This is a genomic window from Aeromonas sp. TECH754, assembly GCF_056279295.1.
This window is the reverse complement of the sequence record NZ_JBWBRA010000001.1, coordinates 60,172-117,842: the sequence shown is the minus strand read 5'-3', so window position 1 is coordinate 117,842 and position 57,671 is coordinate 60,172. Positions and strand designations below refer to the sequence as shown.

The following is a 57,671-nucleotide window of genomic DNA, read 5'->3' as shown; positions in this document are numbered from 1 at the left end:
GTCGCAACGAGACCCGCAGGCAGGCTCCACTGGTAGGTCAGGGCATCACCGTTCGGATCGGACGCCGTGGCCTTGATGGTTACCTGCTTGCCCGACTCGACACTGGCGGTGGCCGGCACTGTCACTACGGGGGGCAGGTTTGGCTGCGGTGCCTTGTTGGTCACCACCACCTGATCCTTGGCCGAGAGGTTGTGGTCATCGGTGACGGTCAGCTCGAACACCAGGTTGATGTCGGTACTGACGGCATCGAGTACCACCCGAGCCTTGGCCTGAGTGGCATCGACCAGGCTGACCTGAGGACCCGAGACCTGCTTCCAGCTGTAGCTCAGCACGCCACTTTCCGGATCGTGGGAGGCGGCACCGTTGAGGACCACCTCGGCCGGGCCAGTGACATTCAGATCGCTGCCGGCATTGGCCACCGGCGGCTTGTTGGTTGGTGGCGTGGTGCCCTCCCCGTGGCCCAGACCCTCGTGCATGGCATTGAGGATGTCGCCGTTATCGGCATCGATCTCCCAGGAGAACAGGCCGCCGAGCTGGTTTGCCAGCACATACTGGCCCTTGGCCTTGACCGAACGATCGTTGTCATAAGTGATGAGATCACCGGTCGCGGCCTTGAACAGGTAGGGAGCCTCGGCCACCTCGTCATAGCCCTTGGCCCAGTCGCTGCCCATGCGGTTGTTGACGATGTCGCGGTAATCCACCACGCCATTTTCCCAGGTGCCCTTGATGGGGCCAGTAGCGGTACCGGTGAAGGGGTTGTTGCCCTGATAGTTGCTAACGCCGGTCCAGCCACGGCCATACATGGCCGTGCCAACCACCAGCTTGCCGGGTTCAACTCCCTGGGCCAGCATTGCCTTGACGGCCTTGTCGGTGGTGTAGCGGGTATTGGGATCCCAGCTCGCCTCGAACAGGTTGGTCTGATGCCCCAGTTCGGTGTTGGTCCAGGCGCCGTTGAAGTCGTAAGTCATGATGAAGATGTTGTCCATGTACTGCTGGGCAGCCTGGTAATCCACATCCTCGATCTTGTCATCACCCGCACCGATGGCGGAGGTCAGCTCATACTGGCGACCGGTCTCGGCCTCCAGCTCGTCGAGCATGGCACGCAGCTCTTTCATCAGCGTCACATAGGTGGCCCCATCGGAGGGATGGCCGAGGCCGGGGTTGGCACCCTGGCCTCCCGGGAACTCCCAGTCGATGTCCACGCCATCGAAGAATTTCCAGGTTTGCAGGAACTCCTTCACCGAGGCGACAAAGGTGTCACGTTTGCCCTTGTCTCCGAGGAAATAGAAGGGGTCGGAGAGCGTCCAACCGCCCACGGAGGGCAGGATCTTCAGATCCGGATTCGCCTGCTTGAGCGCCATAAGGTTGCCGAAGTTGCCCTTGTAGGGCTCATCCCAGGCGCTGAGGTTGCCCTGTGGCATCTGGATCGCCGCCCAGGGATCGTGGATGGAGACCTTGAAATCCTCCCGGCCGGCGCAGGAGCGCTGCAATGCCTCGAAGCTGCCCGCAATCTCCTTGAGGCTGTCGTTGATGCCATCCCCCCCACAGATGGGGGTAAAACCGTAGAGGATGTGGGTCAGGTTCTGGGCCGGGATCTTGTCCACGGTGAACTTGCGACCATAGACGCCCCACTCCACGTAGTAGGTGCCAACCACCTTGCCCGACTTGTTGATGTAGGGCTTGTTGTTCTCCTGCAACGGCGCCTTGAGCGGCTCCAGGTGGCTGCCGTCTGTGTCGGCCACCATGATCTCTTTTGCATCGGAGAGAGTACAACCATCGGCGTTGCACAGGGCCACCTGCATCTGGTAGCGACCCCCCTTGGTCACCTTGAAGGTCGCGGTACCTGCGGCAGAGGCGGGACCTGACCAGACCTCCTTGCCATCGAGCAGCACCTTGGCGGTCTGCCCGGCATCACCGGACCAGAGGTTCCAGCTCACGCTGACCGAGGCACCGTCTGCATGAACGGTCACCAGCTGGTTGTAGGCTGTGGCAGACTGATTGACTTCGACGATGGCGAACTTGGTGGGACCCGAAGCAATGACGGGTTTGCCGGGGGCAGCCGCAAAGGCGGAGGTAGTACAAAGCCCCCCGACCAACAGTGCCAACAGGGACAGTCTTGGACTTAACATTATTGAATTTCCTTATTTCGTTATTGGAATGAACAACGAAAAAGGCAACGCAACCCGACAGGTGACGCAGACAACATCGCAACCATGGCTTGGCCCATGGACGATACAACCCGTGGCGACCCCGCTATCTTAGGTACTGCTGACCCTTAGACCGGAGGCTTTGCGTCCCGGACTTTCATCCGGTTTGCCTTTTTCACAACTTGATTTGCGACAAAAATAATCGCCGGACGACTATAGAGGAGGAGTCGGAAGAGGCGCTACCTAGTAAAAATGACAGTGAATGGGACTCGCTTTTCCTGATTTTCAGCGAACATGCACATATGTTGTCGCCAATCTCAGGGGTGGGTCGACTTACTCCAGCTTCTGGACCCTGGCTGAAATCATCGGTCAAAGATTAATTCTGTGATGCATATCACTGTATTGGCAGCAACAAGCTGTTCATCAGCGCCCGCAGCTTGAGCGGCTTGACCGGCTTGCTGACGTAACCGAAGCCGTGCTCGCGGATCTGCGCCTGCAGATCGCTCTTGCGATCCGCACTGATGATGATGCCGCCGATGCCATTGCCGTGGGCCAGCCGGATCATGTGCAGCGCCTGCAGCCCGGTCTTGCCGTCGTCAAGGTGATAATCCGACAGTACCAGCCGGGGCTGGAAGCCGTCACCGATGAGCGCCTGCGCCTGCGCCAGGCTCTGGGCGCACTTCACCTCGCAGCCCCAGCGCCCCAACAGGGAGTGCATGGCGGTGAGAATGTCCTCCTCGTTGTCGATGCAGAGGATCCTGACCCCCTCCAGCTGGCTGTCCCGCACCATGGGGGCCGCCATCTGGCTCAGCATCACGGGCCGGGTTGCGAGGTTGAGGGTGATGGAAAACACCGAGCCCGCATCCGGCCAACTGCGCAGGGATAGCGGGTGACCCAGCACTTGGGAGATGCCGCGAGCGATGGCGAGCCCGAGCCCCAGCCCCTGCTCCCTGGCGGTGCGGGAGTGATCGAGGCGGGAGAACTCGTCGAAGATGGTCTCCTGCTTGTCGAGGGGGATGCCGGGGCCGTTGTCCCACACCTCAATGCGCACCTTGTCCCCCAGCCGGCGGCAACCGAGCAGCACCCGGCCCCCCGGGTTGTAGCGAAACGCATTGGTGAGGAAGTTCTGCAGCACCCGCCTAAGCAGGCGCACATCGCTGTAAACCGCGAGCCGGCTATCCACCACCGAAAACTGGATCTCCCCCGCCTGGGCCAGCACCCCGAACTCCGCCTTGAGGTTGCTCAGCACGTCCCGCAGGGCGAAATCGAGTTTCCTGGCCTTGAACTTGCCCGCCTCGAGCCGCGAGATGTCGAGCAAGTCGGTGATGAGATCCTCGGTCGCCCCCAGGGCGTCGTCGATGTGGCGGGCGATACGGATTTGCTCCGCCGCCTCTTCCCCGCTCTGGGGCAGCATCTCCAGCAGGGAGGAGGTGAACAGCTTGGCTGCATTCAAGGGCTGGGTCAGATCGTGACTCACCGCCGCCAGGAAACGGCTCTTGGAGTGATTGGCACGCTCCACCTGCTGGTTCACCAGCAACAGCTGGCGGTTGAGCTCGGACAGCTCGTGGGTGCGCTCGGCCACCCGCGCCTCCAGGTGTTCGTTGGCCTCCCGCAGCACCCGCTCCGCCGCCCTGAACGGGGTGATGTCGGTGAAGGTCATCACGAAGCCCCCCGCCGGCATGGGATTGCCCTGCATCTCGATCACCCGGCCATCCGGCCGCTCCCGCGCCGAGACGTGGGGGCTGCCGCGCTGCATGAAGGCGACCCGCCGGGCCACATGCGCCTCCAGCTCGCCCGGACCACACAGCCCCTGCTCGGCGTTGTAGCGGATGATCTCCTCGATGGAGCGCCCCACCTGGATGAGGCCGGGCGGATAGTGGAACAGTTCGATGTAGCGCCGGTTCCAGGCCACCAGCTTGAGCTCCCTGTCCACCACCGAGATCCCCTGCCCCATGTGTTCGATGGCTCCCTGCAGCAGCCCCCGGTTGAAGCGGAACACGTCCGAGGCCTCGTCCACTATGGTGGCGATCTCCTCGAGCTGCATGTTGCGTCCCTGCAGGGCAGAGGCCAGCACCAACCGGGCGGACGAGGCGCCGAACACCCCGGCCAGCAGCCGTTCGGTGTGGGCAATCAGCTCGGCCGATGCCTGCATCTGGGGCGCCAGGGTGCCACCGCGCTCACCGGCGAAACGGCCGAAGGCGCGCTTGACCCGGCTCGAGCCGACGAAGCGGGCCGCCAGCATCTCCAGCTCCTTGACCGAGACTCGCGCCTGATAGAGCGCCGCCAGATCCCGGCTCGGCTTGCCGACGAAGTTCGCCGCCTGCAACCGCTCGCTCACCGCCGCCTGCGACAAAAGCGAGCCAGCCACATAGCCCATCAGGTTCAGCAACAGGCTCAGGAAGATGCACCAGGCACCCAGGCTCAGATCGCGGAACGCGAGCCAGTCCGGCGGCGCCAGCAGCGCCTCCAGCGGTGAGCCGGCCAGCAGGCCGCTCTCCGCCAGCAGGGTGAGGAACCAGAGGCTGACCCCGAGCGCGAGGCCCAGATAAACCCCCTTACGGTTGCCGTGTCGCCAGTAGAGGCCGAGCAGCAACGCTGGGGCGAACTGGGCCACGGCCCCAAACGACAGGTAGCCGATGCGCGACAGGCTGGTGAGATCCCCGAGCCAGAGGTAGAGCGTCCAGGCCGCCAGCAGGATCAGCAGGATGGCGCCACGGCGCACCTGCAGCAGCAGCCGCATCAGCCGCTCGTCCCGCCCCTGTTGCCAGAAGCGGCGCAGCAATACCGGCAGCACCAGATCGTTGCTGACCATGATGGCCAGGGCGATGGTGCAGACGATCACCATGCCGGTGGCCGCCGAGGTGCCGCCGAGGAACGCCAGCATCGCCATGCCGTCGTAGCCGAGCGACATGGGCAGGCTGATCACATAGGTATCCGAGCCCATGCCGGCCCCGACCCACTGCTTCCCCGCCAGCGCCAGCGGCCAGATGAAGAGCCCCATCAGGAACAGATAGAGCGGGAACAACCAGCGTGCCCAGTGCAGATCCTGGCCCTGGTTGTTCTCCACCACAGTCACGTGAAACTGGCGCGGCAGGCAGATGACGGCACACATGGCGACTAGGGTATAGATGGCGAGCTCCAGCAGACTGCCCGGGCTGACCGCCACCACGGCATCGAAGAAGTCGCTGGCGACGAGAGAGCGGGCCTCGCTCGGCTTGGCGATGATGAGCCAGAGCGCGAAGCCCCCCACCGCCATGAAGGCGAGCAGCTTGACCACAGATTCGAAGGCGATGGCGACCACCATGCCACGATGATGCTCGGTGGCGTCCAGGTTACGGGTACCAAACAAGATGCTGAACAGCGCCAGCAGCAGGGCGACGCCGAGGGCCAGCCCGGCGCTGTTGCCCGCTGTCGTGCCTATGCTACCGATGGGTACCGAGTTGGCCATCAGCAGATCCAGCCCGGTCACGATCGCCTTGAGCTGCAACACCAGATAGGGAAGTATTCCCATGATGGCGATCAGGCTGATCACCATGGCGAGGCGCTGGGACTTGCCATAACGAGCGGCGATGAAGTCGGCGATGGAGGTGATGTGCTCGCGCTTGGCCACCAGAATGAGCCGGGCCAGCAGCCGCCAGCCGAACAGGAACACCAGCATGGGGCCGAGGTAAATGGGCACGGGTGACCAGGGGGATTCGCTGGCCTGACCGACGGTGCCGAAGAAGGTCCAGGAGGTGCAGTAGACCGCCAGCGACAGGCTGTAGAGCAGGGGTTGACCCTTGGGCCGACGGCGCTTGTTCTTGTCCGCCACGAAGGCGATGAGGAACAGCAAGCCCAGATAGGCGAGTGACAACCCGATCAGCAGCCATCCTTGGTGCATCTACATTCTTTCCTTGTCCAGATGTGTTGAGTGCCGCGCCAGTCTAGAGCCCCGGTGCGGCCATGTCACGGGGCTCGCTCAGGACTGGCTGCCTTCCGGCACCGGGCGCAGGCGCAGGAAGAAGACCGGTACCACCACCAGCACCATGATGAAGAAGATACCGCCGCCGAGGGGCTCGAACAGCGCGCCACAGATCGTCATCAATGCCGCCACCGTCATGCCGAGACCGAGGGCGGCATAGAGTGCCTGGGTGGGGATGAGCTGCTCGGGAGGCAACTGCCGGGTCATGAAGCGGATCGCCCCCAGATGGCTGACGCAGAAGGTGACCGCGTGCAGCAGCTGGCCAAGCACCAGCACCAGCAGCTCGCTGGAGGCGCCGAGCAGGCTCCAGCGCACCACGCAGCCGATGGCGCCGACCAGGAACAGGGTCTGGGCCCCGAAACGCTGGAGGAAGCGCTTGTCGGCGGCAAACATGCAGATCTCCGCCACCACCCCCAGCGCCCACAAGTAGCCGATGATGGTGCCGCTGTAGCCTTCAGCCTTCCAGTAGATGGCGCTGAAGCCGTAGTAGGCAGCATGACTGCCTTGCAACAGGGCGGTGATCAGCAGGAACCGCCGCACCGGGGCGGATTTAAGCGTCTCCTTCAGCGAGGCCTTGGCCCGCTCCCCCTGCAACTCCTGCGGCGCGGGTCGCAGCGGCAGGGCGCTCAGCATCAGCATCAGCAGCAGCCCGATGACCATGGTGTGCAGCACCCATTCGCTGCCGAAGTTGCCCACCAGGGCGCCAACCAGGGTGGAGGCGACGATAAAGGCGAAGGAGCCGCACAACCGCACCTTGCCGTAGTCGAGGTGGGCCTGCACCACCATGCGGGTGGCCAGCGCCTCCCCCATGGGCATCAGGGTCGGGTAGATGAAGTTCGCCACCAGGGTCAGTACCACCAGCCACCAGAGGCTGTGGCTGACATAGAAGCCGAGGAAGGCCAGCAGGCTCAGCCCGCAGAGCAGCCGGGTGACGGGCAGCAGCTGCCCCGCCCCCTTGAGCTGTCCCATCACCACCAGGTTGCCGGCGAAGCGGATCGCCATCCCAGCCCCGAGCAGCAGGCCTATCTGCTCGGCGCTCACGCCTATCCCCTCCAGCCAGAGCGACCAGAACGGCAGGTAGGCACCATAGACGAAGTAGAAGGCACCAAAGAACAGGGCTAACCAGGAGAAGGCGGGCATAGGGACTCGGCGACGGCGCAAGGGGGACAAATGATAACCGATTTTGACGCGCCGATCCCCTCGCGCGCGCGAGAATAAATGCCATACATATCAACAGCGTTAAACCTTTGCTCCGCCCCCCTGTCTGGGGGTACGCCTGCGCTGGCGGCAGTCATCCTTCCTTGCGTCCGGTACGGGTTTCTCTTTGGGGCAGTGCGAGCGCGACCAAACAAGAAAGGGGCCCAAGGGCCCCTTCATCATCACAGTCATGTCGAGCATCAGAACACGTACTTGACGCGGGCGCTCAGGTTGCGGCCCGGTTCGGTCTGGTTGCTGGTATCGGTGGTAGCACTCAGGCCGGTGATGCTTTCGTAGTTGACGTATTCCTTGTCAAACAGGTTGAAGACACCGACGTTGAGCTGCAGATCCTGCATCGGCTTGAACTGGGCGTAGATGTCCACCACACCCCAGCCGGCGCTCTTGATGTTGTCGTTGCCTCTGGAGTCCTTGCCCACCTTGTCCATGTCATCGGCGAAGCGCAGGGCGGTGTTGATGTTCCAGTTCGGCTGTTCCAGACGCACACCCAGGCTGCCGTTGAGCGGGCTCAGGCTGTTGATGTAGTTGCCATCGCCATCCTTGCCTTCGATGTAGGCCAGGTTACCCCAGATGTTGACCAGATCGTTCAACCAGTAATCGGCCTTGGCCTCGACGCCCTTGGTGGTCGCCTTGTCCAGGTTCTGGTACTGATAGATGGCGGTGCGACCTTCACTGCCCACCTGGGCCAGTTCGATGAAGTCGTCGAACTTGTTGTAGAAGGTGGCAATTTCGTAGCCAAAGCCGTTGCTGTTGCCACGGATACCCAGATCGATGCCGTCACTGCTCTCGGGTTTCAGGTTCGGGTTCGGCTCGATGCGATAGCCGTAAGCCTGATGATTCAGGGTCGAGAAGGCGTTGTCATACATGGGCGCCTTGTAACCGTGGCTGTATTGGGCGAACAGATTGGCCGCCTCGTGCGCCTTGAACACCAGACCCAGCTTGGGTGAGAACTCCCCTTCGGAGAACTTCTTGAGGTTCTCGCCGGTGTAGGCCGGATCTTCGTCCGGGGTCATCTTGTAGTATTCGTAACGGGCCCCCGGGGTCAGCACCCAGCGCTCGCCAAACTTGATCTCGTCGAAGGCCCAGAGTGCGGCACGCTCGCTGGTGGTGGACGGGAAGCTCAGCTCGTTGTAGCCAACGAAGTCACCGGGCTTGGTGGGTGCCTTGAAACGGGTCCGCTCGTTGTCGGTGTGCTCATACTCGACACCCCAGGCCAGACGCTGGCTGGCGAGGGCCTTGCTGAATTTTACCTGGGCCCCCAGGCTCTCCTGATCGAAGCCGTTGCTGTCCAGGGAGTTTTTGGTCACATAGGGGTTGCTCGGGCTGACCGGGTACTTGGAAGAGGCGTACTGATCCAGGGTCTGCTTGGTACGAGCGTAATAAATCTTGCTGTCGACGCGGTCGGCCCAGACGGTATTCAAGGCGAGGCCGTGATCCAGCATCAGGGAGAGGTTGTCGGTGTCTTTGTCGGTGATCGGTTGCTTGAAGACGGAACCAGCCTTGGTCAGGTCGACGGCGTCCGGATCCTGGCCCTCGGTGAAGTAGTCGACGGTCAATTTCAGGAACTGGTCGTCGCTGACATTCCATTGGCTCTTGAGCAGCACGGCCTGGCTGACGATATCGAACTCGTTCTTGTCACCGTCGTAGTTCTGGGTCACACCACCATCGCGCCAGGTGTAGCGCAGCAGACTCTCCACATCCCCGCTACGCAGGGCACCGGTGAAACCGGCCATGTTCTGGTGGCTGCTGGAGGCATAACCGGTGGTCGCGTCCAGATAGCTGTCACGGCCCTTGAGGAAATCGCTGGCATCCTTGGTAGTGATGGCGATGACGCCACCCAGGGCATCGGAGCCGTAAGCGGCAGACGCCGGCCCCTTGGCCACCTCAACCTGCTTGATCATGTCGGTATCGAAATAGGTCTGGCCGACCCCGCCGTTCTTGTAGGCGTCGTTCTGGCGCACCCCGTCCTGCACTATCTTGACCCGGTTCTCACCCATGCCACGAATGACGAAGGTCTGGGCATCGCCCGCCCCGCCCAGCACGGTGACACCCGGCTCGTAGCGGAACAGGTCGGCGACGTTGCTGACGACCTGCTCTTCAATTTGTTCGGAGGTGATAACGGAAATCGGGCCTGCGACATCTTCCAGTTTCTGCTCCATCCGGGAGCCGCTGACGACGATGACTTCATCGACTTTCTTGTCTGCTGCGAAGACAGGGGAAGCCAGGCCCGCCGCGACGGCGAGGGCAATCAGTGAAGGGGTGTTGTTGTGCGCCACTGCAAAATCCTTATTGAGAATTATTATCAAGCGGAAGGCATATTACCCAGCTCGCAACAAAGATCAATAATAAAGTGAATCATTCTCATTTTCTTTTGTCGTGATTCAGTTTTACACTAGCCCCTCTTTTTTCCTGCTCGCCATGCTGCCATGGTATGGCGCAACTCCGTTTCCATTCTCTGCCATTGCTAGTGAGATACCATGACTCGACGACTGCCCCTGCTCGCCCTGCCCCTGCTGTTGGCCGCCTGTGCCGCTCCACCGCAGAGCGAGGCGCCCCGGACGCTCTATCACTACCAGCTCAGCGAAGGTCAGGGCGATAAGCCGCTCACCCTGGCGCAGGCGCTGGACAAGGTGGTGGACGCCGACATCGTACTGGTCGGCGAGTTGCACACCCATCCGGCCGTGCACCTGCTGCAGGCTCGCCTGCTGGCGGGGCTGACCGAGCGTGCCCAGGCCGATAGCCGGGCCCAGGTGCTCTCCATGGAACAGTTCAGCCGCGTCGATCAGCCGACCCTGGACGCCTATCTCGCCGGCCGCATCGGCGAAGCGGCGCTCATTCGGGACGGCAACGCCTGGCCCAATTATCCGAGCGACTATCGCCCGCTGGTGGAGTTTGCCAAGGCGCAGCACCTGCCCGTCATCGCCGCCAACGCCCCCAAGCCGCTTGTGAGCTGTGTCGGCCAGGAGGGGCCGCAGTGGCTGGACAAGCTGCCGGCCAACCGCCGCAGCCAGCTCGCCCGGACGCTCACCCTGAGTGACGATGGCTACCGCCAGAAGTTCATGGCCTCCATGCATCACGGCGATGCCGACGGCAATGCCCGCCGCTTCGCCGCCCAGACCAGCTGGGATGACACCATGGCCGAGAGCATGGTCGACTACTTGAGCAAACACCCCGGCCAGCGCATCATGCACATCGCCGGCAACTTCCACGTGGAGGGAGGGCTTGGGATCGCGAGTCGCATCGCCAGCCGCAACCCGGCCCTCAAGGTGGCGCTGATCGTGCCCGATGTCCCATCAGAGAAGGCGTCGCAAATCACCCCGCAGGCGAATGACAAGACGCCAACCGATCGCGAGGCAGAGGTACGGGTCCGGATCGCGCCCTTGCCGGAGCGCTGGCTAAATGCCGATGAAATGAAGCAAGATATGGGCGCGCTGCATCAATCCCGCAGCCGTGACTGCAACCAGTGGTTGCAGCCCTGACAATCGCCTGAGGATCTCATATGGATGTGTTACTGGTCATCGACATGCAACAGGGGTTGTTCGAGTCACCCCGCCATCAGGATGCGCAGGTCATCGCCAATATCAATCGACTGGCAGAGAGCGTGCGCGCCAGCCAGGGGCGAGTCATCTATGTGCAGCACGACGAGCCGGGCTCGGAGCTGGAACCCCACAGCCCGGGCTGGCAACTGCATGCCGACCTGATGCCGGCGCCGGGGGAGAGCCGGGTGCGCAAGACCGCCTGTGACAGCTTCCTCGACACCGAGCTCGGTTTCCTGCTGGCGGAGCAGGCGGTGGACAGACTGCTGATCTGTGGCTGCGCCACCGATTTTTGCGTCGATACCACCCTGCGCAGTGCCGCCAGCAAAGGATTTGAGGTGACAGTGCTGACCGATGCCCATACCACGGCGGATCGCCCTCACCTCAATGCGGTGCAGATCATCGAGCATCATCACTGGATGTGGCAGCACCTCAGCCTGTCAAAAGGCAGAAGCGTGACCCTGCTCACCACCGATCAGCTGCTCGGCATCACGCAACCGGTACCGGCGTGCTAAGCTGCCCGCCCCCGTCGACCTGATCTGGAGTCTTTCGTGCGTCTATTGCCTGCCGTCATCTGCATGCTGTTGTTACCGCCGCTCACCGCCTGCTCCAATCTGGCGGGATCGGCACCGGATGGCCCGGCCCCCCTGTTTAGGACTCACATCAACGAAGAGGGGAGCAAGCGCTTCACCTTCGAGGCCGCCCCGCTCGAGGTGCTGCCTGGCCGGTTGCAGGACGTGAATGACAGCCGCAATAACAAGGATCTGCTGGAGCGCCGCGAGGCCCTGCAGGACGAACAACTGACCCAGGCACTCGCTACCCGCGACTATTGCCGCATGGGTTACATCGTCCTCAGCCAGACCTCCTGGAAGGTCCGGGGAGAATGCAACGAGACCGCCACCCAGGCCGATCGCAGCGCTTTCCCGAACCTGGCCTCCTGGCAAGACTGAACAGCCGCAAGAAAATCCCATAAAAAAACGGGCAGCTCAGGCTGCCCGTTTGCTATCTCATGCGTGCACCATCAGACCGGTGCGTCGATCTCGCTGGTCAGCTCGGCGCCGTTGTCGACGCGCTTGTGGCCTTCCACCAGATGAACGAAGTCCACCAGCTCATCACCGGAGACACGGAACGCCTGGCCGAAGCCCTTGACGAACAGGCCCTGCTCGGGCTTGAGGCGGAACAGCACGAAGTCCTTGAGGTTGGACAGCCCCTTGACGATATCGCCAAAGCGCCCTTCCAGGGCCCCGATGGCCTTGCCCCAGCGCTCGTCATCCCGAGCCACCACTTCGGCGACCGCATCGAAGGTCAGGCGCTTGCGGGCAAACAGCTCGCGGGCACCGGTTTCGTCTTCGATCAGCATCAGGGAGACCTTGGGCACCTGTTGCAGGTTGCGGGCATGGCGGGCTATCTCGGAGATCAGCACATAGTAGCCATCTTCCTGCAGCACGAAGGGGGCATAGCTGGCATTGGGATTGCCTTCGCTATCCACGGTCGCAAGCTGCAGGGTACGGCAACCGTCACGAAACTCACGGATCTCCGGTTGCAGACGGTTCTGCAGACGTTCCTGACGTTCACTCATGCTTTCACTTCCTCATTGTGCTGGTGGCGCAGGGCCATGAAGCGTTCCACCTGGTCCGGCAGCAGCTGACGCTGTTCGTCACGCCCCAGATAGACCTTGAAAATGCAGCGACCGCTGTGGCCAAAGAACTGGAAGGAGTGCCCCTCCTTGCCCATGAACAGCTTGCTGACCAGGGCGATGCCGACCACGTTGTCGAGTTTGAGGTGACCATGCATCTCGCCGTCACGGCCCATCAGGTTGTAGTAACCGCGTGCGGTCTTGCCCTTGGGGAAGGGAGCCTTCACCTCGAAGATGGAGCCATCGGATTCGACTATGGTGGTCACCGGGCCCCAGCTGGCCAGATCGGCCAGCAAGGCTTCCGCCTGCTCGCCCGGCACCAGGGTCACCAGCTCGGCGGGCAGGTGGCGTACCACCTCCCATTCGCTGACCGCCAGTTGGCTGGCGAGGCTGGAGGGATGGGCGCTGGGATCTTGTTCCAGCAGCTCATGAATGCGTTGTGCAATGCTCATCGGTTCTCCCTTGGGATAATCTGGCTATTGTGCTCTGTATCGCGGCGGATACTGTAATAAAGCGGCGGCCTTAACGCAATTGATAATCGCTTTCATTATCAGTGCATTTTTTTCACGAGCTTGATATTCTCGGCGGCAATCCCACTCTCATTCATCCTTCGGAGGTTCGCATGGGCCGTCGTTTTGCCCTCGTACTCAGCCTGCTCGGCTGCGTATCCCTTTCCCTCTCTGCCACGGCGCAAGAGCGCATCGTCAGCGTCGGCCCTGCCACCACAGAGCTGATCCTGGCACTCGGTGGAGAGGCGAGCCTGGTCGCCACCGATGTCAGCAGCCCCGAACCCAAGGCGCTGCCCAAGGTAGGCTATCACCGCGCCCTGGCCGCCGAGGGGATCCTGAGTCTGGCACCGACCCGGGTGGTCGGCAGCGACGAGATGGGTCCCCCCGCCACGCTGGAACAGCTGCGCCGGGCCGGCGTCAAGGTCGACGTGCTGGCCACGGCGCCGACCCTGGCGAACCTCAACGAGCGCATCGATACCCTGGCTGCATTGCTGGGAGATGAGGCTGCAGGCACCAAGCTGAAGGCGGAGATCGCCAGCCAGAGCGAGCAGCTGGCAAAACAGGCCAGTCAGAACAAACCGCTCAAGGTCGCCTTCCTGCTGCTGCACAAGGGTCAGCCCACCAGCATCGCCGGTGGCAACACCACCGCCAGCGCCCTGGTAACTCTGGCCGGCGGCATCAATCCGGTGGCCCAGTTGCACGACTACAAGCCCGTCTCCACCGAATCCCTGATCGAGCTGCAGCCGGATCTGGTGCTGGTGAGCGGCCGTGACTGGCAGCAATTCCAGAACATCGACAGCGTGCTGGCCCAGGTCCCCGCCCTGGCCGCTACCCCGGCAGGCAAGAACAAGGCCATCCACGCCATCGACGGTCACGCCCTGCAAGGGGGGCTGAGCCTGAGATCGCTGCAACAGGCTAGCCAGATCGCCCAGTGGATCCAGCAGGGTTCATGATGCGTCTGCCGCTGCCCTGGCTTTTCGCGCTCACCGGCACCAGCCTGGCACTGCTGCTGGTCGGGTCGCTGGCGACCGGCCCCATGGCGCTCTCGTTTGGCGAGAGTCTGCAGGCGCTGTTTGCCGGCAAGGAGAGCGGAATTGAAGCGCATAAACTGCTGATCGTGCAGGAAATCCGCCTGCCTCGCACCCTGCTGTGCATCGCCGTGGGGGGGATACTCGGCCTCTGTGGCGCCGTGATGCAGGGTCTGTTTCGCAACCCCCTCGCCGATCCCGGCATCATAGGGGTGTCAGGCGGCGCGGCGCTTGGCGCGGCGCTCGCCATAGTGCTGCTGGCCCCTCTGGGTCAGCAGTGGCAGAGCCTGCTCGGCATCGGCCTGCTGCCCCTGCTCGCCTTCCTCGGCGGGGCGTTGACCACCACGCTTGTATATTTGCTGGGCACCCGCGAGGGAGGCACCTCGGTCACCGTCATGCTGCTGGCCGGGGTTGCCATCACCGCCCTCTCCGGCGCGGTGATCGGGCTGCTCACCTATCTGGCCGACGATCAGATGCTGCGCAACCTGAGCCTGTGGCAGATGGGATCCCTGGCCGCCGGCAAGCCGGCTGACGTGGCACTGGCGCTGGCCACCCTGGCCGCGCTGCTGCTGCTGTTCATGCGCGACGCCAATCCCCTCAATGCCCTGCTGCTGGGCGAGGGAGAAGCCCGTCATCTGGGGGTGAACGTGCAATCCCTCAAGCGCCGCCTGATCCTGCTCACCGCCGCCGGTGTCGGCGTCGCGGTGGCGGTGGCGGGCATGATCGGCTTCGTCGGGCTGGTGGTGCCCCATCTGGTGCGGCTGCTGGCTGGCCCCAACCATGTCAGGTTGCTGCCACTCTCCGCCCTGCTGGGCGCCGCCCTGCTGCTCGGCGCCGACATGCTGGCCCGCACCCTGCTGGCACCGGCCGAACTGCCGGTCGGCATCATCACCGCCCTGCTCGGTGCTCCCTTCTTCATCTGGTTGCTGGTCAAGAGCCGCCGGACGCTTTAACAGGAGAGTTGCTCTTGCCTGGATCATCTTCACCCGCCCTGCTTGACTGCCGGCACGTCAGCCTGACGAGGGGCGATCGCCTCATCCTGGACAGGCTCAACCTCTCCCTGCACTCAGGCACCCTGACCGCCCTGCTCGGCCCGAACGGGGCGGGCAAGAGCTCGCTGCTCAAGTGCCTGACCGGCGAGCTGGAATATGAGGGCGAGATAGCGTTGTTTGGTCGCGAGCGGCAGAGCTGGGCCGGCAACGAGCTGGCCCATAGCGTGGGCGTGCTGCCCCAAAGCTCGTCGCTCAATTTCCCCTTCCTGTGCGAGGAGGTGGTGGCCATGGGGAGGCTGCCTCACACCGAACCCGGCAGCCGCCGTGACGAGATAGTCAAAGCCGCCATGAGCCATGCCGGGGTCGAGCATCTGACCGGACGCCTCTACCCCGGTCTGTCGGGCGGGGAGCGCCAGCGGGTGCAATTTGCCCGGGTGCTGGCCCAGATCTGGCAAGCACCGGAGGAGCCACAGGCGCCACGCCTGCTGCTGCTCGACGAACCCACCTCGGCGCTCGATCTCAAGTATCAGCATCAGTTGCTCACCATGGCTCGCGCCCTCGCCGGCCGCAACACCGCCGTGCTGGTGGTACTGCACGATCTGAACCTGGCAGCCCGCTACGCCGATCGGCTGGTGATGCTGGAACAGGGCAAGCTGATGGCGGACGGCACCCCGGCCGAGGTGTTGACCCCCGAGCGTATTGCACGGTTGTATGACTACCCGGCCCAGGTGTTGCACCATCCCGACACCGGCCTGCCCATGGTGGTGTGACAGCGAATTCGTCAACTACACGCAGATAACAACAGAGCGCCCGAGGGCGCTCTGTTTGTTTCGACTGGCGGGGCCACATCAGGCTATCTGATAGCGGCCCGGCTTGTGATTGAGTGTCAACACCAGGTTACAGATGATGGCCGCCACCACGGAGAGCCCCAGCAGCCAGGGCGACACCACGAAGAAGGAGGCGATGACGATGACGCAATCAAGCCCCATTTGCAGCTTCCCGGCCCGGATGCCGAACTTGTCCTGGATGAAGAGCGCCAGAATGTTGAAGCCACCCAGGCTCGACTTGTGGCGAAACATGATGAGCAGCCCCATGCCGATCAGGGTACCGCCGATCAGGGCCGCGTACACCGGCTCTATCTTGCCGATTTGCAGCACGGCATTGAGGTGGTCCGTCATGAAGGAGACGACCGCGACCGAGGCAAAGGTATTGAGGGTGAAGCGCGGCCCCATCCTGAGCCAGGCCAGGGCATAGAACGGCAGGTTCATGCCGAAGAACAGCAGGCCGAAGCTCAGCCCCGTCATCTGCTGCAGCAGCAACGCCAGCCCGGCGGTGCCGCCGGTGAGCAGCCCGACCTGATGAAACAGGAAGATACCGAGTGATACGAAGCCTGCCGCGGTCAGCAGGGCGAGCACATCCTCATAGAGCGGATGCACCGAGCGGGGTTTGTTGTCCATAACCTGTATCCATAGCGAAGTGAAAGAGTGTCGACAGGCCCCTCATGGAGGCGCGAGCCCCGTGTATCGGGGCTTCGTTATGAGCACAGTGTCCGGTTTTAGTGAGCCGGATCACAAGATCCCGACCCAACGCCCCCAAATGGTGCGCGTCAGCAGGGCGTTACACTTCTTGCACCAAAATATGCCATTCGGACCAGCCTGCTCCTAGTCTGAACGAGTCGCAGGATCCCGCTTCTCCTACGCGCAAATCGTTCTAGAATGGATGCCTTGCCACTGCCGGTATCAAGGAGCAACAGCAGATGAGAGTCACCGTATTCGGAATAGGTTACGTAGGGCTGGTCCAGGCCGCCGTGTTAGCCGAGATGGGCCACCTGGTGACCTGTGTGGATGTGGATGCAGCCAAGGTCGAGCGCCTGAAAGAGGGCATCATTCCCATCTTCGAACCCGGCCTCACCCCCATGGTGGTGGCCAACCATCAGGGCGGTCGCCTGCACTTCACCACGGATGTCAACGAGGGGGTGAACTTTGCCGAGCTTATCTTCATCGCGGTCGGCACCCCGCCGGATGAAGACGGCTCCGCCGATCTCAAGCACGTGCTGGCGGTGGCGGGCACCATAGGCCGCCTGATGCAGGGCCGCAAGGTGGTGGTCAACAAGAGCACAGTCCCGGTCGGTACCGCCAGCCGGGTACGCCAGCACATCGCCGCTATCCTCAGTGATCGCGGCGTCGACTTCCCCCTCGACGTCGTCTCCAATCCGGAGTTTCTGAAAGAAGGGGCCGCGGTGGCCGATTGCCTTAGACCGGATCGCATCATCATCGGCACCGACTCGGCCCACGCCATCGCCATGCTGGAGGAGCTTTACGCCCCCTTCAACCGCAACCACGATCGCATCATCCAGATGGACGTGCACAGCGCCGAGCTGACCAAGTACGCCGCCAACGCCATGCTGGCCACCAAGATCTCCTTCATGAACGAGATGGCCAACCTGGCGGAGAAGCTGGGAGCCGACATCGAGGCTGTGCGCAAGGGCATAGGCGCCGATCCCCGCATCGGTTACCACTTCATCTATCCCGGCTGCGGCTATGGCGGCTCCTGCTTCCCCAAAGACGTCAAGGCACTGATCCACACCGCGAGCGAGATTGGCTGCGAGGCGCCGCTGCTGCGCTCGGTGGAGAGGGTCAACGATCGCCAGAAGCACAAACTCATCGAGCGCCTGCACCAGCACTTCGGCGCCGACTTGAGCGGTCGAACCTTCGCGCTCTGGGGGCTCGCCTTCAAGCCCAACACCGACGACATGCGCGAGGCACCGAGTCGGGTGCTGATGGAGGCCATCTGGGCCACCGGTGGCAAGGTGCAGGCGTTCGATCCCCAGGCCATGAGCGAGGCCCAGCACCTCTACGGCCTGCGCGACGATCTGAGCCTGTGCGGTACTCAGGAGGCGGCCCTCAAGGGCGCCGATGCCCTGCTGATCTGCACCGAGTGGCAGCAGTTCCGCGCCCCCGATTTCGAGCTGATCCAGCAAACCCTGAGCCAGCCCGTCATCATCGATGGTCGCAACCTCTATGATCCGGCCCGTCTGCGCCAGCGCGGCTTCACCTACTACGCCATCGGCCGCGGCGACAGTCTGGAGCATTCCCAATGAAATACCTCGTCACCGGCGCCGCCGGTTTCATCGGTTTTCACCTGGCGCAGCGGCTGTGCGGTGAGGGCCACGAGGTCATCGGCCTCGACAACCTCAACGACTACTACGAGGTGAGCCTGAAGGAGGCCCGCCTCGCTCTGCTCAGTCCCCTGCCCGGCTTTCGCTTCGAGCGGCTCGATCTCGCCGATAGGGCCGGGATAGCTGAGCTGTTCGCGCGCGAGCGGTTCGATCGGGTGATCCACTTGGGCGCCCAGGCCGGGGTGCGCTACTCGCTGGACAACCCCTTCGCCTACGCCGACAGCAACCTCACCGGCACCCTCACGGTGCTGGAGGGATGCCGCCATCACGGGGTCAAGCATCTGGTCTACGCCTCGTCGAGCTCGGTGTACGGCCTCAACGAGCAGATGCCGTTCAAGACCTCGGACGGGGTGGACCATCCCGTCTCCCTCTACGCGGCGAGCAAGAAGGCCAACGAGCTGATGGCCCACTCCTACTCCCACCTCTACGGCCTGCCCACCACCGGCCTGCGCTTCTTCACCGTCTACGGCCCCTGGGGGCGGCCCGACATGGCGTTGTTCAAATTCGTGCGCGCCATCCTCAAGGGGGAACCCATCGACATCTACAACCAGGGCCAGCTTAGCCGGGATTTCACCCACATCGATGACATAGTGGAAGGGATTGTGCGTATCGCGGACTGTCCGCCGGTCGGCGACGGGCACTGGCAGGGGCAAATCGACACCAGCCCGGCCCCCTACCGTCTCTTCAACATCGGCAACGGCAGCCCGGTGCGGCTGCTGGACTTCGTGGAGGCCATCGAAACGGCGCTCGGCAAACCGGCAATTCGCAATATGCTACCCATGCAGCCCGGTGACGTGCTCGCCACCTGGGCCGACACCGAATCCCTGTTCGAGACTACCGACTACCGCCCCAAGGTTGCATTAAAGGAAGGGGTCGAGAGCTTCGTCGACTGGTACAAGGCGTACTACCGGACCTGAGCGCACCGAGCGCTTTGGTCATGAAAAAGGGGCTACCACTGGCAGCCCCTTTGTTATTGGTCAAAGCCCAGCCCTTATTGCCCGACGTCAGAACCCGGTGCGTAGTGGAACGGCTCGACTTGGGCAGCCAGCCCCTGGCACTCGGGTTTCAGCGCCGCACTGTCGGCCAGCAGCCAGTCGGTACGATGACGATTGCCGAGATTTTCCATCAGAGCCGGATCGAAGCACACCGTCATGATGTCGGCAGATCCCAGCACCCAGCGCTTGGGTGCACCGGCGACCCAGGCGGCCGCCTCACGGGCCTGCTCGCCATCGGGCATCTGATAGGAGTAGTGCCAGAGCGGTTGCTGGCTGAACAACAGGTGCTGCTCCTTGAAACCGGCGAGCAGCAACTCATCGCCCGCAGGCACCCGCTCAGCCGCCTGCGCCATCACCCCCTGGGGGGTGCGCATGTCGTTGAGCTTCACGCAGATCCAGCTGGAATAGATGAGCCAGCCCACCGCGAGAGAGCCGAGGATGGCGCTGAGCGGGGCACGGCGCAGCAGGGCGTTGATCAGCAGCAGGGCCGCCCCCATGGCCAGCAGGGGCAGCCAGGGCGCTGGGCCCAGGTCACCGAGCTTGCTCGCCAACTTGGTGTTGAACGCCAGCGCCACGGCGCCCCCCACACAGAGGATCCCCAGCAACCAACCGAGCCCGCCCAGCAGACGTGCAGGCCAGACCCGCGTCAGCAGCGCACCGATGAAGGGGGCCGCCAGCAGGGCCAGCGCCGGCGTGCCAGGTGTGACATAGACGCCGCGCTTGCCCGGCGAGGCCGAGAAGAAGACGATCACCAGCACCAGATAGCCGAGTAGCAGGATGATGCGTTTGTCCCGCGCCTGGATCCCCTTGTGCCATTCCACCGCCAGCCAGGGCAGCAGCAGGGAGAGCGGCAGCCAGAACGGCGGGATCACCGAACTGAGGTAGTACCAGAAGGGTTTGACGTGGTGCCAGGCGTTGGCATAGCGGGTCACCGTCTGGCGCAGCAGTATGTTGTCTCTGTAGGCCTGCAGTATGGGATCGCCGCTCTGGGCCACGGCGCTCAGCATGGGCACCAGCCAGAGGCCGATGGCCAGCAGCATGAACAGCGGCCCCGCCAGCCCCTTGAGCCAATCGCTCTTTGAGGCGGCGCGGATCTTCTCCCTGTGGGTCCAGATAGCCGGGATCAGGATCAGCAGGGCCAGCAGCCCCACCCCCTTGGTGATGATGCCGAGCCCGGCGGCGAACCAGCCGAGCCAGTACCAGCGCCAGCCGCCGTCACAGAGCAGGAAGCGGACAAAGCCATAGACACCGAGCGTGATGAAGCAGGTGACCAACGCATCGATCTGCGCCGTCTTGGCCTGCAAGGTGAACTGGACGGTGAACAGCAGCAGCAAACCGGCCAAGAAGCCGACCGAGGGATTCCACAGCCGGCGGCCCATGTCCCACACCAGGGTGATGGTCAGCAGGCCCGCCAGCAGGGAGGGCAGCAAGAATGCCACCTTGATGGAGCCGGTCAGCAGATAGCCGATGGCAATCCCCCACATGAACATCGGCGGCTTGTCCGGATAGATCTCGCCACCGCGCATGGGGAACAGCCACTGACCACTCTCCACCATCTCCTTGGCGATCAGGGCGAAGCGCGGCTCATCGGCGGGCCAGGGATCCCGCAGGCCGAGACCGGCGCCAAGTACCACCAGCGCAATCAGCAGCAGCCAGCCGAGGGAGGTCTGATTGAGTAACGCGCGGTCATTTACCATGGCGGGCCTCATGCTCGTTATTGGTGACCTTGTCCCGCTTCCAACCCCGATGCTGGATATCCAGATAGAGGCTGTAGAGCGCGGTGAAGGTGGGGAAGAGGTTTTGCAGCACGCCGACAGAGTCCTGCTTGGGGGAAAAGACGAAGTAGCTCAGGGTCATCAGACTGCCGAGCACGCTCATGTACCAGAACATACGGGGAATGACCGGCTTGCCGGCGCGTTTGGAGGCGACGAACTGCACCAGCCAGCGGCCACCGAACATCAGCGCGCCGGTGTAGCCGATGATTTTCCAGCCAGTGACGTGCAAGCCCGTCCAGTCCAGCCAGTCGAGCGGCATCGAGAGCAAGGCATCGATCATATCGGCCACTCCAGGTGTAAACCGGTCACCTGCAAAACACCATCAAGGCAGTCGAGCGGCATCGAAAGCAGAGTATCAATCATATCGGCCACTCCAGGTGCAAACCGGTCACCTGCAAAACACCATCAAGGCAGTCGAGCGGCATCGAGAGCAGGGTATCAATCACTCCAGTATCTCCCTGACCTCGACCACCTTGGAGCGGCGCTGCAACCACCAGACACCGACCACGTCCACCAGCCCGACCCAGAGCCGGTTCCAGACGCCATATTTGGAGACGCCCGCCTGTCTGGGTCTGTGGTTGACCGGCCAGGGGGACATGCGGCCACCCTGGGCCTGGATCAGCGCAGGAATGTAGCGATGCATGTGGTTGAACGAGGGCAGCCGCAGATACCAGTCACGGCGAACCACCTTGAGACCACAGCCGGTATCCGGGATGCCGTCGCGCAGCAACAGGTCGCGAAAACCGTTGGCTAGTTTTGAAGAGAGCCGTTTCACCCAGTCATCGCGCCGATTGACCCGATGACCGATGAGTCCGACCAGATTGCTGTCTGCCGCGAAGCGGCGCTTGGCCTCTTCCAGCATGGCGGGAATGTCGGCCGGATCATTCTGACCATCGCCGTCCAGCACCACCAGCCAGTCACCGCGGCCGTGACGCACCCCGCTCAGCACCGCCATGCTCTGGCCGACGGCCCGCACGTGACGCACCACCCTCAGACTGGCAAAGCGAGCCTTCAGCTCGCCGAGGACGGCAAAGCTGTCATCCTCGCTGCCGTCATCCACGTAAATCAATTCGTAGTCATACTTCCCCGCCAGCGCGGCATCGATCTCGCCGATAAGGGGGGCCAGGTTGTCCCGCTCATCCTTAGCGGGCACCACGACTGATACATCGACTGAATAACCCATATGAGCTTCCCGACTATAAAAAAGGATGTAACACCGGCGGTCATTTGCACCATGAGTGGCTTGTAGACTGCCTTTCGAACCTCATGCAAATACAAGGTGTTAAAATTAAACACCCGCAGTTTACCACCCCATTAATAACAAGCACATCACTAGCAGGGTGATTGAAAGTACCTTGCCGCTGGTCTCACCATAGCTTCCAATGGCGCCAATTGGACTGACTGATTCCTGCGCACCAAAAGTTCCATATCGTTTTCATCTCTGATGCTCGAACACATAACCATATGTTCCATCGCCTGGCTGGCAACCGCCCCAGAGAGGACCTATATCTTCCGGATACAAATATGAGGTATCCATCATGCAGCGACTCTGTGCCTGGGGCTGGGGACTCCTGATACTGCTTGCCACCACATCATCCCATGCCGAGTCATTTCGCCAGGCCCCCAAGGCCATGAGCGCCTTGCGTCAGGGCGCCGCCATCGAGCGCAGCAACCCGAGACAAGCCATATCCCACTACTGCAACGCGGCCAGCCTTGGCAACCCGGAGGCCTATTTTCGCATCGGTCGCCTGCTGGCTCGCGGGCCACAGGGGATCCGCAGTGCCAGCCATGCCAACGCCTATCTCGCCATGGCCATGCGCCTTGGCAACCAGCAGGCTGCTCGCTACTACAACCCGCGGGTGGGCAACGCCCCGCTCGGTACCTGTGGCATCGGTGGCGGCTCAGGCGGGGCGCCCTGGATACGCCCCGGAGTCCCCTTCGATCAGGATAGCTATCTGGCCCGTCAGTCCCTCACCAAACAGAAGCTGGCAGTCCTGATCCGCCAGGCAGCCCACCGCCACAAGGTCAATCCTCAACTGGCGCTGGCCATCGCCATCGCCGAGTCGAACCTCAACAGTTTCGCCGTCTCGCCCAAGCAGGCGCAGGGGGTCATGCAACTCATCCCCGAAACCCAGCAGCGTTTCGGGGTGACCCGCCCGTTCGATCCCGAGCAGAACATCCGTGGCGCCATGATCTATCTGAAGTGGCTGGAGAAGCAGTTCGGCCCTGACTGGGTCAGGATCAGCGCTGCTTACAACGCCGGTGAACAGGCCGTAGTTCGCTACGGGGGGGTTCCGCCCTATCAGGAGACCCAGGAGTACGTGCAACGGGTGCTCTATTACTCGGGGCATGACCAACCCAAGGCGGTGCGGCGACCACGCTGACCATGCTCGTACCGGATTGCCAAACCCACCATCCGGGGGGCAGACCGAATCCTATCTAACCAGGCTTAAGGAAGAATTAAGCTTTCATCCCCGATAGCCTCGCGGACTTGCTTCCCCTATCCCAAGCCCTCCCTGCTCAGAGGCACCTCGGCACACTGTGGCCGATCGGTTGTCCGCTTTGCCGCCCTCTGTCCATTGGTTTACAATCGACGGGTTTTTTGGAACCGGGTTGGCCTGTGCCGGCCAGGCCCCACCACGACATCAGTCTGTTAATGCCAAGACATTAAGCTGCTGAAAAGGAAGAGAATTAGCCAATGGCTCAATTTATTTACACCATGAACAGGGTCGGCAAGGTCGTGCCGCCCAAGCGTCATATTCTCAAGAACATCTCCCTCTCCTTCTTCCCGGGCGCCAAGATTGGCGTATTGGGCCTGAACGGAGCCGGAAAATCCACCCTGCTGCGCATCATGGCCGGGATCGATACCGACATCGAAGGGGAAGCCCGCCCGCAACCCGGCATCAAGATCGGCTACCTGCCCCAGGAGCCCAAACTCGACCCCGAGCAGACCGTACGCGAAGCGGTCGAAGAGGCGGTCGGCGACGTGAAACGCGCCATGGCGCGCCTCGACGAGGTCTATGCGGCCTACGCCGAGCCGGATGCGGACTTCGACAAGCTGGCCCGCGAACAGGGTGAGCTGGAAGCCATCATCTCCGCCCAGGGTGGTCACAACATGGAAAACCAGCTGGAGCGCGCGGCCGATGCCCTGCGTCTGCCGGCCTGGGATGCCCAGATCAAGCACCTCTCCGGTGGCGAACGCCGCCGGGTAGCGCTGTGCCGCCTGCTGCTGGAAAAGCCGGACATGCTGCTGCTGGACGAACCGACCAACCACCTGGATGCGGAATCCGTGGCCTGGCTGGAGCGTTTCCTGCACGACTACGAGGGTACCGTGGTAGCCATCACCCATGACCGCTACTTCCTCGACAACGTGGCGGGCTGGATCCTGGAACTGGACCGCGGCGAAGGTATCCCCTGGGAAGGCAACTACTCCTCCTGGCTGGAGCAGAAAGACGCACGTCTGGCGCAAGAAGCGAGTTCCGAGGCCGCCCGTCGCAAGTCCATCGAGAAAGAGCTGGAGTGGGTTCGCCAGAACCCCAAGGGTCGTCAGGCCAAATCCAAGGCTCGTATGGCGCGCTTCGAGGAGCTCAACACCAACGACTACCAGAAGCGCAACGAGACCAACGAGCTGTTCATTCCGCCCGGACCCCGCCTCGGCGACAAGGTGCTGGAGGTGACAAACCTCTGCAAGGCCTACGGTGACCGCCAGCTGATCGACGATCTCTCCTTCTCCATTCCGAAGGGGGCCATCGTCGGCATCATCGGCCCGAACGGCGCCGGTAAATCCACCCTGTTCCGCATGATGTCTGGCCAGGAGCAGCCGGACTCCGGCGCCATCACCCTCGGCGATACCGTGGTGCTGGCCTCGGTGGATCAGTTCCGCGACAGCATGAACGACAAGAAGACGGTGTTCGAGGAAGTTGCCGACGGCCAGGATATCCTGCGCATCGGTACCTACGAGTTCCCGAGCCGCGCCTACATCGGCCGTTTCAACTTCAAGGGCGCCGATCAGCAGAAGCGGGTCGGCGAGCTGTCCGGTGGGGAGCGCGGTCGTCTGCACCTGGCGAAACTGCTGCAAACCGGCGGCAACGTGCTGCTGCTCGATGAACCGACCAACGATCTGGACATCGAAACCCTGCGCGCTCTGGAGAACGCCCTGCTTGAGTTCCCCGGCTGCGCCATGGTCATCTCCCACGATCGCTGGTTCCTCGACCGCATTGCCACCCACATCCTGGACTATCAGGACGAGGGCAAGATCGCGTTCTTCGAGGGTAACTTCACCGAATACGAAGAGTGGAAGAAGAAGACCTACGGCGCCGATGCGGTTCAGCCGCACCGAGCCAAGTACAAGCGTATCGCCAAATAAGCGAAGCCGTGCATCACCCCATCGGGGGGATTGCAGCATGACAAGGGGAGCCAAGGCTCCCCTTTCTATTGCCTTTTGACTTACACTCTCCCCGCCTCCCCCAACCGATATCGAGCCATGGCCCACACCACAGGCACAGCGAAACGCCTCACCATTCAGATCCGGATCGAACCCGGCTGCCTCGGGCCGGACGGCAACGTCCATATCGATACCTTCTGCACCGCCGCCAGCCAGGTCTTTGCCGTCATCGAGCCGGAGCGGGTGGGCTGGGTGCTGATCCCGCGCCATGACAAGCAGTTGCCCGAGCAGGAGTTCCTCATCGAGGGGCGCAAGCTGAGCGAGGCGCAGGCCGCTCTGCTACTGCAACGCCTGGGACTGACGCTGCCTGCGTTGCAGGAGCGCAGCGATGCCGTGCTGGCGCGACTGGTCGAGCGCTACTTCAAGACCCTCTGACATCACCGCCCTGAAAGGCCCCCATCGAAACCCGTTCTCCCCCCCCTGATGGCAAACGTTTGAATTTTTGCTCTATTCATTGAGCCGCTTCGCAGATCCGGGGTTTGTAAACGCCGTCGCCTGTGTAAAAATGTGCGCGCTGTCACGGTATCAGGACGAGTCCGGCGAATTCATCGCCAGAGACAGCGATCAGAGCCCCTCATGGATGGGTTTTATCGCGTGCCTGCTGCTTATTTCACGTCACCCATTGGAACCCAACATGAATCAACCACATCAAGCCACCAGCCAGGCTGCCGGGCAAGGATTGCTCGAGCGTCTGTTTGCCCTGAAAGGCCACGGCACCACCGCCCGCACCGAAGTCATCGCCGGGATCACCACCTTCCTGACCATGGTCTACATCGTGTTCGTCAACCCGCAGATCCTCTCCGCTGCGGGCATGGATACCCAGGCCGTGTTCGTCACCACCTGCCTCATCGCCGGTATCGGCAGCATCCTGATGGGCCTGCTGGCGAACCTGCCCATCGCCCTGGCGCCCGCCATGGGCCTCAACGCCTTCTTCGCCTTCGTGGTGGTCGCCGGCATGGGTTACTCCTGGCAGGTCGGCATGGGCACCATCTTCTGGGGCGCCCTGGGACTGCTGATCCTCACCCTGCTGCGGGTACGTTACTGGCTGATCGCCAATATTCCGCTCACTCTGCGGGTCGGCATCACCGCCGGTATCGGCCTGCTCATCGCCCTGCTCGGCCTGCACAATGCCGGCATCGTAGTGGCGAGCCCGGCCACCATGGTGACGGTGGGCAACCTCACCTCCCTGCCCTGCCTGCTGGGGCTGCTCGGCTTCTTCCTGATCTGTATCTTCTCCTCCCGCGGCGTGCATTCCGCCGTGCTGATCGCCATCGTGGTCACTACCACCCTCGGCTGGTTGTTTGGCGACGTGACCTTCAAGGGCTTCGTCTCCCTGCCCCCCAGCATCAGCCCGGTGTTCGGTCAGCTGGATCTGATGGGCTCGCTGGACATCAGCCTCGCGGGGATCATCTTCTCCTTCATGCTGGTCAACCTGTTTGACTCCTCCGGCACCCTGATCGGGGTCACCAACCGGGCCAAGCTGGCAGATGATCAGGGACGCTTCCCGCGCATGAAGCAGGCCTTGGTGGTCGACAGCGTGAGTTCCGTGGGTGGCGCCTTCATGGGCACTTCCTCGGTGACCGCTTATATCGAGAGCAGTGCCGGGGTCGCCGTCGGTGGTCGCACCGGCCTGACCGCCATCGTGGCCGGCGTCTTGTTCCTGCTGGCGATCTTCTTCTCCCCCGTCGCCGCCATGGTGCCGGCTTATGCCGCCGCCGGCGCCCTCATCTACGTGGGCGTGCTGATGTGCTCCGAGCTGACCCGGGTGAAATGGGAAGATCTGACCGAGGCCGTGCCAGCCTTCATGACCGCAGTCATGATGCCGTTCAGCTTCTCCATCACCGAGGGGATCGCCGTGGGCTTCATCTCCTACTGCGTGATGAAGGCAGGCACCGGCCGTTGGCGCGAGATCAACCCCTGCGTGCTGGTGGTTGCCCTGCTGTTCGTGCTCAAGTTCGTCTGGGTCGACAGTCACTAATCCTGGTTGCCAGAGACAAAAATGCCCGTCATCGACGGGCATTTTTTATGGCTTGCGTTCAGGCAGACGGTTAACGGATGCCGCGCGCCTCGCGGATCCACTCCCAGGCCTGCTGGATCTCCTGGGTCTTCTCCTTGGCCATCTCCATCATCTCGGGCGGCAGGCCCTTGGCGGCCAGTTTGTCCGGGTGGTGCTTGCTCATCTCCTTGCGATAGGCCCGCTTGATATCCTGATCGCTGTCGCTCTCACTCACCCCCAGCAACTGGTAGGCATCCTTGAGGCGATCCGCCGAGGGAGCCTCCTGCCGGTATTGGTGCCCCTGACCCCCGCCCTGCTGCTGACGATGGAAGAAGTTCATCTGGGCCTCAGCCATGGCCAGAATACGGGCCAGCTCGATACGGCTGACCCCCAACTCATCGGCGATGGTCTGCAAGATGGCGCGTTCATCAGCCTCGACCCGGCCATCGGCGAAGGCGGCCTGCAACTGCACCTCCAGGAAGAAGCGCAATATGTCGCGCTGCCCCAGGCTGGCACGACGGAACTCGGCCAAAGTTTCCCGCAACGGGAAGTCGCTCTCCTTGCCCTGGCGGAACGACTCCTGCGCCCGCACCCGCTGCTCGCCGGAGAGCCGCATCCTGTCCATCAGATTGGAGGCGACCCGGATCTCCTGCTCGGTAACCTGACCGCTCGCCTTGGCGATGTGCCCCATGACGGCGAAGGTGGCGTGAAAGAACACCGCCTGCTGCTGGGAGGTGGGCGCACGCCGGAAGGACATCCCCATGCCGCGATCGAAGCGGTGACCGATCCAGAGACCAAGCAGGGCACCGAAGATATTGCCGAGCAGAAAACCGAAGAAGGCGCCAAGCACCTTACCCCAAATACGCATGGTTCAAGACCTCGTGAAATGAATGAGTACGTCCCGGGCGGTGAGTCACTCGCTGTCGCGAGAAGCCGCCAGCAAGATGAAGAACCGCGCAGAAACCAGAGTTTATATGCATCAATGCGGATTCTTGTAGCACATAATCCCGCATCATGGCTTTGCAGCAAGATGCTGTACAGCTGCCAGCAATTGTTCGTCCAGCGCGCGCAGCCGCTCGACCGTCCCTATGTCCCGCCATTCACCGGCCAGCAGGCTGCCTGCAACCCGTCCCTGCGCCATCCAGTCGCGCAGCAGGGGGGCCAGCTTGCGCGCACCGGGCGCCAAGTTGGCAAAGGCGGCGGGATGGTAGATCCCGACCCCGCTGAAGGTAAAGACGGCGAGCTCAGCATGCTCGCCATCGCCGCCGGGGACCTGGACGGGCAGATCCTGCACCCGGCCGGCCTGCAGGACAAAATCTCCCTGCGGATGCTGGGGCGGATTGGGCACCAGCCAGAGGCGGGCCAGATCGTCCCCCAGTGGCTGTTGCATCAGGGCCCCCGTCAATACGCCGTAGTCCATCTCAATCCAGGTGTCGCCGTTGATCACCAGGAAGGGCTCCTCCCCCAGCAGTGGCAGCGCCTGCACTATGCCACCGGCAGTCTCGAGGGCACTCTCTTCCGCCGACCAGCGAATACTGACTCCGAACCGGCTACCGTCGCCAAGCGCCTCCACCAGCTTGTGGCCGAGCCAGGCGTGGTTGATGACCAGCTCGGTCACCCCGGCGTTCTTGAGTTTCTCGATGTGGTGCACGATGAGGGGCTTGCCCCCCACCGCCAGCAGCGGCTTGGGCAGGAGATCGGTGAGCGGACGCATCCGCTCGCCGCGACCGGCGGCCAGGATCATGGCCTTCATGAGCGCGACTCCGCCACCCTTGCCAGCCCCGGCAACACCGCCTGCTGCAGCCAGTCGCCGAAGCGGGCCAGCACCGGATGGTCGGCCCCGTGCAGGCGGCAGGCATCCACCACATAGCCCAGGGTGCGGGGAATGTCCTTGAGGTAACCGGACTTGCCATCCCGGTGATAGAGCCGGGTGAAGATGCCGGCCGCCTTGAGGTGGCGCTGCATGCCGGTGAGATCGGCGTGGCGACGGAAGCTGGCATAGTCGAGTTCGCCGAGCAGACCCGATTGGCCGAGCGTCTCGAAGCCGTCACGCATGCCCTGCTCTATCACGGCATCGGGCCAGCGCACATAGCAATCTTTCAGCAGCGAGACCAGGTCATAGCTCAAAGGGCCTATGACCATGTCCTGAAAATCGATGATGGCCAGCTCGCCGGCGTCCGGGGTCGGCTCACCACAGACCATCAGATTGCGACTGTGGAAGTCCCGGTGCATCACGCCCTGAGGCTGGGCCAGGTTGTTGGCGCTGAGGCAGGCGAAGGTGTCCGCCAGCAGCCGTTGTTCGGCCTCGCTCAGGACAAGCTGCAGGTGATGGCCGAGCAACCACTCGGGGAAGATGGCGTTCTCCCGATCCATAAAGGCGTGATCAAACGGCTCGAGCGCCAGGGCAACCGCCCCCAGCCGCGGCAACAGTGCGATGGCCTTGTCATACCAGGCCAGCACATTGTGCTCGTTCAGACAGCTTATCAGCTGGGTGTCGCCGAGATCCGTCACCGCCAGCAGGCCCTGTTCGTAGTCCACCGCCCTGACCTCGGGGGCCAGCAGCCCCATGGTATTCAGTGCCGCGGCATTACGAACAAATTCATGATTTTTTTCGGTTTTCGGATTAGCATCCACCCACACCAGACCGGCACCACGGAAGTAGCGGCGAAAACTGGCGTCACCGGAGATCAGGGTCAACTGGAGGTTGGCATCACCGGAGATCCGGCGCGCCCAGAGCAATAACAGGGAATCGCGATCGTGCATGAGTCAGGGACCAAATTGGAAAGCAGCGCTTGGCTGTTAGCCCTGGCCGCAATAATGCTTTATCATTGCCGGCTAACATAAAGCAATGACATGCAATGTCAACTCGATGGATCCTGACATAAAATGCATGCCCTGAATCAACCGTTTTTACTACGGATTGCGCGAGCCTTTCACATGACAAAATGGACACTGGGAGCCTCTGGTCCCATCGCCCTGACCATCAGCCTTGTCCCTGCCTTGAGTCCGTTCACGGTACAGGCTGCGCCATTCAACGCGCCACCGGCTACCGGGATCTTGGACAGCCTCTGCTATGACTATGTTCCCAAGGTAGAAAAACCCAAAACGGATCAAGACGCCAACGCGCTGCCCGTCGAGGTCGATGCGGATCGCCTCGAGGCCAAGCAGGGTGAGACCGCCGTCTATGAGGGTGACGTCAAGGTTCGCCAGGGTGTGCGCAAATTCGACTCCGACTACGCTCAGCTGGATCAGCAGAGCCGGGATGTCATCGCCATCGGCAATATTTATTACAACGATGGCCAGATCACCGTCACCAGCGACAAGACCCTCAAATCCAACCTGGATACCAAGGATTCAGAGCTGGAAGAGGGCAAGTATCAGGTCCACGGCTCACCGGTGCGCGGCTTCGCCGACAAGGTGACCATGACCAACAACAACCAGAACATCACCCTGGAAGGGGCCCAGTACACCACCTGCCCACCGGGCCAGGAGGCCTGGACCCTGAAGGCGGGGACCATCGACATCGATCAGGCCGAGGTGTTCGGGGAGGCTTACAACGCCACCCTCTGGCTCTACGATTACCCGGTGTTCTACACCCCCTACATCAACTTCCCGATCAAGGATGAACGCAAGACCGGCCTGCTCTATCCCTACTACAAGCAGAGCTCGGATAATGGCATGGAGATCACCCAGCCATTTTACTGGAACATAGCGCCGAACTACGACGCCACCATCACCCCCCGCTTCATGGACAGACGCGGCTTGATGAATCAGGTCGAGTTCCGCTACATGCCGGATCCGGCTCATACCGGCAGCTTTTACTTCGAGAACCTGGCGGAGGACAAACAGTACGACGAGACGGACAGCCTCAACGACTATCTGTCCGATGGCCACCGCTACCTGATCAATGCCCGTCACACCTCCCTGTTCATGGACAACGCCCTGCGGGTGTCCGTGGACTACACCAAGGTGCGGGACAATGACTTCAACTACTTCAACGACTTCGACCCCAAGGTGGGCACCCAGGTCGACAACCAGTTGCAGCAATCCCTGACGGCTGGCTACTTCCAGCAGAACTGGAACCTCAAGACCGAGGTGCGAACCTACCAGATCCTGCTGGCCGGGGCCCAACAGCCCCACTCCATGCTGCCGCGTATCGACCACAACTACTATCAGCAGGGCAGTTGGTACGATCTGGCCTGGAACACCGAACTGACCAAGTTTGGCTACGACAACGACGAGTCCACCATAGGCGAAGTCTACACCGGCACACGTCTGCACAGCGCCCCCACCCTGACGGTGCCGCTCGTGACCTCCGCGGCCTACTACCTCGATAGCCAGTACAAACTGATGTACACCCAGTACAATCAGGACGTGCCGGATGCCAGCAAGCTCACCGCCTACTACCGTGACCGGGGCTTGACCGAGCTCGATGACAACGTCACCCGGGTGCTGCCGTCGTTCCGCCTCAAGGGGGGTCTCACCTTCGATCGCCAGCAGCAGTGGTTCGGCGAGGGCGCCAACCAGACCCTGGAGCCGGAGTTCCAGTATCTCTATGTGCCCTACAAGGATCAGGACAACATCGGGATCTATGACTCCACCACCATGCGTCAGGACTATTACAGCCTGTTCAGCGATCAGCGTTATGCCGGTCTCGATCGCATCAGTGACTCCAACCGCCTGACCCTCGGCATCACCAGTCGCGTCTATGATCCGGCCGGCGATGAACGAATTCGGCTGGCCGTTGCCCAAGCCTTCGACTTCGTCGCCCCCAGAGTCACCCTCTACCCCAACGACGAGCTGACCAACAACACCCGCTCCCCGCTGTCGTTCGAGGGGGATGCCAAGATCAACGAGCAGTGGTTTGCCCATGCGGGCGCACAGTACGACATGGAGCAGAATCGCATCAGCTCGGCCAACAGCGCTCTGGAATACCGCCACGAGAAGCTGATCAGCCAGTTGAACTACCGCTTCATCCGGGATGCCAACTACGACCTGAACAACAAAAACCAGGTCACCGATCTCAACCAGATCGGCATGTTGCTGACCACCCCGCTCAACGATCAGTGGCACCTCTATGGCGGTTACTATTACGAGCTCGATCAAGGGGTCAAGGTTGACCGCAAGGTGGGCCTGAAGTATGACTCCTGCTGCTGGAGCATCAACTTCAATATGGAGTGGGTCAACGACCCGGATAACGTCAATTACCAGCCCAGCGCAGAGCGCAGCCTGGGCATTCAATTTGAAATGAAAGGATTGGGTAGCGTGGGGACGGGTCCCAAGGGGACGTCGCTGGATACCGAAGCTCTGCCTTACATTCGTCCGTTTAACCTGCGAGACCAATAACCGGTCTGGCAAACGCCTTGAGAGATGGATATGAAGAAGACGTTGATTTCCCTGCTGACCGCAGGCCTGTTTGGAGTCATGAGCCAGGGTGCCTTCGCCGCTCCCGAGCTGATGGACAAGGTGCTTGCCGTGGTCAACAAGGACGTGGTGCTGGTCAGCCAGCAGGAAGCGCTGGTGCAGAAGGTGAAGGCCTCCGCCCGGGAGAGCGGCCAGTCCCTGCCCGATGACGTGACCCTGCGCAAGCAGGCGCTGGATCGCCTGATCCAGGAGAGCCTGCAATTGCAACTGGCGGATCGCCAGGGCCTCAAGATCAGCGACACCCAGTTGGAGCAGGCCATCCAGAGCATCGCCGCCGACAACAAGATGACCCTGGAGCAGTTGCGTGCCCAGCTGGAGCGTGAAGGCCTGACCTATGCCCAGTACCGGGAAGAGGTGCGCCGCGAGATCCTGATGAACGAGGTGCGCCGCAGCCAGGTGCGCCGCCGCATCAACATCTCCGAGCAGGAGGTGAAGCAGGTGGTCGAGGCGCTGAGCAAACAGGGTCAGCAGCAGACCGAATACCATGTCGGCCACATTCAGGTTGCCCTGCCGGACAACCCGAATGCCGAGCAGCTCAATGCCGCCAAGAGCAAGATAGAGCGCATCCTGGCCGCCCTGAAGGAGGGTGCAGACTTCCGCAAGCTGGCCATCGCCGAGAGTAATGGTCCCAAGGCCCTGGAAGGGGGCGACTGGGGCTGGATGAGCCCGCAGGAGATGCCCACCCTGATGGCCGAGGCAGTACAGGGTGCCAGCAAGGGGGACATCGTCGGTCCGCTGCGCTCCGGTGCCGGTCTGCACATCATCAAGATCTTCGACACCAAGGGTCAGCAGCAAGTCATGCAGACCGAGGTGAAGGCCCGCCACATCCTGATCAAGCCCTCCATCATCCTGAGCGAGGAGAAGGCCAAGGGTACCCTCGACGGCATCCTGCATGACATCAAGAGCGGCAAGGCCAGCTTCGCCAGCATGGCGGAGAAATACTCGGAAGATCCGGGCTCCGCGGTGCAGGGCGGTGAACTGGGCTGGTCCGATCCCAGCGTCTATGTGCCGGAGTTCCGCGACATGGTCAACCGTCTGCAACCGGGTCAGATCAGCGAGCCGTTCCGTACCAGCCACGGCTGGCACATTGTGCAGCTCGAAGATCGCCGCAGCCAGGATGCCACCGGCAAGGCTCAGGAGCAGCGCGCCTATCAGCTGATCTTCAACCGCCGCTTCACCGAAGAGTCCCAGGCTTGGCTGGACGAGCTACGCGATGAAGCCTACATCCAGATCGAACCCAATTGATGGGAGACAAATTGATGAGCTGCCAGCGTCTCGCCATCACGCCGGGTGAACCGGCGGGGATAGGCCCGGATCTGGTGTTGCAGATAGCCCAGCAAGACTGGCCCCATCAGCTGGTGGTGATCGCCGATCCCGCCCTGCTGCTGGCGCGGGCCGCCCTGCTGGGACTGCCCATCAAGCTGGAACCCTACGACGCAGACGCGCCTCCGAGTGCGCAGCGGGCGGGAACGCTGACGCTCTGCCCCATCCCGCTCGGCGCACCAGTGACGCCGGGCGAACTCGATGAGGGCAACGGCGCCTACGTGCTGGCGACCCTGCAGCGCGCCTGCGACGGCAACATGAACGGCGAGTTTGCCGCCGTGGTGACCGGGCCGGTGCACAAGGGGATCATCAACCAGGCCGGTGTCTCGTTCAGCGGCCACACCGAGTTTTTCGCCCAGCAGTCCGGCACCGCCGACGTGGTGATGCTGCTGGCAACAGAGGGGCTGCGGGTGGCGCTGGCGACCACCCATATTCCCCTCGCCTACGTGGCCATGGCCATCACCGAAGATCGCCTCGGCAAGGTGATCCGCATCCTGGATGCGGATCTCAGGACCAAGTTCGGCATCGCCCAGCCCCGGATTTACGTCTGTGGCCTCAATCCCCATGCCGGGGAAGGCGGTCATCTTGGCCGGGAAGAGATCGAGGTGATCGAGCCCGCCCTGGACGGCTTGCGCCAGGAGGGCATCGATCTGATCGGTCCGCTGCCGGCCGACACCCTGTTCCAGGACAAATACCTCAAGGATGCGGATGCGGTACTCGCCATGTACCACGACCAGGGGCTGCCCGTGCTCAAATACAAGGGCTTTGGCAACTCGGTCAATATCACCCTCGGACTCCCATTCATCCGCACTTCGGTGGATCATGGCACCGCACTGGATCTGGCAGGCAAGGGCCTGGCGGACTCGGGCAGCCTCACCACCGCGATTAACCACGCCATCCAGATGGTAGAGAAAAAAAGATATGAGCAGTAAGGTGCAGAACAATAAAGTGCACATGGGTCACACGGCCCGTAAGCGTTTCGGTCAGAACTTCTTGCACGACCGTTACGTGATCGACCAGATTGTCGCCGCCATCAACCCGCAGCCGGGTCAGAATCTGGTGGAAATCGGTCCGGGTCTGGCCGCGCTGACCGAGCCGGTCGCCTCCCAGATGGACAAGATGACCGTGGTCGAGCTGGACCGGGACTTGGCCGCGCGCCTGCGCGAGCACCCTACCCTGAAAGACAAGCTGACCGTGATCGAAGCCGATGCCATGCGCTTCGACTTCGGCACCCTGATGGGGGAAGGCAAGGGGCCGCTGCGCATCTTCGGCAACCTGCCCTACAACATCTCCACCCCGCTCATCTTCCACCTGTGCGAGTTCGCCGACAGGGTGGAGGACATGCACTTCATGCTGCAAAAGGAAGTGGTCTTGCGGATGTGCGCGGGCCCGGGCAGCAAGGCCTATGGTCGCCTGAGCGTCATGGTTCAGTACTACTGCCAGGTGATCCCGGTGCTGGAAGTGGGCCCCGGCGCCTTCAAACCGGCCCCCAAGGTCGACTCTGCCGTGGTGCGCCTGATGCCGCACAAGAACCCGACCCTGGTCGCGAAAGACATGCGCTGCCTGAGCCGCGTCTGTACCGAAGGTTTCGGCCAGCGCCGCAAGACCATTCGCAACAGCTTCTCGAACTTCATCACCGAGGCTCAGCTGACCGAGCTTGGTATCGATGGCAGCCTGCGCCCGGAGAATCTCTCCCTCGAGCAGTTCGTCCTGATCGCCAACTGGCTGGCCGATCAGCAGCAGGCCTGATCCCATGGCACATCCCCGGATAGTGGTGCGCCCGCACCCCAGCTATGTGGCGGGCACCGAGGAGCCTTACCATTTTCTCTATCTCATCGAGATAGAGAATCTGGGGCCGGGGACGGTGCAACTGCTGCATCGGCGCTGGCTCATCACCGATGCCAATGGCAAGATGCAGGAAGTGGAAGGTCCCGGGGTGGTCGGCGAACAGCCCTTGATCCCCCCCGGTGAGACCTTCAGCTACCAGAGTGGCGTCCCCCTCGCCACTCCGTTAGGCGTGATGGAAGGCAGCTACATCCTGCAAGATGAGTCGGGGCAGCAATTTGAAGCCCCCATCGCGCCCTTCACGCTGGCCGTTCCCAACATTATCAACTGAGGTTTCATGGCGAACTGTTTCGTCGGTGATATCCAGGGCTGCTACGACGACTTGCGCCGCCTGCTGGATCTTGCCGAGTTCGACTTCGATAACGACACGCTCTGGCTGTGTGGCGATCTCGTCGCCCGCGGCCCGGACTCGCTCAATACCCTGCGTTTCGTCAAGTCCCTGGGACAGCAGGCCGTCACCGTGCTCGGCAACCACGACTTGCACCTGCTGGCGGTCGCCCACGGCGTCGCGCCGCTCAAGAAGAAAGACAAACTGCAGACCCTGATGGAGGCCCCGGATCGGGACGAACTGCTGGAGTGGTTGCGCCATCGCCCGCTGCTGGCAGAGCATCCTGACCTGCCCATCATGATGATCCACGCCGGCCTCTCCCCCGCCTGGGATGCCCACACCGCCCGCAGCTGTGCCCGCGAGGTGGAGAGCCTGCTGCGCGGCGATCAGTACCAGTGGCTGCTGCACAACATGTATGGTGACCAGCCGGACAGCTGGGACGACAGCCTGATGGGGATAGAGCGCTACCGCTACATCATCAACAGCTTCACCCGCATGCGTTTCTGCTACTTCGATGGCCGCCTCGATTTCAAGTGCAAGAAGGGCCCCACGGAGTCCACTCCCGGCCTGCGTCCCTGGTTCGAACAGCGTGAGCACCATGTGGATGACCCCATCCTGGTGTTCGGCCACTGGGCGGCCCTGATGGGCGACACTGGCAAGGCGGATATCAAGGCTCTCGATACCGGCTGCGTATGGGGCAACAGCCTCACCCTGTGGCGCTATGAAGATGACGCCCTGATAGCGACCCCCTGCCCCGCCTACGCCAAGTAAAGGGAGTGGAGCGGCGTGGTGACACCGGGTTCTCGATACTCCCAGCCCCGCCAGCGCCAAGCGAGACAAGGAACGGGAAATAAAACGGGCCCGGCATAGACTGCCGGGCCCGTTTCTTATGGGTGAGCCTCTGACCTACAGCTTGCGCCCCAGCCGCTTCTCCACCTGACGTCGCTCCCACTCGGGCCCGAACAGCCTGAATGGCTGGAACAGATTGATGGCGTGGGACATCAGACCCAACCCCCAACCCAGCATGGGCCACCAGGCCCAGATGTAATCCGGGTTGCTCAGGTAGTTGATGATGAACAGGCCCGTCATCACCAGCACATAGCTGGTGAGGTGGCCATAGAAGCCCTTGAGCCCCTCGACAAACTTCATCGCCTCCCGCTCATCCCGCGCCACGTGTACGCTGCCCTGACCGTCGAACTCATTGCCTTTCATCTCGCTCTCCTGCAGTTGAGTCACGTCGAGCTCAAAGACGGAGGCCAGGGCCTTGAGGGATTCCAGTCCGGGTTGTTGCCCCTGCTCGATCCGCTGTATGGTGCGCACACTCAGACCGGACAGGGTCGCCAACTGCTCCTGTGACCAACCCCGCTGCAATCTCAATTTCCTGACTATCATCATCGGCTCCTTGTGATTTTGGACAGGGCCAGCATAGGGCCGGAAGCACGCTCGGCGATACGACAAAGGCCTGACATCAACCTGACTGTCGTTTTAAATCAACACCTTAACTCTAATTCGCCTCATGATTTAGAGGCTCTGCATCAGCTCGGCGGCGATCTCGAACGAGCGCAGCCTGGCCTGATGATCGACGATGGGGCCGTTGAACATCAGCTCGTCGGCGCCGGTTTCTGCCAGCAATGCCTGCAAGCCGTGCCGGATCCGGTCTCTGTCCCCCACCAGGGAGCGTGCCAGGGTCTGCTCCATCGCCATCAACTCCCGTGGCGACCACTCCTCCCCCAGCGCCTGCACCGGCAGCGGCAACTTGCCCGCATCGCCACGATAGAGCCGCAGGAACTGCTGCTGCAGGGTAGTGAACAGGAAGCGGGCCTCGCGCTCGGTGTCGGCGGCCACCACATTGATGCACACCACCGCATAGGGCTTGGGCCAGCGAGCGGAAGGCTGGTACTGGCTGCGGTAAAGTTCCAGTGCCTGCAACAACAGACCGGGCGCGAAGTGGGAGGCAAAACCGAACGGCAGCCCCATGGCGGCGGCCAGCTGGGCACTGTAGAGGCTGGAGCCCAGCAGCCAGACCGGCACCTGCAACCCCTGACCGGGCACCGCCTGCACCGCGCCCGGCTGGTCGCCAAAATAACGTATCAGCTCGCGGACATCGGCAGGGAAGTCGTCCACCTCGCCGCTACGCTGACGGCGCAGCGCCTGCATGGTGCGCTGATCCGTGCCGGGGGCACGCCCCAGCCCCAGATCGATCCGGTCCGGATAGAGGGACGCCAGGGTACCAAACTGCTCGGCGATCACCAGCGGCGAGTGGTTTGGCAGCATGATGCCACCGGACCCCAGTCGTAACCGCTGGGTGCCACCGGCCAGATGGCCGATCAGCACGGCCGTGGCGGCGCTGGCGATACCGGGCATGTTGTGGTGCTCCGCCAGCCAGTAGCGGTGATAACCCCACTGCTCGGCGTGGCGGGCCAGATCCAGCGAGTGGCGGAATGATTCGGCTGGCACAGATCCTTCGGGAACGGGCACCAGATCGAGGACGGAATAGGGGATGGCGGACATGGGACACTCCATTGATTCAGGCAACTCATCAGCGGGCACTGTAGCACGAGATATCTGAATGAATCACGCGCCCCCCCGTGGTGGGCATGCCGATGTCACCCGGTCCCACAGCAGCAAGCCTGGCTTCCCCACGTCCGAATCTTGTAAATCCTCGAAAGGGTCCACTTTTCCGCTGATATTCCCGCAGACAGCTGTGTTTTTTGTCATCCAGCGAGCACACTGATGATCGACCATAGAGGTTATCGTTCGTGGGCAAGGATGCATTCATGACAACGGCAAGACTGGGTCGCCGGCCCTTTTATGTACACATCGCCACGCTGTTCATTCTGCTGTTCACCCTGCTGGGAGGGGCCCTCCTCCTGCTGCAGTACCAGCAGGGCATGCAACAGGGCCTGGAGCACGAGCGGCAAAGCTTTCTGCAGTATCGGGAGCAGCTGGCGCTGGCGCTCAAGCTGAACGAGCGTCCGGCCCGCATGTCTCTCAGCCTGCTGCGCAGCGGCCAGCTGGCGGCGATGACCGATCTGGAGGCTCGCCTCGGTTATCTGCCCCAGCTGGCGGAGGTGCTGGCCAACAGCGCCAGCTACGGCGCCGTCTATGCGGGTTATGAGAACGGTGATTTCTTCCTGGTGCGCAAGTTGACCAGCCGGGCCAGGGAGCGGCTGGAACAGGCTCCTCCCACCAGCGACCTGCTGGTACAGAGTCTGAGTCAGGGCCAGGGAGAGTACCTCTATTTCGACAAGCGGCTGCACCTGCTCGAGCGCCGGCTCATGCCTGACTATCGCTTCGATCCCCGCAGTCGTGACTGGTACAAGGAAGCCCGCTGGCGCACCGGCATCGTCGCGACCCATCCCTATCTCTTCTTCACCACCAAGGAGCCGGGCATGACACTGGCGGTGGAGAGCGACAACCGGCAGGCGGTGCTCGGGCTCGATACCAGCGTGGAGGGACTTTCCGCCCTCATCGGTGAGCTGCCCCTGCCGCGCCACTGCCAATTGGTGCTGTTCGATGAGTTCGGCACCCTGCTGGCCACGGATCCCGAGCGACTGCCGAGCTTCGATCAGCTGAGCCGGTTGCCCATGCTGTCGGCACTCAATGACCCTATCCTGACCCAGCTGCAGCAGCAGATCGCCACCCAGCCCACCCTGCTGCACGGTCCGAGCGAGCAGAGCCTGACCCTGAGCGCGACGGATCGCAGCGACTGGCTGATCAATCTCTCGGCCCTTGGCGAAGGCTCCCCCTTCTATGTCGCCCTGCTGGTCCCGACCGAGGTGCTCACCGCCCAGGCGCGCCACGAGGCCCTGCGCAACCTGGCCTGGGCCCTGGCCGGGCTGTTGCTGCTGCTGCCCGTCATCTGGCTGGTGGCGAGGCGTACCGCGGCGCCCTTGCTGGCACTGACCCAGGAGGCCGAGCGGATCCAGCATTTTGACTTCAGCGAGAGGCGCGTGCCCGATTCGGCGATCAGGGAGATCGACGATCTGGCCCGCACCATGTCGGGCATGCGCCTGACCCTCGGCAACTTCATGAGCATGGGGCGGGCACTGGCGGCCGAGCGCCGTTTTGACTCCCTGCTCAACCGCATATTGCACGAGACCATAGCCGCGGTGCAGGCGGAAGGGGGCTGTCTCTACCTGGCACAGGGCGAGCACATGACGGCGATACAGGCCATCTGGCAGCAACAGTCCCTCGCCGCCGAGCAGGTGCACTGGCAGGATGAGCTGCTCGGCGGCCTCTATCATAGCGAGCGCCTCAGCCTGAGCCTCGATGCCGCCACCTGGCAGCAATATCTGACCGGCTGGGGTCCCTTCCCCGGCCCCCGCCAGTTGCTGGTCGAGCCGCTGCATAATCACCGCCAGGAGCGGATCGGCTGCCTGCTACTCATCCTGCCGCAGTGCTCGGCACCCGAGCTGGCCTCCCGCACCAGCCTGATCGAGGCGCTGGCGGGGATGTCCGCCTCCGCCATTGAGAATCAGCGCCTACTGGAGGAGCAAAAGCAGCTGCTCGAGGCCTTCATCGAGCTGATCGCCGGCGCCATCGATGCCAAGAGCCCCTACACCGGCGGTCACTGCCAGCGCGTACCCGAGCTGACCCGCATGCTGACGGAGGCCGCCTGCGCCCAGCAGCAGGGGCCCTTTGCCGACTTCCAGCTCAGCGAAGAGGAGTGGGAGGCCATCCATATCGCGAGCTGGCTGCACGACTGCGGCAAGGTCACCACGCCGGAGTTCGTGGTCGACAAGGCCACCAAGCTGGAGACCATCTACGACAGGATCCACGAGATTCGCACTCGCTTCGAGGTACTCAAGCGCGATGCTTACATAGAGGCGCTGGCCGCCCGGCTGCCGGAGCAGGAGCGGGAGGCGAGCCGGGAGGCGGTGACCCCGCTCTGGTCGATCCTGGATCGGGAATTTGCCTTCGTCGCCGAGTGCAATCTCGGTGGTGAGTGGATGGCGCCGGAGCGGCTGGCGCGACTCGATGCCATCGCCAGCCGCACCTGGCTGCGCACCCTGGACGACAGGCTGGGGCTCAGCCGGGATGAGCTCAGGCGACATCCGGATGGACCGGCGCCGGAGCTGCCCTGTCCCGAGCCGCTGCTGGCCGACAGACCGGAACACCTGGTTCCCCGCCCCGGCCACGACAAGCTGACCGATCACAATCCCTGGGGATTCAAGGTCAGAATCCCCACCCACCTCTACAACAGAGGCGAGCGTTACAACCTCGCCATCGGCCGCGGCACCCTCACCGAGGAGGAGCGCTACAAGATCAACGATCACATCATCCAGACCATCCGCATGCTGGAGCGACTTCCCTTCCCCCGTCACCTGCGCAAGGTGCCGGAAATAGCCGGGGGCCATCACGAGCGAATGGACGGCAAGGGCTACCCGCGCCAGCTGCAGGGGGAACAGATGAGCATCCCCGCCCGCATCATGGCCATCGCCGACATCTTCGAGGCGCTGACCGCGAGCGATCGCCCCTACAAGTCGGGCAAGACGGTGTCCCAGTCCCTGGCCATCATGCAACGCATGGTGCAGGAGCAGCACATAGATCCGGCACTGTTTGATCTCTTCCTCATCAGCGGTGTCTGGCGGGAGTATGCCCTGCGTTTCCTGGCACCGGAGCAACTGGATGAGGTCGATGTGGGGGCGCTGCGCGGCAGCAGGGCGACTCATGAGGCGGGTTAGCCACCCTCTGGCGCTGTTGAACGGGCGGGATGCGTTGACCCCTGTACCGCGATGACAGACACCGCAGGCGTGATACATCAATGACTGCATATCAACCACCTGACAGGATGTAGACATTGCAGCCTACGAAATGACAGAATAAAAAATCAGTAAAATCACAATAAAGCAGCTTTTATCGCTAAAACGCCATAAAAAAACCGGAGCCTGTTGCCAGGCTCCGGTTTTTTCAAGGGGTGGGCTAGAAGCCACACCGCTCAGTCAAGACTGATCAGTCGCGGACGTAGATGACTTCGACGCCATCATCATCGTCGTCATCGAAATCGTCGTCATCGTCCAGTCCATCATCGAAGGCCTTGGACGCAGCCAGAGCTTCGGCTTCCGCCTGGGCCAGCTGGTTCTTGTGGTAGTCATCCCACTTGAACTCCACCTTCTCGATGGCGGCCTTGGCATCGGCTTCCAACTGCCGAGGCATGGTGTCCAGCAGATCCAGGATATCGTAGCACACCTTCTTGGTGCCTTCCTTGCTGATGGCGGTGATCTGGTAGACGGGACCTTCGTAGGCCAGCGCGGCCTTGACGCGATCCATCACCTCACCGGCTTCCTCTTCCAGGATCAGATCCATCTTGTTGAACACCAACCAGCGCGGCTTGGCCGCAAGTTCCGGGCTGTATTTTTCCAGCTCGCGAACTATGGTCACGGCGTTTTCGGCAGGATCCGAGCCATCGACCGGGCAGATGTCGACCAGATGCAGCAGCACGCGGCAACGCTCAAGGTGCTTCAGGAAGCGGATACCGAGGCCAGCCCCTTCGGCGGCGCCTTCGATCAGGCCCGGAATATCGGCGATGACGAAGGAGCGTGAGTTTTCGCCACGCACCACACCGAGGTTGGGGACCAGGGTGGTGAAAGGATAATCGGCGACTTTCGGACGGGCCGCGGACACGGCGCGGATGAAGGTGGACTTGCCGGCGTTGGGCAGACCCAGCATGCCGACGTCCGCCAGCAGCAACAGCTCCAGCTTCAGGGTACGCACTTCACCCGGCGTGCCGTTGCTCTTCTGATAGGGAGTACGGTTGACCGAGCTCTTGAAACGGGTGTTGCCGAGGCCATGGAAGCCACCTTTGGCAACCAGCAACTTCTGGCCATGAGTGGTCAGATCTCCCAGCAATTCGCCGGTATCTTCATCGCTGGCACGAGTACCGACCGGTACGCGCAGGACGCGATCCTTGCCACGGCGACCGGTACAGTTGGCGCTCCTGCCATTCTCACCACGCTCGGCGGCGTGGAAACGCTCGAAACGGTAGTCGATCAGGGTGTTCAGGTTCTCGTCGGCGAGCAGGTACACATCGCCACCGTCACCACCGTCACCACCGTCCGGCCCGCCGTTGGGAATATACAATTCCCGACGAAAGCTCACACAACCGTTACCACCGTCACCGGCATCGACTCGAATCTGGACTTCATCAACAAACTTCATAGCTAACCGTCACCTTAATTCGAAAAACCGATACGCAATTATAGTGGTACAGACCCCTGCGGGCGAGACGCATCTGGCCGATGGGCCCGTCTACGCCGGCTCATCCGCGTGCCGTTTTTTCGTCAAACTCATCAGAAAAACAAAAGCCCCGCCAGGTTGGCGGGGCTTCGGATCCTTGCGGTCCGTAATTACTCAGCAACGATGCTGACGTACTTACGATTCTGCGGACCTTTAACTTCGAACAACACTTTACCGGTCGCGGTAGCGAACAGAGTGTGATCGGTACCCAAGCCAACGTTGGTGCCAGGGTGGAACTTGGTGCCACGCTGACGAACGATGATGCTGCCTGCCAGTACAGTTTCGCCGCCGAAGCGCTTGACGCCGAGGCGTTTGGCTTCTGAGTCGCGACCGTTACGGGATGAACCGCCAGCTTTCTTATGTGCCATTTTTCAGATTCCTCTCGAATTAAGCGCTGATGCCAGTGATTTTGACTTCAGTGAACCACTGACGGTGGCCCGCTTGCTTGCGATGGTGCTTACGACGACGGAACTTGACGATAGTCACTTTCTCGCCACGGCCGTGAGCCACAACTTCAGCAATAACCTTGCCACCTTCAACGAAAGGAGCACCTACTTTAAAAGTGTCGCCTGCAGCAACCATCAGAACTTCGTTGAAGTCGATAGTAGCGCCAGTCTCAACGTTCAGCTTTTCCAGACGAACGATTTGACCTTCGGCCACACGGTGTTGTTTTCCGCCGCTTTGGAATACCGCGTACATTTGATTAACTCCGTAAAGGCGTGTCTTTTGCTCAAGGCCAGACACGCGCAAAAACCTATAACAATGGGCCGGCATTCTACGCAAATCGATCTGCTCAGGCAAGGCCAATTTAGCAAAAAGTTTACTTTGTGCGCATATCCGCCGCCGTGAATAAACGCTTAACTGTAACCCATTGTGAAATCGTGTAGAATCCCCGCCATTGCTAAAAACGCAGTAATTGCTGCCGTCACGTTACGAGACTTATGGACCAACAGACTATCCGTGCGCTCTGTGCCGCCGACATGACGGCGGTCAATGAACTGATCCTGGCGAGACTCCAGTCCGATGTCAGCCTGATCAACCAGCTGGGTTTCTACATTGTCAGTGCAGGCGGAAAACGGATGCGCCCCATGCTGACAGTCATGGCCGCCCGCGCACTGGGATACCATGGTCAGGATCATCTCAAGCTCGCCGCCATCATCGAATTCATTCACACCTCCACCCTGCTGCACGACGACGTGGTCGACGAATCCGACCTGCGCCGCGGCCGGGAGACCGCCAATGCCCTGTTTGGCAATGCCGCCAGCGTGCTGGTCGGTGACTACCTCTACAGCCGCTCCTTCCAGATGATGAGCGAGCTCTCCAACCTGAAGGTGATGGAGATCCTGTCGGATGCCACCAACACCATCGCTGAAGGGGAAGTATTGCAGTTGATGAACTGCAACGATCCCGACACCACGGAAGAGAGCTACATGACGGTCATCTACTGCAAGACCGCCAAGCTGTTCGAGGCCGCCACCCGCCTCGCCGCCGTGCTGACCCATCAGCCCGAGTCGGTCGAGCAGGCCATGACCGATTACGGCAAGTATCTGGGTACCGCCTTCCAGATCATCGACGATGTGATGGACTACTGCTCCCAGAGCGACGAGATGGGCAAGAACGTCGGCGACGATCTGGCCGAAGGCAAGCCGACCCTGCCGCTGCTACGCGCCATGGCGGTAGGCTCGCCCGAGGAACGTCAGCTCATTCGTGATGCCATTGAGCATCGTAACGGCATGGACCATCTGGAGCGGATCCTGGACATCCTGGATCGCACCGGAGCCCTTGAGTACTCCCGCCAGCGCGCCCGGGAAGAGGCCGACAAGGCCATCGCTTCCCTCGCCATTCTGCCCGACTCCGAGCACAAGCAGGCACTGGCGACCCTGGCCGAGATGGCGGTGCAACGCAGCGCCTGAGCCAAGGGTTCCGCATCGAATAAAAAAGAGGCCATCGGCCTCTTTTTTATGGTCTGCGCTCAGGCATCAAAGCGCGGCTGGCGACTCAGTGGCCCAGCGCCCAGAGAACAACGGCTCCCGTCACCACCAGACAGCCACCGATGCGGCGCAACTGCTCCGGTGGCTGATCGCTCATCAGCCGCAGCATCTGCTGCCAAGCTCTCGGCATCAGCAGGGGGCCCAGCCCCTCAAACAGCAACAGCAGCCCCAATCCCATCAAGACGGATGTCAGCATCCTGCCCCCTCGAATGAAAAAGCCACCCGCCTCGGCATGGCTCGACACGCTCATACAAGAAGGGCCTGAATATTCAGGCCCTTCGTTCGTACTGCTTGGTTCGTTACTGCTTGTCGCCGTGAGGAGACTTGAGGTAACGGAAGAACTCGCTGTCCGGCTTCAGGACCATGAGGTCATTGCCACCGGCGAAGCTCTTGCGATAAGCCTCCATGCTACGCACGAAGCTGAAAAACTCGGGGTCTTTCTTGTAGCTGTCGGCATAGATCCTGGCGGCTTCGGCATCACCTTCACCACGCAGCTGACGCGCATTACTCTCGGCATCGGCGATCATGACGGTCACCTTGCGGTCGATGTCGGCACGCAGGATCTCGGCCTGCTCGCGGCCCTGGGAGCGATGCTCACGGGCTACGGCGGTCCGTTCGGCACGCATCCGTTGATAGATGGAGTTGGAGACTTCCACCGGCAGGTTGATCTGCTTGATCCGCACATCCACTACCTTGATGCCGAGCTCGGAGGAGCGCGCCATCTTCATCAGTGCGTCTTCCATCACGGTACTGCGCTCACCGGAGACGATGTCCTTGATGGTGCGGTTACCGATCTCCGAACGCAGACCGTTGTTGATCTTGCGCTTGAGCAGATCTTCGGCCTGGATCTTGTTGCCACCACCGGTTGCCAGGTAGTACTTGGAGAAGTCCTCGATCTTCCACTTCACGTAGGAGTCGATGATGAGGTCTTTCTTCTCCGAGGTGACGAAGCGATCCGCCTGACCTTCCAGAGTCTGGATACGAGCATCCATCTTGCGAACCTGGTCGATCACCGGCACCTTGAAGTGCAGGCCCGGCTCGAAGAGACGGGGTTCACCGGAGTCAACCCGTTTCACCTTGCCGAACTGCACCACTATCCCCTTCTGCCCTTCATCAATGATGAAGACGGAAGAGAAGCAGACCATGGCCGCCACAGCGATGACACCAATAGCTATCTTCTTCATCTATTAGTTTCTCCCTGAGCTGAAACGGTCACCGCCACGCAGTGGCGTCGGGGTGGAATTCGCCCCCTCGTTGGATGCCGCAGCCGGCTCCACCGCAGGAGTACCATCCTGACGCGCCGGCTGTTGCACGGCATTCGCCTTGCCAGACAGCTTGTCGAGCGGCAGGTAGATCATGCTGTTGTTGCCAGCAGGCATGTCGACCAGCACCTTGTTGGCTTGCTGATAGAGCTCTTCCATGGTTTCCAGGTAGATACGCTCACGGGTCAGCTCGGGCGCGGCCTGATACTGGGGCAGCAACTCGTTGAAGCGAGCAACTTCCCCCTTGGCCTTCAGCACGATCTGGGACTTGTAACCCTCGGCTTCCTGCTCCAGACGCTTGACCGAGCCGCGAGCCTTTGGCTCCACTTCACGGGCATAGGCTTCCGCTTCACGAATGAAGCGCTGCTCATCTTCCTGAGCGGAGATGGCGTCATCGAAGGCGTCTTTCACTTCTTCTGGCGGACGGGCCGGCAGGAAGTTGACGTCGACGATCTGCAGACCCATCTGGTAGGGCTCGATGATGCTGTCGATCACCTTCCAGGTTTCCTGACGGACCTTTTCCCGACCCGTGGTCAGCACATCGTCCATCCGGGTATGACCCACCACATGGCGCAGGGCGCTGTCGGTGGCCTGGCTCAGACTCTCGTCAGCATTGGTGACGCTGAACAGGTACTGCTCGGGATCGACCACGCGATACTGCACGTCCATCTCGACCCGGACCACGTTCTCGTCCTGGGTCAACATGAAGCCGGAGGCCGGCAGGGAACGCACCGATTCCACATCCACCGGGATCACCCGATCGATGAAGGTGGGTTTCCAGCGCAGGCCAGGATCCACATTGTGGGAATACTCCCCAAAGCGCAGTACCACGCCGCGTTCGGCTTCACGAATGGTGTAGAAGCCGCTGACGACCCACACCACCACGGCTACCACCAGCACGATGGAGAGGCCAAACTTGCCTACATCACCACCACCGGATTTGCCACCGCCGAACAGACCACCGAAACGGCGGCTCACCTTACGCAGCATTTCATCCAAATCAGGGGGTCCCTGATTCTTGCCGTTATTCCCCCAAGGGTCACGGTCTTTGCCGTTGTTACCAGGCTCATTCCAAGCCATCAGCGTCTCCATTAATACATGCGGATGGATATCATCTCTATCGGGTCATCGCTCGTCGACGAAGCCGCTAAGCCTTCATCTTCATCGACCAATCAATGCCTGATAAAGCGTTGTAAACTCTCACCTTCTTGTTTCATGAGGCGGTTCCAGTCGGCCACTTGCAAGCGCACCTCCAGGACAAAATCCCCCTCCTCACTGAAGCCTTCCTGCTCAATGCCTTTCAACCGGTAGAGCGCACTGCGCAACCTCGCGGCCGAAGGTGGCAACTGCAAGGTGTGATGGACCATGGATCCAGCCAGCAGTTCGGTCAAGGCCTGGAACAGGAATTCACTCCCCTCACCGGTCTGGGCAGAGAGCCAGACCCGCCGTGGGCGACCCTCGTCATCCCGCTCCAGACCAGCCGGACGATCGCTCAGCTTGTCGATCTTGTTGCAGATCATCAGCTGGGGACGGTCATCCGCCTCGATCTCGGCCAGGACTGTCTGTACCGAGTCGATATTCTCCTGCATCTGTTCATCGGCACAGTCCACGACGTGCAGCAGCAAGTCCGCTTCGCGGGTCTCCTGCAGCGTCGCCTTGAAGGCCGCGACCAGATCATGGGGCAAGTGCCGAATAAATCCAACTGTATCCGCCAAGATCACATCACCCACATCCTGAATCACCAATTTACGCAGGGTGGGATCCAGAGTTGCGAACAATTGGTCGGCAGCATACACGCTGGCATCTGTAAGTTGGTTGAACAAAGTGGACTTTCCGGCGTTGGTATAGCCCACCAGCGAAATAGTCGGTACCTCGTTGCGGTTGCGGGCACGACGGCCCTGTTCCCGCTGCTTGGCCACCTTGTCGAGCCGACGCAGGATCGCCTTGATGCGTTCCCGCAGCAGACGTCTGTCGGTTTCAAGTTGGGTTTCACCCGGGCCGCGCAGACCGATCCCGCCCTTCTGACGTTCAAGGTGGGTCCAGCCTCGCACCAGGCGAGTGGAGAGATGGCGCAATTGGGCCAGTTCGACCTGCAACTTGCCTTCGTGAGTACGGGCACGCTGAGCGAAGATATCGAGGATGAGGCCGGTTCTGTCTACCACCCGGCACTGGAACAGACGCTCCAGGTTGCGCTCCTGGGCGGGAGTCAGGGCATGGTTGAAGATGACCACGTCCGCGTTCAGCATCTGAACCTGGGACGCGATCTCCTCCGCCTTGCCGCTACCGACAAAAAATTTGGCACTGGGTGCGCTGCGGCTGGTGGTAACCACCCCCAGCGCATTGACCCCGGCCGAGCTCACCAGCATCTTGAGCTCTTCCAGATCTTCCCGCTCACCCTCATCGCTGAAGTTGACATGTACCAGAACGGCCTGTTCACCAGCTTCGTAACGGTCAAACAAGCGCTTGCTCCTTAACAGATCTCATGATGAATCGGGGTTGGCGAGCCGGCTCGCCGCAGCATATCACGCCTCGGCTTCACCCTGCTCTTCACCGGCTGCACCCGGGACGGGCTGGTGATGATTGACGGCGCGGGCCGGCACCACGGTAGAAATGGCGTGCTTGTAAACCATCTGGCTCACGGTGTTCTTCAGCAAGATGACAAACTGGTCAAACGATTCGATTTGACCCTGCAGTTTGATGCCGTTCACCAAATAGATAGAAACAGGAATCCGCTCACGGCGCAGCGCATTCAAAAACGGGTCTTGGAGAGATTGCCCCTTAGCCATCTTTCTTTTCCTTATAGTTTGTTGTTTTTAAACACCGGATATCGATATAACAACCTGATTATACAGGGAGTGTCAAGCCGCACCAGCACGGGCGACGACCCTTGCCAGATTGCCAGACTCACCAGATTCCAACCAGGTCAGGTCGGGCCAGCCACGTAACCAGGTCATCTGACGCTTGGCCAACTGACGGGTGGCAACGATGCCACGATAACGCATCTCATCATATCCCACTTCCCCTGCCAGGTAGTCCCACATTTGGCGGTAGCCAACGCAACGAATTGCAGGCAGGTCGGGGTGGAGATCCCCCCGTTCAAACAGGGCGCGCACCTCTTGCTCGAAGCCGTTTTGCAGCATCAGATCGAAACGCTGTTCGATGCGCTGATGCAGCACGGCCCGATCGCTCGGAGCGATGGCAAATTGATGCACGCGGTAGGCTAATCCTTCCCCCTGCACCTGGGTCAACTCGGTGAGGGTCTTGCCGCTGATGCGGTACACCTCCAGCGCCCGGCACAGGCGTTGCGGATCGTTGGGGTGAATGCGCGCACCAGCCACCGGATCGATGCGCACCAGCTCATCGTGCAGGGCCTGCCAACCGAGGCGGGCCGCCTCTTCTTCCAGCCCGGCCCGAATGACCGGATCCGCTGGTGGCAATGGCGAGAGCCCCTCCAGCAGTGCCTTGAAGTAGAGCATGGTCCCGCCCACCAACAGCGGGATTCGGCCGCGGGCGACGATCTCGTCCATCTCGCGCAGGGCATCGCGGCAGAAATCCGCCGCCGAATAGCTCATGGCGGGATCCAGGATGTCGATCAGGCGGTGCGGCGCCAGCGCCCGCTCGGCGGCGCTCGGTTTGGCGGTGCCGATGTCCATGCCGCGATAGATCAGCGCGGAGTCCACGCTGATGATGTCACAGGGCAGCGTCTGGCACAGATTGATGGCGAGATCCGTCTTGCCGGAGGCCGTCGGCCCCATCAGAAAAATTGCATTCGGCAACTCAGCCACGTTCAGATTCCTCTAGCACGGCGGTGCCAGACAAGGCATAGACCCTTGGGTCATTGCGCCTGGCCGCTCTGTGCAAATTCGTCCAGCACGGCCGCCAGCGAGAGCGGGCGTATCATGCGGTTATCCGCCAGTTGGTCACTGAAATCGGTCACAAGTTCCGTCAGCAAGCGACTGGCCGTTGAAAAATCATATATTTTTTCGGGGCTTATGCCCTGCTCCACCAGCCATTGGCACAGCGTTTCGGCCAATTGGCTTCCATCGCTGCCTGATCCGCTCTCGATCAACTGCAGCAACTCGGGCAGGAGTCGCGCCAGATCGGTCTGGCGCAGCAATGCGGGCACCCGAGTCAGGATCATGGTGTCGCGTCCACCGCTTTTCAACTCCAGCCCCATCCGTTTCAGCAAACGTTCCTGCTCTTGCGCCAGCGCGACCAGGGGCTTGGGCAACTTGAAGGAGACCGGTAGCAGCAGGGGTTGCGCCGCCAGGCCCTGTCCCCAGGCCTCCAGCAACCAGTGGCGCAGCAGCAAACGCTCGGCCCGCACCAGGGAGAGCAGCGCCAGCTGGCCATGCCGTTCAAGCAGCAGATAAGACTGCTCCACCAGGGTCAGGGCACGATACGCCTGCGGCTGCGAGGTTGCCGTGGCGGCGCCAACCGGCGCAGCGGTGGCCACGGAGCCGGCCTCGACGATGGGCAGAGTGGTCAGCAGGGCGCCCATGCCGCGCATCGCCGCAGCGCGAGGGGGCTCGGGAGGCTGATAGTGGCCGCTACGAGTCGCGCCGCCCTCCCGCGCCTCACCGCTCTCCCTAATCTGGGCCGGGGAGCGATAGCTGTGCTCGGCCCCATACCACTCTGGACGCGGCGCCTGACCGGGATATTCTATTTGTGACGCGGATGACAGCTCAACCTGACTGCCTGCCAGCGGTTCAGCCAGAGTATCCGCTGCCTTCGCCTCGCGATGCAGTGCACTGAACAGGGCCTGGAAGATGAAGTCGTGGATCAGGCGGGCCTGGTGGAAACGCACCTCGTGCTTGGCCGGATGGACGTTCACGTCCACCTGACGGGGATCCAGCTCGATGTAGAGCACATAGGCGGCGAAGCGGTCGGCGGGCAGCAGCTCGTCATAGGCCTGACGGATGGCGTGATTGATGAGCTTGTCGCGCATCATGCGGCCATTGACGTAGGTGTATTGCAGATCGTTCTGCGGTCTGGCCCCTTCCGGCATTGCCAGCCAACCCCACAACCGCACGTCGCTGTGCTCGCTCTCCACCGCCAGGGCGTGGTGCATGAAGGGAGTGCCGCAGACGGCGGCGAGGCGACGCTCCTGCTCCGCCACCGTATTGGCGGACTTGTACTGGCGCACCACCTTGCCGTTGTGGCGCAGGATCAGGGTGATGTCGAAGCGGGAGAGGGCGATGCGGCGTATCAGCTCGTCGATGTGGGCGAACTCGGTCTTCTCGCTGCGCATGAACTTGCGCCGGGCCGGGGTGTTGAAGAAGAGATCCACCACCTCCACGGTGGTGCCCACCGGGTGGGCCGCCGGTTTGACGGTGACGCTCATCTCGCGCCCCTGTGCCTCGGCCTGCCAGGCCTCGGTCTGCTCCGCGGTGCGGGAGGTAAAGGTGAGACGGGAGACCGAGCTGATGGAGGCGAGCGCCTCCCCGCGAAACCCCAGGCTGTTGATCCCCTCCAGATCGTCCAGCGTCGCCACCTTGGAGGTGGCGTGGCGCGACAGGGCCAGCACCAGCTCGTCTTTGGCGACGCCGCTGCCGTTGTCACGGATACGGATCAGCTTGGCGCCCCCCTTGTCGATATCGACCTCGATCCGGTCTGCGCCCGCATCCAGGCTGTTTTCCACCAGCTCCTTCACCACGGAGGAGGGTCGCTCCACCACTTCGCCAGCAGCGATCTGGTTGGCCAGGATAGGAGGCAATATACGGATTGGCATCGCTTACTCCTGATTGTTCATCTTGGGTGACCCAGGCCAGAAGAGGGCCACTCCACCAGATTGCCACCAGCGGCAATCTGGTTAGCCAAGATAGGAGGCAATATACGGATTGGCATCGCTTACTCCTGATTGTTCATCTTGGGGGACCCAGGCCCGAAGAGGACCACTCCACCAGATTGTCACCAGCGGCAATCTGGTTAGCCAAGATAGGAGGCAATATACGGATTGGCATCGCTTACTCCTGATTGTTCATCTTGGGGGACCCAGGCCAGAAGAGGACCACTCCACCAGATTGTCACCAGCGGCAATCTGGTTAGCCAAGATAGGAGTCAATATACGGATTGGCATCGCTTACTCCTGATTGTTCATCTTGGGGGACCCAGGCCAGAAGAGGACCACTCCACCAGATTGTCACCAGCGGCAATCTGGTTAGCCAAAATGGGTGGCAATATGCGGAGCGGCATCGTTTACGCCTGCTGGTTAATCCTGAGGGATATAGATCACCTGCCCAATCTGGATGTCCCGTGACTTCAACTTGTTGATCTCGACCAGCTTGGCCTGGCTCACCCCGTGTTTCTCAGCGAGGCGGGAGAGGCTCTGGCCACGGGTAACCACGTGGCGGATCATCTGCGACTTGTCAGGTTGGGCACTGCTGACCGGGGCACCAGACTCCAGGGCCGCTACCTTGTAGGGCTTGATCACCCCGGCACCGGACCCACCGCTGACGCTGTTGACCGGAGCGCCACCACGGAGATTAGGCTCGGTCGCCGGCATTCGATTGATCACCTGCTGCTGGAGCGCCGCGGCGACCACCGCCTTTTTCGCCACCGGTTGGCTGGTCTTGGCCACTTGCTGGCCCTTGCCGGTCATCATGGGCCCCTTGGTCGGGTGGCTGCGATAATAGGTGCGGATCCCCTCAAAGATGGCGCGGGCCAGCTGATCCTGGTAACTGGCGGTGGCCAGCAGCTTCTCTTCCGCGTGGTTGGAGATGAACCCCGTCTCCACCAGCACTGAGGGAATGTCCGGCGCCTTCAGCACTGCCAGACTGGCGTGCTCCGGTGCCTTCTTGTGCAGGCGGGCGACCTTGCCCATGGAGCGCAGGATCTGGCGGCTGACCTCATAGCCCTCGGCCCTGGACTTGTCCATGGAGAGATCGAGGAAGGTCTGCGCCAGATAGGGGTTGGGGTCGGATTCGGCCAGTACCTTGCCGACGCCGCCCAGCAGTTCGCCCTGCTTCTCCTGCTTCTCCAGCCAGCTGCCCATCTCGCGGTTGGCGCGGTTGGTCGACAGCACCCAGACCGAGGCGCCGCGCGGCGTCGAGTTGTGGAAGCTGTCGGCGTGCACCGACACCAGCAGGTCGGCCTTGCCCTTGCGGGCGATCTCGGAGCGCTTGTTCAGGTCGACGAAGTAGTCCCCGCGTCGGGTCATCACGGCGCGCATGCCGGGCTCGCGGTCGATCAGCGCCGCCAGCTTCTGGGATACCGCCAGGGTCACCCGCTTCTCGTAGGTGCGGCGCGGGCCGATGGAGCCGGGATCTTCCCCCCCATGGCCGGGATCGATGGCGATGACGATGGCCTTGCCCTGCCCGCCGACGGGGGCGGATTGCGCCGCGGCGGCGGCCCCCCTCTCCTCATAAGGCAGATCGATCACCAGCCGGTGACCATAGGGACCGGCCGGTGCCAGCGGAAACACCACCGGCTTGATGGTGGAGCTGAGATCCAGCACCAGCCGCATGCTGCCCTTCTCGAGCGGCGTGCTCTCGCGGATCTTGCGCACCAGCTCGCTCTTGTTCTCGATGCGGGTCAGGTTGGCGGCGTTGCTCGCCCCCTTCAGATCGATGACCAGCCGGCTCGGGCCGGTCAGAGTGAAATAGTTGAAATTGGGGGCACTGCTCATGTCGAGCACGACCCGGGTGTTATCCGGCGATGGCCAGACCCGCACACTCTTGAGCTGATTCGCATAGGAGGGCAGGGCCAGCAGGGAAAATACAATGACAAGGATCAAGCGCACTGAGATGACAACCGTTCCAGAATGGCTTCGCCGATAGCAGTGCGGGCCGCAATCAGGGCCTCACGCTGCTCGTTTACATACGTCAGGGTAATCTCGAGATCGGGCGCTGGCAGCCAACCCTCCCCCTTCTCTGGCCACTCCACCAGGCAGAGGGTATCGGCCGCGAAATAGTCCCGAATGCCCATGAATTCCAGCTCTTCCGGATCCGCCAGTCGATAGAGATCGAAATGATAGACCTGCCACTTGGCCAATTCATAAGGCTCAACAAGGGTATAGGTCGGACTCTTAACCTTGCCTTGATGGCCGAGTCCTTGCACCCAGCCTCGGGTCAGGGTGGTCTTGCCGGCGCCCAGAGCGCCGTGCAGAAATACCGTGGTCGCCTGCTGGCACGCCTGCGCCAGTCGTCCGCCCAGAGCCACTGTTGCTGCCTCATCCGGCAGTGTCATCATCAACTGTTTTGCCATGTTCTTCTTTTAGCTTGTTACTGTGTCGGATTGACCAGACGGCGGATCCAGGGCAGCAGATCCGATGCCAGCATGCCCCTCTCCCCTTCGGCGGCAGCCAGATCGGCCGCCTCTCCGTGGATCACGGCGCCCAGCCGGGTTGCCATGGAGGCAGACCAGCCCTGAGCCAGGAGGGCGGCGATTATACCAGATAACAGGTCGCCCATGCCGCCGCTGGCCATGCCGGGATTGCCCTCATCGCACAGGGCTATACCGCGCCCGTCGCAGATGAGTGAACCCGCGCCCTTGAGCAGCACCACGCCGCCGTAGCGCCGTTGCAGGTGCCGCACCGCGGCGAAGCGATCCGCTTCTATCTCGGCGATAGAGCAATCCAGCAGGCGGGCCGCCTCCCCCGGGTGGGGGGTGAGCACCCAATTATCCTGATGACGAGGCCCCTGCGCCAGCCAATTCAATCCATCGGCGTCCAATACCAGCGGCCCCTCGGCCGCTACCTGATGCTCAAACCGGCCTCTGGCCCATTCATCCCGGCCGAGCCCCGGCCCCAGCACGCGTACCGAAGCCCAGCCATCGTCGGCCTCGCCGTACCAACCCATCAGTTCGGGCTGTACCAGGCTGACGGGAGGCAAGTCCGGGTGCTGACTGACTCGCACCAGGCCGGCGCCCGTCCGCAGGCAGGCCTGACCCGCCAGCAGGATGGCGCCTTGCATGCCAAGGTTGCCCCCCACCAGCAGCACCTTGCCGTTGCTCCCCTTGTGCGCCGAGCGCGGGCGCGGAGTCAGCAGTGACTTGAGGCCGGGATAGTCGATCCGCTGAGCCGCAGGAATGACCCCATCGGCGGGCGTCACGCCTAGACTGTCGCAGTCGAGCCGGCCGACCCCGTCCACCCCATCACCAGTCAACATGCCCTGCTTGATACCGATGAAGGTGAGGGTGCGGGTCGCCCGCACCAGGGCACCCATGGCGCGGCCGGTGTCGGCATTGAGCCCGGAAGGCAGATCCACCGCCAGCACGGGTGCCTGCAAGGCATTGATTGTTGCGACAATCTTTGTCATTGCGAGGGAGAGGGATAGATGGACGCCGGTGCCGAGCAGCGCATCGACCACCAGATCCGGTGGCATCAGTGAGGCGAACTCTACCTCCTCGGCCATCATCACGCTCCCGCCTGCGGCCAGCCATCCATCGGCGGCACGCCTGGCGTCACCCTTGAGCAATTCGGGGGGGCGGGCGGCGATCACCAGAGGCTCGATGCCGATTCGCCTGGCGAGGCGCGCCAGTACATAGCCATCACCACCGTTGTTGCCGGGGCCGACGAAGATCCACCAGTGGCGACTCCGGGGCCAGTGGTGGCAGGCATAGCTGCACAAGGCGGCGCCAGCCCGCTCCATCAGGTCGTAGCACTCGCGCCCTTCGTGCCTGGCCCAGTACTGCTCCAGGCTACGGATCTGTTCGGTCCGCCACAGGGGCTGTGCTAGACTGTTGGCTTCTTCCCCGCAGATAGCATCCTCGATAACCTGTACCATGACGGCTCCCGACCTTCATCATCCCGTGATCCGGCCTTCCGGCGCCGGGCATATGCCGTGGCATGACGACGTCTGCCCAGCCCCATGCCCGTCCCCCAAGACGTCGCCTTCGAGGCTCGGGATCGACCGCGCAGCATGACGGCAACCGAACTCCAGCAACTGGCTCAAGATATCAAGCTCTGGGCACGCGAGCTAGGATTTGACCAGGTCGGGATCACCGATACCGACTTGCGCATCGAAGAGCCCAGATTGCAGGCCTGGCTGGATGCGGGCCATCACGGCAACATGGATTACATGGCCCGCCATGGCATGATGCGCGCACGCCCCCATGAGCTGCTGCCGGGCACCCAGCGGGTGCTGTCGGTGCGCATGAACTATCTGCCCTTCGAAGCCGGCTTCGCCAGCACCCTGCGCGATCCCACCTTGGGTTACATCAGTCGCTATGCCCTCGGCCGCGACTACCACAAGGTCATGCGCAACCGGCTTAAGCAGTTGGGAGATCGCATAGAGCAACGCTGCCGGGAACTCTGTCAGGCCACGGGAGAGTGGCGCCCCTTCGTCGACTCGGCCCCCCTGCTGGAACGCCCGCTCGCCGCCAAGGCGGGGCTCGGCTGGGTAGGCAAGCATTCGCTGCTGCTCAACGAATCTGCCGGCTCCTTCTTCTTCCTCGGGGAGCTGCTCGTCAGCCTGCCGCTGCCCATGGATGCCCCGGTGGAGAAAGAGCAGTGCGGCAAGTGTGTGGCCTGCATCAACATCTGCCCGACGGGCGCGATTCTAGCGCCCTATGTGGTGGACGGCCGGCGCTGCATCTCCTATCTCACCATCGAGCATGACGGCCCCATTCCCCCCGAGCTGCGCCCGCTCATGGGCAATCGCATCTATGGTTGTGACGACTGCCAGCTGATCTGCCCCTGGAATCGCTATGCGGACGTGAGCCCCGAGCCAGACTTCAGCCCCAGGCCCAACCTGCACCGCCCCACTCTGCTTGGCCTGTGGCAGTGGTCTGAGGCCGAATTCCTCAAATACACCGAAGGCAGCCCCATCCGCCGCATCGGTTATCAACGCTGGCGCCGCAACCTGGCGGTGGCACTCGGCAACGGCCCGGCCAGCCCAGAGGCGATC

At 62.1% G+C, this 57,671-nt stretch carries 49 protein-coding genes and 1 riboswitch (2 of these 50 only partly in view); of the genes, 21 read left to right on the top strand and 28 right to left on the bottom strand.

Going from position 1 to position 57,671, the window contains the following annotated elements:
* The 4 genes from ACZ9IL_RS00495 to ACZ9IL_RS00480 all read right to left on the bottom strand — a co-directional run.
* Positions 1-2,129, bottom strand: partial view of a glycosyl hydrolase family 18 protein gene (locus tag ACZ9IL_RS00495; protein WP_476001727.1) — the 5' portion only. The gene continues 469 nt to the left of window position 1, outside the view; 2,129 of the gene's 2,598 nt are visible here — the first part of the coding sequence; its start codon is at positions 2,127-2,129; its stop codon lies off the left edge, out of view.
* 111 nt (positions 2,130-2,240) lie between these two features.
* Positions 2,241-2,328: riboswitch (cyclic di-GMP riboswitch) on the bottom strand.
* A 213-nt stretch (positions 2,329-2,541) separates the two neighbouring features.
* The gene (locus tag ACZ9IL_RS00490) at positions 2,542-6,027 is read right to left on the bottom strand and encodes a hybrid sensor histidine kinase/response regulator (RefSeq protein ID WP_476001726.1); all 3,486 of its coding nucleotides are present in this window, start codon (positions 6,025-6,027) and stop codon (positions 2,542-2,544) included.
* A gap of 78 nt (positions 6,028-6,105) precedes the next feature.
* Positions 6,106-7,248 carry a 3-phenylpropionate MFS transporter gene (locus tag ACZ9IL_RS00485; protein WP_476001725.1) on the bottom strand — a complete coding sequence of 381 codons (1,143 nt, stop codon included), beginning with the start codon at positions 7,246-7,248 and terminating at the stop codon, positions 6,106-6,108.
* A gap of 257 nt (positions 7,249-7,505) precedes the next feature.
* Complete coding sequence (locus tag ACZ9IL_RS00480; protein ID WP_476001724.1) at positions 7,506-9,599, bottom strand: TonB-dependent hemoglobin/transferrin/lactoferrin family receptor; 2,094 nt, start codon at positions 9,597-9,599, stop codon at positions 7,506-7,508.
* A 201-nt stretch (positions 9,600-9,800) separates the two neighbouring features.
* Here ACZ9IL_RS00480 and ACZ9IL_RS00475 point away from each other — a divergent pair, with 201 nt between their 5' ends.
* Genes ACZ9IL_RS00475 through ACZ9IL_RS00465 form a run of 3 tightly spaced genes read left to right on the top strand, consistent with a single transcriptional unit; the run spans position 9,801 to position 11,809 of the window.
* Positions 9,801-10,802 carry a ChaN family lipoprotein gene (locus tag ACZ9IL_RS00475; protein ID WP_476001723.1) on the top strand — a complete coding sequence of 334 codons (1,002 nt, stop codon included), beginning with the start codon at positions 9,801-9,803 and terminating at the stop codon, positions 10,800-10,802.
* A gap of 20 nt (positions 10,803-10,822) precedes the next feature.
* Positions 10,823-11,374: a cysteine hydrolase family protein gene (locus ACZ9IL_RS00470; protein WP_476001722.1), complete on the top strand. Its 552-nt coding sequence runs from the start codon at positions 10,823-10,825 to the stop codon at positions 11,372-11,374.
* 36 nt (positions 11,375-11,410) lie between these two features.
* Positions 11,411-11,809 (top strand): hypothetical protein, encoded by a 399-nt coding sequence (locus ACZ9IL_RS00465; protein ID WP_476001721.1) that lies wholly within the window; start codon positions 11,411-11,413, stop codon positions 11,807-11,809.
* A 71-nt stretch (positions 11,810-11,880) separates the two neighbouring features.
* On the opposite strand, the gene hutZ is transcribed toward ACZ9IL_RS00465, so the two are convergent.
* On the bottom strand, positions 11,881-12,438 hold the full coding sequence (gene hutZ, locus ACZ9IL_RS00460; RefSeq protein WP_476001720.1) for a heme utilization protein HutZ: 558 nt from the start codon (positions 12,436-12,438) through the stop codon (positions 11,881-11,883).
* Positions 12,435-12,947 carry a heme utilization cystosolic carrier protein HutX gene (gene hutX, locus ACZ9IL_RS00455; RefSeq protein WP_476001719.1) on the bottom strand — a complete coding sequence of 171 codons (513 nt, stop codon included), beginning with the start codon at positions 12,945-12,947 and terminating at the stop codon, positions 12,435-12,437. Before hutX ends, hutZ begins: the two co-directional genes overlap by 4 nt.
* Before the next feature lie 170 nt (positions 12,948-13,117).
* Between hutX and ACZ9IL_RS00450 the strand changes: the two genes are divergently transcribed.
* The 3 genes from ACZ9IL_RS00450 to ACZ9IL_RS00440 are packed head-to-tail and all read left to right on the top strand — an operon-like array spanning position 13,118 to position 15,794.
* Complete coding sequence (locus ACZ9IL_RS00450; RefSeq protein WP_476001718.1) at positions 13,118-13,957, top strand: heme/hemin ABC transporter substrate-binding protein; 840 nt, start codon at positions 13,118-13,120, stop codon at positions 13,955-13,957.
* Positions 13,954-14,985 carry a FecCD family ABC transporter permease gene (locus ACZ9IL_RS00445; RefSeq protein ID WP_476001717.1) on the top strand — a complete coding sequence of 344 codons (1,032 nt, stop codon included), beginning with the start codon at positions 13,954-13,956 and terminating at the stop codon, positions 14,983-14,985. The genes ACZ9IL_RS00450 and ACZ9IL_RS00445 overlap by 4 nt, the downstream gene beginning before the upstream one ends.
* 14 nt (positions 14,986-14,999) lie before the next feature.
* Positions 15,000-15,794, top strand: a complete 795-nt coding sequence (locus ACZ9IL_RS00440; protein WP_476001716.1) for a heme ABC transporter ATP-binding protein — start codon at positions 15,000-15,002, stop codon at positions 15,792-15,794.
* Positions 15,795-15,872: 78 nt separating this feature from the next.
* Here the strand turns inward: ACZ9IL_RS00440 and ACZ9IL_RS00435 are convergent, their stop codons facing one another.
* Positions 15,873-16,481, bottom strand: coding sequence for a YitT family protein (locus tag ACZ9IL_RS00435; RefSeq protein ID WP_476001715.1), 609 nt, complete (start codon positions 16,479-16,481; stop codon positions 15,873-15,875).
* Between the two features lie 299 nt (positions 16,482-16,780).
* Here ACZ9IL_RS00435 and ACZ9IL_RS00430 point away from each other — a divergent pair, with 299 nt between their 5' ends.
* Both ACZ9IL_RS00430 and ACZ9IL_RS00425 read left to right on the top strand, forming a co-directional pair.
* Positions 16,781-18,124 carry a UDP-glucose dehydrogenase family protein gene (locus ACZ9IL_RS00430; RefSeq protein ID WP_476001714.1) on the top strand — a complete coding sequence of 448 codons (1,344 nt, stop codon included), beginning with the start codon at positions 16,781-16,783 and terminating at the stop codon, positions 18,122-18,124.
* Positions 18,121-19,119, top strand: a complete 999-nt coding sequence (locus tag ACZ9IL_RS00425) for an NAD-dependent epimerase (RefSeq protein ID WP_476001713.1) — start codon at positions 18,121-18,123, stop codon at positions 19,117-19,119. The genes ACZ9IL_RS00430 and ACZ9IL_RS00425 overlap by 4 nt, the downstream gene beginning before the upstream one ends.
* Before the next feature lie 74 nt (positions 19,120-19,193).
* On the opposite strand, the gene ACZ9IL_RS00420 is transcribed toward ACZ9IL_RS00425, so the two are convergent.
* The 3 genes from ACZ9IL_RS00420 to ACZ9IL_RS00410 all read right to left on the bottom strand — a co-directional run bounded on the left by ACZ9IL_RS00420 (position 19,194) and on the right by ACZ9IL_RS00410 (position 22,155).
* Entirely contained in the window at positions 19,194-20,894 is a 1,701-nt protein-coding gene (locus tag ACZ9IL_RS00420; protein ID WP_476001712.1) for an ArnT family glycosyltransferase, read from the bottom strand.
* Complete coding sequence (locus ACZ9IL_RS00415; RefSeq protein ID WP_476001711.1) at positions 20,884-21,252, bottom strand: lipid-A-disaccharide synthase N-terminal domain-containing protein; 369 nt, start codon at positions 21,250-21,252, stop codon at positions 20,884-20,886. The genes ACZ9IL_RS00420 and ACZ9IL_RS00415 overlap by 11 nt, the downstream gene beginning before the upstream one ends.
* A gap of 162 nt (positions 21,253-21,414) precedes the next feature.
* Entirely contained in the window at positions 21,415-22,155 is a 741-nt protein-coding gene (locus ACZ9IL_RS00410) for a glycosyltransferase family 2 protein (protein WP_476001710.1), read from the bottom strand.
* Positions 22,156-22,510: 355 nt separating this feature from the next.
* On the opposite strand from ACZ9IL_RS00410, the gene ACZ9IL_RS00405 reads away from it, so the two are divergent.
* The 4 genes from ACZ9IL_RS00405 (at position 22,511) to ACZ9IL_RS00390 (ending at position 27,394) form a co-directional block, all read left to right on the top strand.
* Entirely contained in the window at positions 22,511-23,356 is an 846-nt protein-coding gene (locus ACZ9IL_RS00405; protein ID WP_476001709.1) for a lytic transglycosylase domain-containing protein, read from the top strand.
* Between the two features lie 314 nt (positions 23,357-23,670).
* Positions 23,671-25,338, top strand: a complete 1,668-nt coding sequence (gene ettA, locus ACZ9IL_RS00400) for an energy-dependent translational throttle protein EttA (protein WP_476001708.1) — start codon at positions 23,671-23,673, stop codon at positions 25,336-25,338.
* 117 nt (positions 25,339-25,455) lie between these two features.
* Positions 25,456-25,791: a hypothetical protein gene (locus ACZ9IL_RS00395; RefSeq protein WP_476001707.1), complete on the top strand. Its 336-nt coding sequence runs from the start codon at positions 25,456-25,458 to the stop codon at positions 25,789-25,791.
* 259 nt (positions 25,792-26,050) lie between these two features.
* Positions 26,051-27,394 carry an NCS2 family permease gene (locus ACZ9IL_RS00390; protein WP_476001706.1) on the top strand — a complete coding sequence of 448 codons (1,344 nt, stop codon included), beginning with the start codon at positions 26,051-26,053 and terminating at the stop codon, positions 27,392-27,394.
* 70 nt (positions 27,395-27,464) lie between these two features.
* Here the strand turns inward: ACZ9IL_RS00390 and djlA are convergent, their stop codons facing one another.
* The 3 genes from djlA to ACZ9IL_RS00375 all read right to left on the bottom strand — a co-directional run bounded on the left by djlA (position 27,465) and on the right by ACZ9IL_RS00375 (position 30,175).
* On the bottom strand, positions 27,465-28,280 hold the full coding sequence (djlA, locus tag ACZ9IL_RS00385; protein ID WP_476001705.1) for a co-chaperone DjlA: 816 nt from the start codon (positions 28,278-28,280) through the stop codon (positions 27,465-27,467).
* Between the two features lie 144 nt (positions 28,281-28,424).
* The gene (gene murU, locus ACZ9IL_RS00380) at positions 28,425-29,165 is read right to left on the bottom strand and encodes an N-acetylmuramate alpha-1-phosphate uridylyltransferase MurU (protein WP_476001704.1); all 741 of its coding nucleotides are present in this window, start codon (positions 29,163-29,165) and stop codon (positions 28,425-28,427) included.
* Complete coding sequence (locus tag ACZ9IL_RS00375; protein WP_476001703.1) at positions 29,162-30,175, bottom strand: aminoglycoside phosphotransferase family protein; 1,014 nt, start codon at positions 30,173-30,175, stop codon at positions 29,162-29,164. The genes murU and ACZ9IL_RS00375 overlap by 4 nt, the downstream gene beginning before the upstream one ends.
* A gap of 174 nt (positions 30,176-30,349) precedes the next feature.
* Between ACZ9IL_RS00375 and lptD the strand changes: the two genes are divergently transcribed.
* The 6 genes from lptD to ACZ9IL_RS00345 are packed head-to-tail and all read left to right on the top strand — an operon-like array spanning position 30,350 to position 37,103.
* On the top strand, positions 30,350-32,758 hold the full coding sequence (gene lptD / locus ACZ9IL_RS00370) for an LPS assembly protein LptD (protein ID WP_476001702.1): 2,409 nt from the start codon (positions 30,350-30,352) through the stop codon (positions 32,756-32,758).
* A 30-nt stretch (positions 32,759-32,788) separates the two neighbouring features.
* Positions 32,789-34,081: a peptidylprolyl isomerase SurA gene (gene surA, locus ACZ9IL_RS00365; protein WP_476001701.1), complete on the top strand. Its 1,293-nt coding sequence runs from the start codon at positions 32,789-32,791 to the stop codon at positions 34,079-34,081.
* A 14-nt stretch (positions 34,082-34,095) separates the two neighbouring features.
* Positions 34,096-35,091 (top strand): 4-hydroxythreonine-4-phosphate dehydrogenase PdxA, encoded by a 996-nt coding sequence (gene pdxA / locus ACZ9IL_RS00360; RefSeq protein ID WP_476005284.1) that lies wholly within the window; start codon positions 34,096-34,098, stop codon positions 35,089-35,091.
* Positions 35,081-35,908 (top strand): 16S rRNA (adenine(1518)-N(6)/adenine(1519)-N(6))-dimethyltransferase RsmA, encoded by an 828-nt coding sequence (rsmA, locus tag ACZ9IL_RS00355; RefSeq protein ID WP_476001700.1) that lies wholly within the window; start codon positions 35,081-35,083, stop codon positions 35,906-35,908. Before pdxA ends, rsmA begins: the two co-directional genes overlap by 11 nt.
* Positions 35,909-35,912: 4 nt before the next feature.
* Entirely contained in the window at positions 35,913-36,275 is a 363-nt protein-coding gene (apaG, locus tag ACZ9IL_RS00350; RefSeq protein WP_476001699.1) for a Co2+/Mg2+ efflux protein ApaG, read from the top strand.
* Between the two features lie 6 nt (positions 36,276-36,281).
* Positions 36,282-37,103 carry a symmetrical bis(5'-nucleosyl)-tetraphosphatase gene (locus ACZ9IL_RS00345; RefSeq protein WP_476001698.1) on the top strand — a complete coding sequence of 274 codons (822 nt, stop codon included), beginning with the start codon at positions 36,282-36,284 and terminating at the stop codon, positions 37,101-37,103.
* Between the two features lie 135 nt (positions 37,104-37,238).
* Here the strand turns inward: ACZ9IL_RS00345 and ACZ9IL_RS00340 are convergent, their stop codons facing one another.
* The gene (locus ACZ9IL_RS00340; RefSeq protein WP_476001697.1) at positions 37,239-37,724 is read right to left on the bottom strand and encodes a 2TM domain-containing protein; all 486 of its coding nucleotides are present in this window, start codon (positions 37,722-37,724) and stop codon (positions 37,239-37,241) included.
* Positions 37,725-37,853: 129 nt separating this feature from the next.
* On the bottom strand, positions 37,854-38,843 hold the full coding sequence (locus ACZ9IL_RS00335) for a luciferase-like monooxygenase (RefSeq protein WP_476001696.1): 990 nt from the start codon (positions 38,841-38,843) through the stop codon (positions 37,854-37,856).
* Between the two features lie 266 nt (positions 38,844-39,109).
* Here ACZ9IL_RS00335 and ACZ9IL_RS00330 point away from each other — a divergent pair, with 266 nt between their 5' ends.
* Entirely contained in the window at positions 39,110-42,019 is a 2,910-nt protein-coding gene (locus tag ACZ9IL_RS00330) for an HD domain-containing phosphohydrolase (protein ID WP_476001695.1), read from the top strand.
* A gap of 268 nt (positions 42,020-42,287) precedes the next feature.
* Here ACZ9IL_RS00330 and cgtA read toward each other — a convergent pair whose 3' ends face one another.
* The 3 genes from cgtA to rplU all read right to left on the bottom strand — a co-directional run bounded on the left by cgtA (position 42,288) and on the right by rplU (position 44,270).
* On the bottom strand, positions 42,288-43,493 hold the full coding sequence (gene cgtA, locus ACZ9IL_RS00325; RefSeq protein ID WP_476001694.1) for an Obg family GTPase CgtA: 1,206 nt from the start codon (positions 43,491-43,493) through the stop codon (positions 42,288-42,290).
* Between the two features lie 188 nt (positions 43,494-43,681).
* Positions 43,682-43,939: a 50S ribosomal protein L27 gene (gene rpmA / locus ACZ9IL_RS00320; protein ID WP_005911261.1), complete on the bottom strand. Its 258-nt coding sequence runs from the start codon at positions 43,937-43,939 to the stop codon at positions 43,682-43,684.
* Between the two features lie 19 nt (positions 43,940-43,958).
* A complete protein-coding gene (rplU, locus tag ACZ9IL_RS00315; RefSeq protein WP_033130528.1) occupies positions 43,959-44,270 on the bottom strand; it encodes a 50S ribosomal protein L21 in 312 nt (103 codons plus the stop codon).
* A 242-nt stretch (positions 44,271-44,512) separates the two neighbouring features.
* Between rplU and ispB the strand changes: the two genes are divergently transcribed.
* Positions 44,513-45,484: an octaprenyl diphosphate synthase gene (gene ispB, locus ACZ9IL_RS00310; protein WP_476001693.1), complete on the top strand. Its 972-nt coding sequence runs from the start codon at positions 44,513-44,515 to the stop codon at positions 45,482-45,484.
* An 85-nt stretch (positions 45,485-45,569) separates the two neighbouring features.
* Here ispB and ACZ9IL_RS00305 read toward each other — a convergent pair whose 3' ends face one another.
* The 10 genes from ACZ9IL_RS00305 to ACZ9IL_RS00260 form a co-directional block, all read right to left on the bottom strand.
* Complete coding sequence (locus ACZ9IL_RS00305; protein ID WP_476001692.1) at positions 45,570-45,758, bottom strand: DUF2065 domain-containing protein; 189 nt, start codon at positions 45,756-45,758, stop codon at positions 45,570-45,572.
* A 103-nt stretch (positions 45,759-45,861) separates the two neighbouring features.
* The gene (gene hflC / locus ACZ9IL_RS00300; protein ID WP_476001691.1) at positions 45,862-46,746 is read right to left on the bottom strand and encodes a protease modulator HflC; all 885 of its coding nucleotides are present in this window, start codon (positions 46,744-46,746) and stop codon (positions 45,862-45,864) included.
* Between the two features lie 3 nt (positions 46,747-46,749).
* The gene (hflK, locus tag ACZ9IL_RS00295) at positions 46,750-47,904 is read right to left on the bottom strand and encodes an FtsH protease activity modulator HflK (protein WP_476001690.1); all 1,155 of its coding nucleotides are present in this window, start codon (positions 47,902-47,904) and stop codon (positions 46,750-46,752) included.
* Positions 47,905-47,996: 92 nt separating this feature from the next.
* Positions 47,997-49,283, bottom strand: a complete 1,287-nt coding sequence (gene hflX, locus ACZ9IL_RS00290; protein WP_476001689.1) for a ribosome rescue GTPase HflX — start codon at positions 49,281-49,283, stop codon at positions 47,997-47,999.
* A 63-nt stretch (positions 49,284-49,346) separates the two neighbouring features.
* Entirely contained in the window at positions 49,347-49,610 is a 264-nt protein-coding gene (hfq, locus tag ACZ9IL_RS00285; protein WP_476001688.1) for an RNA chaperone Hfq, read from the bottom strand.
* A 72-nt stretch (positions 49,611-49,682) separates the two neighbouring features.
* Positions 49,683-50,600 carry a tRNA (adenosine(37)-N6)-dimethylallyltransferase MiaA gene (gene miaA, locus ACZ9IL_RS00280; protein ID WP_476005283.1) on the bottom strand — a complete coding sequence of 306 codons (918 nt, stop codon included), beginning with the start codon at positions 50,598-50,600 and terminating at the stop codon, positions 49,683-49,685.
* Positions 50,601-50,659: 59 nt separating this feature from the next.
* Positions 50,660-52,555: a DNA mismatch repair endonuclease MutL gene (mutL, locus tag ACZ9IL_RS00275; protein ID WP_476001687.1), complete on the bottom strand. Its 1,896-nt coding sequence runs from the start codon at positions 52,553-52,555 to the stop codon at positions 50,660-50,662.
* Positions 52,556-53,035: 480 nt separating this feature from the next.
* The gene (locus tag ACZ9IL_RS00270; protein WP_476001686.1) at positions 53,036-54,565 is read right to left on the bottom strand and encodes an N-acetylmuramoyl-L-alanine amidase; all 1,530 of its coding nucleotides are present in this window, start codon (positions 54,563-54,565) and stop codon (positions 53,036-53,038) included.
* On the bottom strand, positions 54,556-55,029 hold the full coding sequence (gene tsaE, locus ACZ9IL_RS00265) for a tRNA (adenosine(37)-N6)-threonylcarbamoyltransferase complex ATPase subunit type 1 TsaE (protein WP_476001685.1): 474 nt from the start codon (positions 55,027-55,029) through the stop codon (positions 54,556-54,558). The genes ACZ9IL_RS00270 and tsaE overlap by 10 nt, the downstream gene beginning before the upstream one ends.
* 17 nt (positions 55,030-55,046) lie before the next feature.
* Positions 55,047-56,549, bottom strand: coding sequence for an NAD(P)H-hydrate dehydratase (locus ACZ9IL_RS00260; protein WP_476001684.1), 1,503 nt, complete (start codon positions 56,547-56,549; stop codon positions 55,047-55,049).
* A gap of 135 nt (positions 56,550-56,684) precedes the next feature.
* On the opposite strand from ACZ9IL_RS00260, the gene queG reads away from it, so the two are divergent.
* Positions 56,685-57,671, top strand: partial view of a tRNA epoxyqueuosine(34) reductase QueG gene (queG, locus tag ACZ9IL_RS00255; RefSeq protein WP_476005282.1) — the 5' portion only. 156 nt of this gene lie beyond the right edge of the window; the window shows 987 of its 1,143 coding nt (coding positions 1-987); the start codon lies at positions 56,685-56,687; its stop codon lies off the right edge, out of view.

Coding starts and splice junctions, on each gene's coding strand:
- rplU (WP_033130528.1), bottom strand. CDS start 44,270: ATGTACGCGGTATTCCAAAGCGGCGGAAAACAACACCGTGTGGCCGAA.
- ACZ9IL_RS00410 (WP_476001710.1), bottom strand. CDS start 22,155: ATGGGTTATTCAGTCGATGTATCAGTCGTGGTGCCCGCTAAGGATGAG.
- hutZ (WP_476001720.1), bottom strand. CDS start 12,438: ATGAGTGAACGTCAGGAACGTCTGCAGAACCGTCTGCAACCGGAGATC.
- murU (WP_476001704.1), bottom strand. CDS start 29,165: ATGAAGGCCATGATCCTGGCCGCCGGTCGCGGCGAGCGGATGCGTCCG.
- ACZ9IL_RS00420 (WP_476001712.1), bottom strand. CDS start 20,894: ATGGTAAATGACCGCGCGTTACTCAATCAGACCTCCCTCGGCTGGCTG.
- ACZ9IL_RS00405 (WP_476001709.1), top strand. CDS start 22,511: ATGCAGCGACTCTGTGCCTGGGGCTGGGGACTCCTGATACTGCTTGCC.
- tsaE (WP_476001685.1), bottom strand. CDS start 55,029: ATGGCAAAACAGTTGATGATGACACTGCCGGATGAGGCAGCAACAGTG.
- ACZ9IL_RS00490 (WP_476001726.1), bottom strand. CDS start 6,027: ATGCACCAAGGATGGCTGCTGATCGGGTTGTCACTCGCCTATCTGGGC.
- ettA (WP_476001708.1), top strand. CDS start 23,671: ATGGCTCAATTTATTTACACCATGAACAGGGTCGGCAAGGTCGTGCCG.
- lptD (WP_476001702.1), top strand. CDS start 30,350: ATGACAAAATGGACACTGGGAGCCTCTGGTCCCATCGCCCTGACCATC.
- ACZ9IL_RS00345 (WP_476001698.1), top strand. CDS start 36,282: ATGGCGAACTGTTTCGTCGGTGATATCCAGGGCTGCTACGACGACTTG.
- pdxA (WP_476005284.1), top strand. CDS start 34,096: ATGAGCTGCCAGCGTCTCGCCATCACGCCGGGTGAACCGGCGGGGATA.
- hflK (WP_476001690.1), bottom strand. CDS start 47,904: ATGGCTTGGAATGAGCCTGGTAACAACGGCAAAGACCGTGACCCTTGG.
- ispB (WP_476001693.1), top strand. CDS start 44,513: ATGGACCAACAGACTATCCGTGCGCTCTGTGCCGCCGACATGACGGCG.
- ACZ9IL_RS00375 (WP_476001703.1), bottom strand. CDS start 30,175: ATGCACGATCGCGATTCCCTGTTATTGCTCTGGGCGCGCCGGATCTCC.
- ACZ9IL_RS00425 (WP_476001713.1), top strand. CDS start 18,121: ATGAAATACCTCGTCACCGGCGCCGCCGGTTTCATCGGTTTTCACCTG.
- rpmA (WP_005911261.1), bottom strand. CDS start 43,939: ATGGCACATAAGAAAGCTGGCGGTTCATCCCGTAACGGTCGCGACTCA.
- ACZ9IL_RS00475 (WP_476001723.1), top strand. CDS start 9,801: ATGACTCGACGACTGCCCCTGCTCGCCCTGCCCCTGCTGTTGGCCGCC.
- rsmA (WP_476001700.1), top strand. CDS start 35,081: ATGAGCAGTAAGGTGCAGAACAATAAAGTGCACATGGGTCACACGGCC.
- ACZ9IL_RS00340 (WP_476001697.1), bottom strand. CDS start 37,724: ATGATAGTCAGGAAATTGAGATTGCAGCGGGGTTGGTCACAGGAGCAG.
- ACZ9IL_RS00450 (WP_476001718.1), top strand. CDS start 13,118: ATGGGCCGTCGTTTTGCCCTCGTACTCAGCCTGCTCGGCTGCGTATCC.
- djlA (WP_476001705.1), bottom strand. CDS start 28,280: ATGCGTATTTGGGGTAAGGTGCTTGGCGCCTTCTTCGGTTTTCTGCTC.
- apaG (WP_476001699.1), top strand. CDS start 35,913: ATGGCACATCCCCGGATAGTGGTGCGCCCGCACCCCAGCTATGTGGCG.
- surA (WP_476001701.1), top strand. CDS start 32,789: ATGAAGAAGACGTTGATTTCCCTGCTGACCGCAGGCCTGTTTGGAGTC.
- cgtA (WP_476001694.1), bottom strand. CDS start 43,493: ATGAAGTTTGTTGATGAAGTCCAGATTCGAGTCGATGCCGGTGACGGT.
- ACZ9IL_RS00470 (WP_476001722.1), top strand. CDS start 10,823: ATGGATGTGTTACTGGTCATCGACATGCAACAGGGGTTGTTCGAGTCA.
- ACZ9IL_RS00335 (WP_476001696.1), bottom strand. CDS start 38,843: ATGTCCGCCATCCCCTATTCCGTCCTCGATCTGGTGCCCGTTCCCGAA.
- ACZ9IL_RS00305 (WP_476001692.1), bottom strand. CDS start 45,758: ATGCTGACATCCGTCTTGATGGGATTGGGGCTGCTGTTGCTGTTTGAG.
- ACZ9IL_RS00415 (WP_476001711.1), bottom strand. CDS start 21,252: ATGATCGATGCCTTGCTCTCGATGCCGCTCGACTGGCTGGACTGGACG.
- hutX (WP_476001719.1), bottom strand. CDS start 12,947: ATGAGCATTGCACAACGCATTCATGAGCTGCTGGAACAAGATCCCAGC.
- ACZ9IL_RS00260 (WP_476001684.1), bottom strand. CDS start 56,549: ATGGTACAGGTTATCGAGGATGCTATCTGCGGGGAAGAAGCCAACAGT.
- mutL (WP_476001687.1), bottom strand. CDS start 52,555: ATGCCAATCCGTATATTGCCTCCTATCCTGGCCAACCAGATCGCTGCT.
- ACZ9IL_RS00485 (WP_476001725.1), bottom strand. CDS start 7,248: ATGCCCGCCTTCTCCTGGTTAGCCCTGTTCTTTGGTGCCTTCTACTTC.
- ACZ9IL_RS00430 (WP_476001714.1), top strand. CDS start 16,781: ATGAGAGTCACCGTATTCGGAATAGGTTACGTAGGGCTGGTCCAGGCC.
- ACZ9IL_RS00445 (WP_476001717.1), top strand. CDS start 13,954: ATGATGCGTCTGCCGCTGCCCTGGCTTTTCGCGCTCACCGGCACCAGC.
- ACZ9IL_RS00330 (WP_476001695.1), top strand. CDS start 39,110: ATGACAACGGCAAGACTGGGTCGCCGGCCCTTTTATGTACACATCGCC.
- hfq (WP_476001688.1), bottom strand. CDS start 49,610: ATGGCTAAGGGGCAATCTCTCCAAGACCCGTTTTTGAATGCGCTGCGC.
- ACZ9IL_RS00435 (WP_476001715.1), bottom strand. CDS start 16,481: ATGGACAACAAACCCCGCTCGGTGCATCCGCTCTATGAGGATGTGCTC.
- ACZ9IL_RS00390 (WP_476001706.1), top strand. CDS start 26,051: ATGAATCAACCACATCAAGCCACCAGCCAGGCTGCCGGGCAAGGATTG.
- ACZ9IL_RS00395 (WP_476001707.1), top strand. CDS start 25,456: ATGGCCCACACCACAGGCACAGCGAAACGCCTCACCATTCAGATCCGG.
- hflC (WP_476001691.1), bottom strand. CDS start 46,746: ATGAAGAAGATAGCTATTGGTGTCATCGCTGTGGCGGCCATGGTCTGC.